Source organism: Chitinimonas taiwanensis DSM 18899, from assembly GCF_900119825.1.
Classification (GTDB): Bacteria; Pseudomonadota; Gammaproteobacteria; order Burkholderiales; family Chitinimonadaceae; genus Chitinimonas; species Chitinimonas taiwanensis.
Window position 1 is genome coordinate 167636 of sequence record NZ_FPKR01000007.1, and the last position, 56866, is coordinate 224501.

Consider the following 56866-nt stretch of genomic DNA (forward strand, 5'->3'; position numbering starts at 1 on the left):
AAGAGGATGGCGGCCAGATAGACGCGCCGGGTGCCAAAGCGGTCGGCCAGCCAGCCCGAGGCCGGCATCAGCAGCGCCACCGTGAGCAGATAGGCGATCACCACCGATTCCATACGCAGCGGGCTTTCGCCCAGGCTGGCGGCGATGCTGGGCAGGGCGGTATTGAGGATGGTGGCATCCAGGGTCTGCATGAAGAAACCCAGCGCCACCAGCCACAGCAACGGCTGCCGATAAAGCGGGCTAGTCATGCGCGGCCCTGCGCACGGCATCAATCATGCGGATTGGCCACTTCCACCAGCTCAGGCTGCAGTACCGGTAGCAGCGCCTGTGGCTTGAGGCCGACCAGGAAGCCGCGCTTACCGCCGTTCAGATAGATGTAATCGAGCGCGAGCACGGTCTTTTCCATGTAGATGGGGATGGTCTTCTTGGTGCCGAGCGGTGAGGTGCCGCCGACCAGATAGCCGGTGTGCTTATTGGCCGCCTCGGGCGTGCACGGCTCGATATGCTTGCGGCCGGTCCGGCGGGCGAGGTTGCGCGTCGAGGTTTCGCAATCGCCGTGCATGAGCACGATCAAGGGCTTCTTCGCTTCGTCTTCCAGCACCAGGGTCTTGATCACTGCATGTTCGGGCACGCCGAGCTGACGGCTCGATTCGGCCGTACCGCCCTTGTCGACGTATTCATACAGATGTTCGGTGTAGGCAATCTTGTGCTGGCGCAGCACGCGCACGGCGGCGGTGACGGGGGCTTTTTCCTGGCTCATGAAGGCTGGGGCGGGTTGACGTGCAGGGCCTCAATGGTAGCGCGCCGCGAAGCGCGCGGCAGTACCGTCGGCATGCACGCTCTTCACCGCCTCGTTCAGGCTACTGATCAGCGCATCGGGCACGGCGCGGTTGCAGGCCAGCCACATCTGGCTATCGCGTGGCTCGCCGCCGCTGAGCAGCAGCTTCACATCGTGCTGATAGCCTTCACGCTTGGCCTTGTAGGCGCCGCTGATCGAGCCGGCCACCCACAGGTCTATACGTCCGGCCATCAATTTGGGCAGATTCATCAGATCGGCCGGCGCACGGTCCAGCCTGACGCCCTGGCGCTCCACATAGTCGCCATAGGCATCGGCCACATAGCCGCCCACCCGGTAATTGCGCGCCTCGCCTAGGGTGCGCAGCTTGATCTTGCTATCCACGCGGGCGAACAGGGAAATCCGGTCATCCACCAGCGGGCCCACCCATTTGTGCCCCTGTTTTTCCCGCTCCGCGCTGCGCACTGCCGAGTACACGCAGGTTTGCGGCTGGCTGCGCGCCATGGCCAGCGCACGCGCCCAGGGCAGCAGCTCGAATTCGGCGCTCAGCTGGGCGCGGCTCAAGGCCTCGCGCAGGATCAGAGTGGAGATGCCGGAGACCTGATTCTCTTCCAGCATATTGAAGGGCGGGTAGTCCTCGGTCACGAAGCGCAAGGCCAGGGCGGGCGTACTCATGCACAGTGCCACGCAGGCAAACAGAGCGGCGGGGTAGGGGGGCATGTTGTCTCCGATACAGATCGGCGCCGCCTGCGGCGACACTTGTAATAGGACAGTAGACATCGGCAAGCATTCCCACCAGTACGACTAGCGCTGCAGGTCGACGCCGGCAAGGCTAGAATCCCGAGCAATTCAGTCGGGAATCCTATGTCTGCCACACCACTTCTACCCGCCGGCCTGCGTCGCCTCGGGCCCGCCTTCTTCAGCGAAGTACAGTCCGAGCCGGTGCGCAGCCCGCAGATGGCCGCCTGGAATGCCGAGCTGGCCGAGCAGCTAGGCCTGCCCGCCCAGCCGACCGAGGCCTTGTGCGAGGGGCTGGCCGGCAATGCGCTGCTGAGTGAGGCCGCACCGATTGCCAGCGTGTATGCCGGCCACCAGTTCGGCGTGTGGGCTGGCCAGCTGGGCGACGGGCGTGCCATGTTGCTGGGCGAGCTGGCCGGGCAGGAGATCCAGCTCAAGGGCGCCGGCCAGACGCCGTATTCGCGTCGCGCCGATGGGCGCGCAGTGCTGCGCTCCAGCATCCGCGAATACCTGTGTTCGGAAGCCATGCACGGGCTCGGCATTCCCACCACGCGCGCGCTGGCCCTGGTGGCCAGCCCCGAGCCGGTCTGGCGCGAAACGCTGGAGACCGCCGCCATCGTCACCCGCGTGGCGCCGTCCTTCTTGCGCTTTGGCCACTTCGAGCATTTCTACTACCGCCAGGACCATGCGGCGCTGCGCGCGCTGGCCGATTACGCGATGGCGCGCTATTTCCCGCATCTGCAGGGCGAGGCCCATCCCTATCAGGCGCTCTTGGACGAGGTGGTCGAGCGCACCGCCGAGCTGATCGCCGACTGGCAGGCGGTCGGCTTCTGCCATGGGGTGATGAATACCGACAATATGTCGCTGCTGGGGCTGACCATTGATTACGGCCCGTTCGGCTTTCTGGATGGCTTTGATGCCGGCCATGTCTGCAACCATTCCGACCATCAGGGACGCTATGCCTATGGCCAGCAGCCCGAGGTCGGCCTGTTCAATCTGAACTGTCTGGCCCAGGCCCTGCTGCCGTTGCTGGAGCGCGAGGAGGCGATTGCTGCGCTCAGGCGCTACCAGGGCGATTTCGAAGCCGCGCTGGCAGAGCGCTTTCGCGCCAAGCTGGGCTTGGTGGTGGAGGATGCTGATGACTGGCAGCTGTTCACCCGCCTGTTCGATCTGCTGCAGGCTGGCAAGACCGACTGGACGATCTTTTGGCGCGCGCTGAGCCGCTTTGACAGCCAGGGGCTGAATGCGCCGATCCGCGATCTCTTCGTGGACCGGCCGGCCTTTGACGCCTGGGCCTGGGACTATAAGGCGCGCCTGGCGGCCGAGGGCCGCCCGCAGGCCGAGCGTCAGGCGGCCATGCTGGCGGTGAATCCGAAATACATCCTGCGCAATCACCTGGCCGAGCAGGCGATACGTGCAGCCAAGGATGGCGATTTCAGCGAGATCAGCCGGCTACAGGCCTTGCTGGCGCGGCCGTTTGACGAGCACCCGGCCTTCGAGTCCTATGCTGGCCTGCCGCCCGATTGGGCGAGCACGCTGTCGGTCAGCTGCTCGTCCTGAGCGCCGGCCCGCCCCACGGGCCGTTTACTTCCAGCGCAGCCTTTCCACCTTGAAGCTGTCGTTCGGCGTGGGCTCCACGCCCAGGAGCTGGCTGTCGTGTACGACCACGGGCACGCCCCAGGCCAGGGTGGTGAACGGGACTTCCTCGGCCAGGATCTTCTGCACCGCGATATAGGACTTGGCGCGCGCGGCCTGGCTGGTGGCCACCCGCGCCTCGTCCAGCGCGGCATCGGCGCGCGCATTGCACCACTGGGCGAAGTTGTAGCCGTTCTTGGCCGCATCGCAGCTGGCCAGATTGCTGTAGAAGCCATCCGGGTCGAGCGCACCGCTCCAACCACTCAGCATGCTCGGCGCCTCGCCCGCGCGCGCCTTCTTCACCAGCTCCACCCATTCCACATTCACCAGGTTCAGCTTCACACCCAGCTTGGCCCAGTCGGCCTGGACCAGCTCGGCGCTCAGGCGGAAGTTCGGGTTGGTGCCGGAGCCGCCCGGGCGCACCCACATCTCGGCCTCGAAACCATTCGGATAACCGGCCTCGGCCAGCAGCTTGCGCGCGCGCGCAAAGTCGGGCGCGGCAGGCTTGACCGCCTCCACGCCCCACAGGCTGCGCGGCGAATAGGGTGTGGTGGCGACCTCGGCGCGGCCGTCGAACACGCTCTTCACAATGGCGGCGCGGTCGATGACCATGGCCAGTGCCTGGCGCACGCGCTTGTCGTCGAAGGGCTTCTTGCCGGCATTGAAGAACAGCTGGGCGCTGGACTGCACACGCAGTGGGGTGAGGGTGAACTTGGGCTTGCCCTCGAAGCGCGGCAGGTCCTGCGGCTTGATGTTGTCGGCCAGCTGGCATTCGCCGGCCAGCAGTTTCTGCGCACGTACGGCCGGGTCGCTCACGGTGGCGATGATCAGCTTGGGAATGGCCGGCTTCTGGCGCCAGTAGCGCGGGTTCGCCTCGTAGCGCGCCTGGGCGCCCTTGTCGAACTTGATCAGCTGGTAGGGCCCGGTGCCGATAGGCTGGCTACTGACCAGGCCCGGCGTGCCAGCACGCTCGAGCTGCTGGCCATATTCGGCCGACACCACGGCCAGGGCTGGGTGAGCAAAACGCTCCAGCAGGGGCGCATACGGCTTGTTCAGCGTCAGGCGCACCGTGTAGTCGTCAAGCTTTTCCACTGCCTTGAACAAATTCTTCCAGTCGCCCGAGTTGGCGTAGGGGAAGCCGGCCGGCGCAGCCTTGGCGCCCGGGTGGCTAGTGTCGATCTGGCGCTGCAGCGTCCATAGCACATCGTCGGCATTGAAGTCGCGGCTGGGCTTGAAGACCTCGCTGCGCTGCCATTTGACCCCGCGCCGCAGCGTGAAGGTGTAGCTGAGGCCATCGGGCGAGATGGTCCAGCGTTCGGCCAGGCTGGGACTGAACTTGAACGGGCCAGGCTCGTATTCGATCAGATTGTTGTACAGCTTGGCGGCCGAAGCCTGGTGGGTGGTGTTATTGGCGCTTTGGGCCGGGTCGAAGCCATCCGGGTCGGCATCGGCGCAGATCACCAAGGTTTTGGCGGCAAAGGCGCTGCTGCTGGCCAGGGCAAGGAAAAGCAGGGTAAGGCGCGGCATGGGGCTTCCTCATGGCGGCGGCGCAGGACTTGGCTACGCGGCGCGCGGGGTTTGATCGGACGATAAACCGGGGGGAATCAGCACCGTGGCGGTGCTGCGCGATCCAGGCGGATGCTGGCCTGTGGCGCGTCGGCTGTCCAGCCCTAGGGACATGCGCGTAGCCCGACTGCGGCCAGCGCGCTACGCGGTGCCGAGCGGCGCCTGCTGGGCGTCGCCCAATTCATCGGCAAAGGCGAAGCCCGCATGGTGGCTGGCCTTGACCTCATACATGGCCTTATCGGCGGCGCGCAGCAGCTGGGCCAGGCTCTGGCCGTGCTCGGGGTAGAGTGCCAGGCCCACGCTGCTGCCCACTTCCAGTGCGCGGCCATCCACGCTGATTGGCATGCCGATACGATCGATCAGGCGCACCGCGATATTGGACAGGATATTGCGCTCATACAGGCCATTGAGCAGCACCACGAATTCATCGCCGCCCAGGCGCGCCACCACATCGCCATCGCGCACCTGCTCGGCCAGACGGTGCGCAACCTCGATCAGCACCTTATCGCCGGCCTCATGGCCGTACTGGTCATTGATCGGCTTGAAGCGGTTCAGGTCGATCAGCAGCAGCGTGTGCTGGCCGCTCAACAGCAGGTTGTCGGCGCGCGCTTGCAGGCCGGCGCGGTTGTAGCTGCCGGTCAGCGGGTCGGTTTCTGCCGCGGCCGCCAGCACATGGGTGCGCGCGCGCAGCTCGCGGTTGCGTAGCTGCATCATGCGCACCCGGCTGCCCAGCGCCAGCGCAAAGATCACCACCTCCACCGCCGCACCGATCTGCAGGCCCAGTGCATGCACGAGCGGCATATTGATCAAGCCGCGGTTATGCGCAATCACCAGCAGCACGGTGATAAACAGACTGATCTGTCCGGCCAGATACCAGCGCGCAGGATGGTAGTGACGGCGCATGGCCAGGATGGCGGCGCTGACCATCAGCACCGTGCCCAGCGCGGCGATCAGCTCTGTGGCGCCTTGCGACCAGGCCGGGGCGCCCAGCAGGCCGGCAATCGGTGCGGCGGCGGCCAGTGCCACCAGCAGGTGGCTGAGCAGGTAGAGCTTGGGTGTGTAGCGACGCATATCGAGGAAATGGCGTCCGAACATCAGCCCGCTCAGCACCCAGAGCGGCGGCGCCAGGCTGTAGCACAGTTGGCTGAGCATGGGCGCATCGGGAAACAGATAGTGCGCGACATGGCCGTTGTAGCTGCTGACGCTGAGCAGGGCGAAGGCCACGGTCAGCACATACCAGCCATAGGCGCGGTCGCGAAATACCAGCAACAGCAAGAGGTTGTAGGCCAGCATGGCGGCCAGCACGCCGTAGCACAGGCCATCGAGCAACTGGCGGCGGTATTGCGTCTGGCTGTGCTGACCCAGCTCGACCAGCTTGGCCGTGTAGTAATGCGGCATGTCCGAGCGCAGGCGCAGATACAGCGTGTAACGGCCATCGGCGGGCAGGCGCAGCGGGATGGCGATATTTTCGGCACCGAGCGGGCGCTGGCTGAACGGGTAGTTGAAGCCGAAACGCAGCGGGGCCTGCAGCGCCGCACCACCGTCACGATAGGGGCCGAAGAAGCGCACATCGTGCAGCGCAATCGCCGGCAGGGTCAGCACCCAGGTCGGGCCGGCCTTGGCCTCGATATCGAAGCGCAGCCAGTACACGCGCGGGTCGTAGTTGAAGCGGATCTGCGCCGGGTAGTGGAACTGGCTGAGCGGCATGGCCCGCACGGCATCGATGTCGGCTTGTGCACTGCTATCGATGAATACGGCGGTCTTTCCCTCCGCCGATACGCCGTCCGGGCCTTCATGCAGCGTCAGCCAGCGTGGCTGGCTATCCGTGGCCGCGGCCTGCGCCGCGAGGGCAGGGGCAAGCAGCATCAGCAACAGGAGGAGGACACGCAGCACTGTGGGAGGAATCCGCAAGGAGGGCCGCCGGACGGTAGCGACGCTTCAGCCTAGTCGGCCTGCCTGCGCAGGGCAAGGCAGGTGCTTTATTCCAATGACATGTGCGTTTGCGCTACAACAAGGCGGCCTAGAACCACTCTGCATCGGGCAGCTTGGCGAACACCCGACGCAGGCCCTCGCCCCAGCCGCGGCGCAGCTTATTGAAATAGGGGTCATCGGCATCGATGCGGTGCGGCTCGGCTGGGGCGAAACTGTCGGCCGGGTAGAGCAGCATATCGATGGGCAGACCGACCGAGAGATTGCTGCGTATGGTCGAGTCGAAGGAGATCAGCGTGCATTTGGCCGCATCGTGCAGCGAGGTGTCGCGTGCGATCACCCGGTCGATGATGGGCTTGCCGTATTTCGATTCGCCGATCTGGAAATAGGGCGTGTCTTCGCCCGCCTCGATGAAATTGCCTTGCGGATACACATGAAACAGCCGCGTGCTCTCGCCGCGTATCTGCCCGCCCACGATGAAGTTGCCGCCGAAATCCACGCCCTGGCCGAGCGTAGCGCTGCTGCTATCGCGCGCCACCACTTCCTTGACGGTATTGCCGACAAGCACGGCCGCCTCGTACAGATTGGCCACATTGTGCAGATTGGCCACCTCGTGGGCCAGGCGCTGGCGCAGTAGGCTGATCACGCTCTGGGTGGTGGCCAGATTGCCGGCCGACAGCAGCACGATCAGCCGCTCGCCCGGCAACTCGAACACATGCATCTTGCGGTAGGTGGCGATATGGTCGACGCCGGCATTGGTGCGCGAGTCGGAGGCGAACAGCAGGCCGGCTTCCAGCCGCATGGCAACACAGTAGGTCATAGGCGAAGGCTTGAGAGGTGAAACGGCACCCGCCCGTTGCGGGAATGTCTGCGGTGAGTTTAGCGCGATACGGCGCCGACTTTGTGGTGACGAGCCCGCCGGCGCGACTTACTGATCGGCCTGGCTGGCGTGCACCACTTGCACCATGGCCTGCATCGCTTCGCCGCCGCCGCCGCTGCGTACGCCGCGCACCGGGCAGGCGTCGAGATAGTCGAGGCCGATGGCCAGCTTCACATGTCGGCCGGCGGCCAGGCACTGATTGCTGACATCGAAACCCAGCCAGCCGCCCTCTATCCAGACCTCGGCCCAGGCATGGCTGGCCACATGCTCGGTATCGGCGGCCAGATAGCCGCTGACATAGCGTGCCGGCACACCGAGCAGGCGCGCGCAGGCGGCAAACACCTGGGCATGGTCCTGGCAGACGCCACTGGCCTGGGCGAAGGCCTGGGCGGCCGGGGTGGCGACATCGGTGCTACCGGGCGTATAGGGCATGCGCTCGCCCAGCGCCGCCATCAGCGCCAGCAGGCCCTGGCGCGGTGTGCCTTGCACGGCATGGGCAAAATCCTGCACAAAGCGCTGCAGGCCTGCATCGGCCTGGGTCAGCAGCGAATCACGCAGGAAGAGCTGCGGCGGCAGGCGGTTGTCGGTTTCCGGCTCGGCCGGTGCATCGCTGGTTTCCACCACGCCATGCGCGCGCAGGTGGATTTCGCCATGCGGCTTGTCCAGGGTCAGTACATGCAGGGTATTGCCATAGGCGTCCAGGCCCTGGCTGGCGCGGGCCGGCAGGTCGAGCTGCCAGCTCAGCACGCGCTGGCGCGACGAACTGGTCGGGGTCAGGCGCAGGTATTGGGTGCTGCGCGTGACCGGGCTGTCGTAGCGGTAGTGGGTGTCGTGTTCGATGGCGAGGTGCATGCGGCTGGCCTTGGGCGTCGGTGTGGGGTGGGCGTGCTTAGAGCAGCAGCTGCCAGTAGGCGGTATCGATCCAGCGCCCCTGCTTGAAGCCGGTCTGCTCGAACAGGGCGGCCGGCTTGAAACCGAGCTTGGCATGCAATGCCTCGCTGGCCGGATTGGGCAGCGCGATGCCGCCGATCACCGTGTGCTTGCCGCTGGCACGCAATGCCCCGATCAGCGCGCTATATAGCTGGCGGCCCAGCCCCAGCCCGCGCGCGGCCTGGGCCAGGTAGACCGAGCTTTCCACCGAGTGGCGGTAGGCGGGGCGTACGCGCCATTTGCTTGCATAGGCGTAGCCGAGTAGCAGACCATCCTGCTCGGCCACCAGCCAGGGCAGCCCATCCTCGTGCACGGAAGCGATGCGGCTAGCCATCTCGGCCGTGCTGACCGGCTGCTCCTCGAAACTGATCACAGTCTCCTGCACATAGGGGTTGTAGATGGCGGCAATGGCGGCCGCGTCGTCCTGCGTGGCGTGACGGATGTGTACGGACATGGTTCAGGTCGCTTCCAGATAGGCTTCGCGCACCGCTTCGCTGATGCGTGCCGAGCGTTGCAGAAAACCGGTCAGCCATTCATGCAGGCCGAGCGCCAGGATCTCATCCACCGAGCCGTATTCGATCTGGATGGCCAATTTGCCGGCCAGCTTCTTCACATCGCGCCCGGCATCTTGCGCGCCGATGCCAGCCTCGATCTGCGGCAGGATGGCGCGGATTTCGTCGCAGCAGGCACGCAGGCTGCGCGGCACATCGGGGCGCAGGATCAAGAGTTCGGTTACACGCCGGCCATCCAGTGCATCGCGGTAGGCGGCGTGGTAGGCCTCGAAGGCGGACAGCGAGCGCAGCAGTGCGCTCCAGGCGTAGAAGTCGGGTGCGCTCTCGGCCGGCGCATCTACCGGCATCAGGCTGGGCTGGGCCGGGGCAATCAGCTGCGATTTCACATCGAGCAGGCGGGCGGTGTTGTCGGCGCGTTCGATAAAGGTGCCCAGGCGGATAAAGCAGTAGGCATCATTGCGCTGCAGCGTGCCATAGGTGGCGCCGCGGAACAGGTGCGAGCGCTCCTTCACCCAGTCGAAAAAGGCCGACACGCTGGGAATGCCGCGCTTGGGCATTTCCTTGGCTTCCAGCCAGGTGGCATTGATCGCCTCCCACATCTCGCTGGTGATCTGGCCGCGCACCGCATGGGCGTTTTCGCGCGCGAACTTCAGGCAGCTGAGCACCGAGGTCGGGTTGTCGAGATCGAGCGCCATGAAGTTGAACAGCTGTTCGGCCGCTAGCTTGTCGTGCTTGGCATGGTAGGCATCCAGGCTGCCGGTGACCGCCAGTGGCGCGGCCAGCTCGGTGGTGGCGCCGCGCGACTGCGGCAGCAGTGACAGCGAGTGGGTCACATCGAGCATGCGCACCAGGTTCTCGGCGCGCTCCAGATAGCGGCTCATCCAATACAGCTGCGAAGCGGTACGCGACAGCATTCAGGCCTCACTTTCGGCGCCGGGCAGCGGGTTCAGGCTGCGCTCGATCAATAGCTTGTAATAGAGGGCGGTTGGGCGAAGGCGGCCGTCCGGGCTGGCGGCGTAGTCAGGAATCTCGCCCACCCGCGTGTAGCCAAGCGACTGGTAAAGCGCCTCGGCGCCCGAGCCGGCTTCGGTATCCAGGAAAAGCAGCCCGCGTTCGAGCTTGCGCGCCTTGCCCTCCAGCGCTGCCATCAGCAAGCTGGCAATGCCTTGGCCGCGCCAGTCGGCATGCACCATCAGCTTGCACACCTCGGCACGGTTGCGCCCATTGGCACGTGGGCAGGGCGAGAGCTGCACGGTGCCGACCAGCTGACCGGCCACACGGGCCACCCAGAGCCATTCCCCGTCCGGCAGGCCTGCGCAGACCGCCTGCCAGTAGGCTTGGGCTTCGCCCTGGGCGAGCGGGGCCAAAAAGCCGATACTCGCGCCGTGCGCGACGGTGTGCACAAGCAGCTCGGCCAGCTCCGCCACCAGCGCCGGTGCCTCGCTGGCGTCGACCAGCGTGATCTCCAATGCCAAGGGGGCATTCATGCCTGCCCCTCCAGAATCCAGGTGTCCTTGGTGCCGCCGCCCTGTGAGGAATTCACCACCAGCGAGCCCTGCTTGAGTGCCACCCGGGTCAGGCCGCCGGCCACCATGCTGATCTCACGCCCGCTGAGCACAAAGGGGCGTAGGTCGATATGGCGCGGCGCGATGCCGCTATCCACAAAGGTTGGGCAGCTCGACAGGCATAGCGTGGGCTGGGCGATGTAATTGCTCGGATTGGCGCGCACCCGTTCTCTGAAATCGGCTACCTCGGCCGCGGTGGAGGCCGGCCCGACCAGCATGCCGTAGCCGCCCGCGCCGTGCACTTCCTTGACCACCAGATCGGCCATATGGGTCAGTACATGGTCGAGGTCCTCGGGCTTGCGGCATTGCCAAGTTGGTACGTTATGCAGAATCGGCTCTTCGCCCAGGTAGAAGCGGATCATGTCGGGCACATAGGGGTAGATGGACTTGTCATCGGCCACTCCGGTACCGATCGCATTGGCCAGAATCACATTGCCCCGCTTGTACACCGACAAGAGGCCGGGCACGCCGAGCATGGAGTCGGCGCGGAAGGCGAGCGGGTCGAGAAACGCATCGTCGATGCGCCGGTAGATCACGTCCACCCGCTGCGGGCCGACCGTGGTGCGCATATACAGATAGTCGTCTTTCACGAACAGGTCCTGGCCTTCGACCAGTTCCACCCCCATCTGCTGGGCCAGAAACGCATGTTCGAAGTAGGCCGAGTTGAACGGGCCGGGCGTCAGCACCACCACCGTGGGGTTATCGGCCGTGCTGGCGTGGCGCAGCGTGTTCAAGAGCAGGGTCGGGTAGTGGGCGACCGGGGCCACCTGGTAGCGCGCGAACAGCTCGGGGAAGAGCCGCATCATCATCTTGCGGTTCTCGAGCATATAGCTGACGCCCGAGGGCACGCGCAGATTGTCTTCCAGCACGTAATAGCCGCCATCGCTGTGGCGGATCAGATCGACGCCGGTGATGTGCGCATAGATGCCATGCGGCAGATCGAGGCCCTGCATGGCCGGCTGGTACTGCGCATTGGCAAACACCTGCTCGGCCGGCATCAGCCCGGCCTTGATGATCTCGTGCTCGTGATAGATGTCCCACAGGAAACGGTTCAGCGCGGTTACCCGCTGGCGCAGGCCGGCTTCCAGCATCTGCCACTCGCTGCTCGGCACGATGCGCGGCACGGTATCAAACGGAATCAACCGCTCGGCACCGGCCTCATCGCCATACACGGCGAAGGTGATGCCGACCTTGTGAAATAAGAGATCCGCCTCGGCACGCTTCTTGGCCAGCGCCTCGGGCGTTTGGGCATGCAGCCAGCTGGCAAACGGCTGGTAATGCGGTCGTATCGCACCGCTTTGCAGCAGCATTTCGTCGTAATGACCGTTGGCGGGGAGGGTGAGGGCGTGCATGGGGGCTCCCGGGTGTTTGCATCAGCCTAATGCAAGGGCTGTGCCGGTGCCAGTAAGGCCTTAGCGAACAAGTACTTGGCGTATGGCGCCATTGACGCCAAACAAGTATTGCACCGATTTGGTGCGCAACCCCCCAGGCTTCGCAGCGAGCGGGCGCTACCCTGGGGCAAGGGGGCGCCGCAAACCACCGAGCATGCCCCAGGGCGTGCGGGTTGCCCGTTATTTGGCGCCGGCGGTGGCTAGACTGGATGCCGGGTTGAGCGGATACAGGCGGCGTACGGTGAAGAAGCAGGCCAGGGCAATCGCCGCATACAGGCTGGCCAATGGCACCAGGCTATCGAGCGGCAGCAGGCTGGCCAGGGCGGTGATTAGGCCGGCGCAGACCATCAGTGTGCAGCCGAGTACCGAGCTGGACAGACCGGCCAGCTGGGGAAAGCGCGCCACGCCACGCCCCATCAGGTTCGGGTAGATCACGCCGGCCAGGAAGGTCAGCAGCAGCGAGGGCAGCAGTAATTCCCACAGGCCCAGCGGCCGGCTCAACGCCAGCAACAGCATGGCTGGGCCGATCAGCGCGCTGGCGGTAGCGGCGGCGCGGCACAGGCTGGCTGGGGCAATACGCCCGGCATTGATGCGATTGGAAAACACGCCGAGGAAGTAAGCCGCCCCCATGCTGAGCGCCACATTGCCGAAGAACACCGGGCTCTTGCCCAGGACCTCCTGCACCATGAAGGGCGCGCAGATATTGAAGGTGAGCAGCAGCGCGTAGCACAGGCCCATGGTGATGAAACAGAGCTGGAACTCGCGGTCGGACAGGATGTGTGCGGTATTGCGCACCAGCAGCTCACGCTTGAGCGGAATGGCCTGCGGCAGCGATTCGCGGTAGCCAAAGCCAATCAGGCCGAACAGCAGCACACCATAGCCAAACAGGAAGTACAGGCTGCTCTGCCAGCCGAAGCCGACCTGCAGTTGCGCCCCGATGACCGGTGCGACGATGGGCCCCAGTCCCCAGGCAATCACCATATAGGTCATGGTATTGGTCAGTTGCGGGCCCTTGAAGTTATCGGTGGCGATGGCCTTCATCACCACCGAGGCGGTGGTGATGCCCAGGCCCTGCAGCACGCGGCCGGCGATGAACCAATCGAGGCTGCCGGCCAGGATGGCCACCACGCTGCCGAACAGATACAGGGCGATACCGCCCAGCAAGGCCGGCTTGCGCCCGATGGCATCGCAGAGCGGGCCATAGATGATCTGCCCGAGCGCGAAGGCGATCATATAGGCCGACACGCTGAGCTGGATTTCCTTGCGCCCGACCTCAAAGGCGCGCGCCATCTCGGGCAGGGCGGTCACATAGATATCGATGGCCATCTGGCCGATCGGCGCCAGCAGAATGATCAGCCAGAGCAGGAAAAGTGGTGAGTTGGTGGGCCGTGCGCTGGCGGGCGTGGCTGAAGCGGTACTGGCCTTATCGCTTGGCGCGGTGTGCTTGGTCTGTCTGTCGGATTCCGTCTTAGCGGTCCGGTTGTGGATATCGTGCATGGCTACTTCCTCGTCCGGTATCAGCGTCGAAACAGCTGATTGATTTTTATGAAAATGATTTTGTGGCGTACTATTTATTGGCGAATAGTAGGCGCAGCCGCTATGGGGCGCAAGATGGGCAGGCAAGGCGTGGTGTTTAAGCGGCAGCTTGTGAGCGAGAAGAGTCGAATCGCCGAGCTTTAATACGGCTATGCCACTTGGCCTGTGCGCTGTAGTTCGGGAATGAGGTGTTGCGGGGCGCTGTGTGCGAGTGATTGATGAATCGGCGTATGATTTTGCTCAATATCATCTTGGTACAAGATCATGCTGAGTAAATATGAGGCCCTGCTCGGGCAGACGGTGCACTACCCCGCGATCTCGCCGGACCGGATCCGCTTGATCATTGAGCTGGTGAATGTGGTTGGGCGGCTGACCCAGCAGTGCACGGCCAATCTGGCGCAGTTCCAGCTGCCGGAAGGGCAGTTCATCACACTCTTGCTGCTGCGCCATTTCGGTCAGCTCAAGCCCTCCGAGCTGGCCGATAAGGCCGGTCTGACCCGCTCCGGCATCACTACCGTGCTGGATGGTCTCGAGGATCGCGATCTGATCCGTCGCCATCATCAGCAGGATGATAGACGTTCCTGGCATATCGAGATCACCGCGGCCGGCAATGCGGTGCTCGACGAGCTGCTGCCCGGCCATCTGGAGTGGTTATCGCGGCTGACCGCCAAGTTTGACGAGGTGGATGCGCAGAACCTGCAGGTTCTACTGATCAAGTTGTCGGCAGACTAGGGCCTGCAGAGGCTGGCAGTCGCCGCGTGCGTACTCAGCCAAAGAACTCGCGCAGCAGGAAGGCTTCCAGCTCGGCATTGTCTTCCAGCCGGGCCGAAAGCACGATCACGCGGTTCTGGCGGTGTGATTCCCAGTTGAAATCGCCGCTGTAATGGGTGCGGATCAGCGCGATCATGCGCTGGACCATGGCGCGCTCGATATCGCCGCCCGGTGGGACCGATACCTCGAATAGCTGGCTGCGTGCGCGGCTGCTGTCCTGACCGCTCCAGCCTTTGAACATGAATTGCGCGCTCAGTGTACCCTTGCTGACGATCTGGAAAATGCCATTGGTGCCCGGTTTTTGCAGATTGCGCTGAATATTCGCCATGCGCCGCTCGGCATCGGACATGGGTGGTGAGGCTTCGCCGCTGGCCGCGCGCTGGGCGGCCGCACGGCGCTCGCGCATCTGCTGCATATAGCTGCTCAGGTCCGTGGTCTGGGGCACGCTCAGGTCCAGGGCGGGCGTTGGCGGCGCTTCGGGCGCCGGCAGGGTGATCGGCGGTGGCGGTGCGGGCAGGTCGATATCCGGCTGGGGCTGTTCGGTCGGTTTAGGTGGCTTGGGGCGGATGGCCCGTGGTGCTGCGGGCTGCTCGGTCACTTCCGCCTCGCTGGGCTGGGCGGCAGGTTCCTCATCCAGCAGGCTGATTTCCAGCGGCTTGCTGGACGCCGGCAGCGCATCGGCCGGCATGCCGCTCGATTCGGTATTGGCGCGCAACAGCCACAACAGCACCGCATGCAGCAGCACGGTCAGCAGCAGGCCGAGCAAGGTCTTGCGCTGGATGCGGATCTCCACATCCTGGTCGCGCCATTCGCGCCGCTGCCAATACAGGCTGGTGGCGTGCAGCTGGGTCTCGTTGGGCAGACGTTCGGGCGCGGACAAGGCGGGCTTTGCGGGGCTAGGAATGCGGGTTCAGATAGTAGCCTTGCCGGCAAGGTTCACGCACGGCGAAATTTGTATCTGAGTATTGCGGCGGATGGCGCCTCAGGCCGATTCACGGATGACCAGTTCGGCTGGCAGGCGGCGTTCGAAATAGGGGCGGCGCGCGTTGAAGTAATCGTCCGGCAGGCTCAGGCATTCGATGGCCGCGCGGCCCAGGCGCGCCACATCCTGGCGCGCGGTGGTCAGGGCCGGGTGCAGATATTCGCTGAAGCTCAGATCGTCATGCCCACAGACCAGCAGATCGCGTCCTGGCTCCAGGCCGTGTTCACGCATTGCGCGCATGGCGCCCAGTGCAAGCCGGTCTGTGGCACAGACCAGCGCGCCGATCTGCGCCTCGCGCCAGCTCCCCTCGGCCAGCCACTGGCCCACATATTTATGCGCATAGGCCTCAAAGCGCCAAGTGTGCTCTTCCTCGGCCACCGGCACCACGCAAGGGGGGAGTCCGGCCGCGCGCAGGGCATCCAGATAGCTTTCCAGCCGCTCGGGGCGCGAAGGAAAGGCGATATGGGGCGCCCCCAGATAGGCCGGTTTGCGCCCACGTGCCAGGCAGTGCTCGACCAAGAGGCGGATGCTCTGGTGATTGTCGTTCAGCACATGGTGGCAGGCCGGGGTCAGATAGGTATCGAAATGCACGATGCGCATTTCGCGCGCCAAGCTATCCAGCAGGGCGGCATTCTGCATCGAATCGACAACCGTGATGATGATGCCGGCTACCTTCATCGCCTTCAGGGCCAGCAGTGCGGCGGCTTCGCGCGCCGGGTCGTTGGCCGAGCTCTGGATCAGCAGCTGCAGCCCCTGCGTGGCGGCTTCCTGTTCCAGCGTTTGCAGCACGGCGGCGAAATAAGGCTCGCTGATCACCGGCAGCACCACCCCGATCAGATTGGAACGCCCCTTGACCAGGCTGACCGCATGCGGATCGGGCGAGTACTGCAGCGTACGGCAGGCAGCTTCTATGCGTTCGCGCGTGGCTGGCTTGAGCGAGGCGCCGCCATTGAAAAACTTGGACACCGTGACACGCGACACTCCGGCTGCATCGGCCACGTCCTGCATGGTGGCGGGGCCGTGGCGTGGTGCGCTGCTGGGCAGATCGGCGGGAAGATCACTCATGGCATGCAGCCTAATTTTTACGTGTAAACATTTTATTCCGCCAAACGGCGCGGAGTTTTTGCTCGAATCTAGGCTGATTCTGCCCGATATCCCCTGTATTTGAAAGGATTTGGCTTGGCTGGTCGAACTTAGAGTAGATACTTGAAATCGGAAATTTACACGTGTATATTTTGTTGCGTCGATAGCGTGCTGCTCAGATCCCCGTCTTGCCGCTGTCGATCGCATCTCACCCAAACATAAAGAGGAAACAGCATCATGCGCATCGCTTCGTCCGCCTTGATCGTGGCCGCCGCCCTGGCTGGTTTCACCGCTCCCGCATTGGCCGCCAAACCGCTGAAGGCAATCGGTGTGACGGTGGGCGATCTGGCCAATCCCTTCTTTGTCGCCATTGGCCGTGGCACCGAAGATGCCGCCAAGAAGATTGCCGGCAATGGGGTCAAGGTCACCACGGTGTCCAGCAAGTACGATCTGAACACCCAGGTCGGGCAGATCGAGAACTTCATCGCCAATAAGGTGGACATGATCGTAGTCAATGCCGCCGATCCCAAAGGCATTGCCCCGGCCATCAAGAAGGCACGCGATGCCGGCATCGTGGTGCTGGCGGTGGATGTGGGGGCGGATGGAGCCGATATCACCGTGATGTCGGACAACACCATGGCTGGTGCCGAATCGTGCAAATACATGGCCCAGAAGATAGGTGGCAAGGGCAATGTGGTGATCGTCAACGGCCCGCCAGTGACCTCGGTGATCGACCGCGTGAACGGTTGCAAGAAGGTGCTGGCCGGCTTTCCCGGCATCAAGCTGCTGAGCGAGAACCAGGACGCAAAGGGCAGCCGCGACGGTGGCATGGAAGTGATGGCCAATCTGCTGACCGCCAATCCGAAGATTGACGCGGTGTTCACCATCAACGACCCGACCGGCATCGGCGCCGAGCTGGCCATCCGCCAAGCCGGGCGCAAGGATGTGAAGCTGATCGCCTCGGTGGACGGTGCGCCGGATGCCGAGACCGTGCTGAAGAACAAGAACGCGTTGTTCGCCGTCTCCACGGCCCAGAACCCGTACAAGATGGCTACCACGGCCGTGCAGATGGGCTATGCGCTGATGAATGGCAAGAAGCCGGCCCAGGCCATGGTTCTGCTGCCCACCCCACCGGTGACCAAGGAAAACATCGCCAGCTACCAGGGTTGGACCCGCAACTAAGCCTCCCTGCACCCCGGCCAGCGCGGCGTCTGCCGTGCGGCCGTGGCGCGCTGCGATGAGAAGGAGATGACCATGGGCCAACTGGTGCTCGAAATGCGCGGCATACGCAAACGCTTTGGCGCCACGCAGGCGCTGGCCGGCGTGGACCTGCAGGTCCATAGCCATGCGGTGCTGGCCCTGATGGGCGAGAACGGCGCCGGCAAAAGCACGCTGATGAAGGTGCTGTCCGGTGTGTACCAGCCGGATGAGGGGGAGATCCTCATCGACGGCCAGCGTGCACAGATCGACGGTCCGGCCGCAGCGCGTGCGGCCGGCATCAACCTCATCTACCAGGAACTGTCGGTAGCGCCCAATCTGAGCGTGGCCGAGAACATCTTCCTCGGTGCCGAGCCGACGCTGAGTTTCGGCCGTATCGACCGGCGAGCCATGCGCGCGCGCACCGCCGAGGTGCTGCACAGGCTGGGCGCCCGCTTCAGCCCTGATACCCCGGCAGCCCGGCTGTCGATTGCCGACCAGCAGCAGGTGGAAATCGCCCGCGCGCTCATTCATCGCAGCCGCGTGCTGATCATGGATGAGCCGACCGCGGCGCTGTCCGACCGCGAAACCGAGCGGCTGTTCGAGGTCATCACGCAATTGCGCAGCGAGGGCATTGCCATCGTCTATATCAGTCATCGCATGGCCGAGGTCGAACGCCTGGCTGACCGGGTGGCCGTGCTGCGCGATGGCGCCTATGTGGGCCAGATGTCACGCGCCGAGGCCACGCCCGACAAGGTGATCCAGATGATGGTCGGTCGTCCGCTCGGGGATTTCTACCAACATGGCCGCGAACGTCGCCAGGGGCCGGTGCGCTTGGAGGTCGAGCAGCTGGCCAGTTCCCATATCCGCCCCGCCAGCTTCAAGCTGCATGGCGGCGAGGTGCTGGGCCTGGCTGGCCTGGTGGGGGCGGGGCGCACTGAGCTAGCGCGGCTGATCTTCGGTGCCGATGCGCGCCAGCAGGGTGAGATCCGCGTGGATGGCAAGCCGGTGAAGATTGCTCAGCCGCTGGACGCCATCCGCCTCGGCATCGGCTATCTGCCAGAGGACCGCAAGGGCCAGGGCCTGTTCCTGCAGTTGTCGGCCATGGCCAATATCAGCATGAATGTGCTGCCCCAACATGCACGCGCCGGGGTGGTCAATCAGCGTGCGCTGCTTGAACTGAGCGAGCAGGCGATCACGCGGCTGCAGGTCAAGGTGCCGGGCGCGCGTGGCATCGTCGGCGGGCTGTCGGGCGGCAATCAGCAGAAGATCCTGCTGGCGCGCTGGCTGGCCATCAAGCCGCGCATCCTGATCCTGGATGAGCCAACCCGTGGCGTGGATGTGGGCGCCAAGGCCGAGATCTACAAGATCATCCATGAGCTGGCCGAGGCGGGTGTGGCGGTGCTGGTGATCTCCAGCGAGCTGCCTGAGATCGTCGGCCTGTGTGACCGCGTGCTGGTGATGCGTGAACGGGCCATCAGCGGCGAGCTGAGCGGCGCCGCCATCACCCAGGAAAACATCATGGGTCTTGCCACCCATCTGGCCGCGGCCTAGACGCCGCCTTGTTGATGGCGTGCAGGCCCCGGGCCGGCAGCGCCACTTTGGAGACCTATCATGCAGAGCAATCCTGTCACCTTCGGGGCTACACCCATGCACAGCCAGACCGAGCGCGCGCCACTCAGCGCCGCTGCCATCTTCAGCCGGGCTGGCATGCTGCCGGTGCTGATCCTGTTCTATTTCGGCTTTTATTTCCTGACCCTGTATTTCAGCGCGGATGGCACGTCCAATTTCATGACGCTGGACAACAGCATGAACATCCTGCGCCAGACCTCGATCAATCTGGTGCTCGCCTCGGGCATGACCTTCGTCATCTTGACCGCGGGCATCGATCTCTCGGTCGGTTCGGTGCTGGCGGTGGCGGCGGTGCTCGGCATGATCACCTCGCTGCCGGCCAACTTCCCGAACGCGGCCCTGCCGGTCTTCCTGCTGGCCGGGCTGGCCTGTGGTCTGCTGAACGGCATGCTGGTGGCCTGGTTCAAGATCAACCCCTTCGTGGTCACCCTGGGCACCATGACCGCCCTGCGCGGTGCGGCCTATCTGTTTGCCGACGGCACCTCGGTGCTGAATATGGATATCCCGAGCTTTGAATGGCTGGGCAATGGCGACTTCCTCGGCCTGCCCTGGTTGGTGTGGGTGGCGGCCGGCGTGGTCGGCCTGAGCTGGTTCATCCTGCGCAAAACCACCCTGGGCCTGCATATCTATGCGGTAGGCGGCAATCCACAAGCGGCCAGGCTGACCGGCATCAAGGTCGGCACGGTGCTGCTATTCGTCTATGCCATCAGCGGCCTGTTCGCCGGTGTGGGCGGCGCCATGAGCGCCTCACGCCTGTATGGTGCGAATGGCAACTGGGGCAGTGGCTACGAGCTGGACGCGATTGCCGCGGTGGTGCTGGGCGGCACCAGCCTGATGGGCGGCGTGGGCAGCATCTTCGGGACGGTGATTGGTGCGCTGATCATCGGGGTGATGAATAACGGCCTGACCATCCTGGGCGTGTCCTCTTTCTGGCAATACGTGGCCAAGGGCGCGGTCATCGTGCTGGCCGTGCTGCTGGACAAATGGCGCCAGCAACAGCAGGCGCAAAACTGATGGCAGCGCGTGAACTACCGATCTTTGTCGCTGCCGGCGAAGCGCTGACTGATCTGGTGCGCACCGGCCCGGATAGCTGGCGCAGCCTGGTAGGTGGTGCCACCTGGAATGTGGCGCGGGTGATGGCGAAATTGGGTCTGCCCAGCGCGTTTGCCGGCGCGATCAGCCGTGACTGCTTTGGTCAGGATCTCTACCAGGCCAGCGAAGCGGCCGGACTCGACCTGCGCTTCCTGCAGCGCTGCGCTGCCTCACCCCTGCTGGCCGTCGTGCATGAGCTGCACCCGCCCAAGTATTTCTTCGTCGGCGATAACAGCGCCGATCTGCACTTCGCGCCGGATGAGTTGCCCGAAGGCTGGATGCAGGCGGCGCGCTGGGTGCATTTCTGCGGGATTAGCCTCGCGCGCGAGCCGCTGGCGGGCAAGCTGCTGGGGCTGGCCGGGCAGCTCAAACTGGCGGGGGTCAAGATCAGCTATGACCCGAATTTCCGCGCCGTGATGGACGCACGCTACGACAGCACGCTGCGCACCATGGCTGGCCTGGCCGACTTGATCAAGGTGTCGGATGAGGACCTGCTTGGTCTGTTTCGCAGCGAGGATGTCGACGTGAGCTTCCAGCGACTGCGGGCGCTGAATCCGGCGGCGGCTGTGCTGTACACGCGCGGTGCGGCAGGCGCCTCGCTGCACCTGGGCGAACTGGCTTGGCAGGCTGTGCCGCCCGAGATTGCGGTGGTCGACAGCGTGGGGGCGGGCGATGCGAGTGCCGGCGGCTTGCTGTACAGCCTGATCACCCAACCCGAGCGTGGCTGGAAGGAGCACCTGCGCTTCTCGGTGGCGGCCGGTGCCGGTGCCTGCCTGAGCGCGGGTGCGAGTCCGCCTGATCTTGATACCGTGGCCATGCTGTATGCGCGCACCCAGGCCAGCGCGCTGAGCTAGGGCGCTGGCTTGCCGGCGCGGGCAGTAAAAAAGCCACGCAGTGCGTGGCTTTTTGCTGTCTGGCAAAAGTTGGTTTACAGCTGCATCGACTTGATCTCATAGAACTCGTGGATGCCGAAGTCGCCCCATTCACGACCATTGCCCGACTGCTTGTAGCCGCCCAGTGGCGCGTCGTAATTGAAGTCGCCACCATTGATATACACGCCGCCGGTGCGAATCTGCCGCGCGATGCGGATCGCTTCTTCCTGGGTGCCGGCCCAGACTGCGCCGGACAGGCCATAAATGCTGTCATTGGCGATCTCGATTGCCTCGGCCACATCGCGGTAGGGAATCAAGCAGATCACCGGGCCAAAGATCTCTTCCTGAGCAATGGTCATCTTGTTATGCACATCGCGGAAGATGGTCGGCTGCACATAGGCGCCCTTGTCGAGGCCCGCCGGGCGCGCCAGACCGCCAGTCAATAGCTTGGCGCCCTCGTCCAGGCCCTTCTGGATATAGGCGAGTACGGTGTCGCGCTGGCCCATCGAGCTCATCGGGCCGACGAAGCTGTCCTTGTCCATCGGGTCGCCCACCTTCAGACTCTCGGTCACCCGTTTGGCGATGGCGGCAGCCTCCTCGTACTGGCTGGCCGGCACCAGGATGCGCGTGGTGGCAATACAGGTCTGGCCCGAGTTGATCATCACGTCTTTGATGCCCGAGGTCAGCGCCTTCTCCAGCGGCGCGTCGGCGGTGATGATAAAGGCCGATTTGCCACCCAGTTCGAGGCAAACGCGCTTGATGCTATCGGCCGCCAGGCGCTGGATGCGTTTGCCAGTGGCCGTGGAGCCGGTGAAGGACACCATATCGGCTTCCGGGTGGGTGACCATGGCGTCGCCTAGCACGCCGCCGCGGCCGGTGATCAGATTGAATACCCCCTTGGGTAAACCGATCTCTTCCACCGCCTCGGCAAAGATCAGGTCCTGCAGCGGGGTGACGGACGAGGGCTTGAGCACCATGGTGCAGCCGGTGGCCAGGGCCGGAGCGACCTTGCCGATCAGCTGGTAGAGCGGGTAGTTCCACGGGGTGATGAAGGCGCATACGCCAACCGGCTCGCGCACGATCAGCGAACTGCCGGCGCGCACTTCCTTTTCCATCTCGTACGCGCGCTCGGCGAACTTCTCGAAGGCTTTCACGCAGTTGACCTGGATGATCTTGGCGATTTCCAGCGGACAGCCCATGGACTGGGTAATGGCCAGTGCGAGCTGATCCTTACGTTTTTCCAGCGCCGCATGCAGCTTGCGTATCCATTCGGCGCGCTCGGCTGCCGTGGTCTGCGACCAGGCCGGGAAGGCGGCGCGCGCGGCAGCGAAGGCGGCATTCACATCGTCGAGGTCGGCATTGCAGACCTCGGCAAAGGCTTCCTCGGTGGCCGGATTGACCACGGTGGTGTAGCCACTACCGTGCGGCGCGACCCAGGCGCCATTGATGAACAGTTTGTCGAAGCGTTGCATATGCGCTCTCCAGCGAGGGTTCTTGAGAAGACTGACGGCGGGCCGCCAGCTAGGCTTGCAATAGGGAAGCAGTAAGCAGGTATCAGAAACTGGGTGCGGCGTTCGGGCTGACCAGGCTGGCGCTGACGATTTCCGCTTCCTGCTGGCTGAGGTTGCGGAAACGGTGCGGCAGGGTGGAATCGAAGTAATAGCCTTCACCGGGCTTGAGCACGCGGCTTTGCTCGGCCACAGTCAATTCGATCTCGCCGCGCACTACCATGCCCACCTCCTGGCCGGCATGGCTGAGCATCTCGGCGCCGGTATCGGCGCCGGCTTCATAGATTTCGCGCAACATGGTGATATGGCGATTCTGCACGCCATGCCCCACCAGGAAGAGCTGCACGCCTTCGCCGCCGATATCCGGCATCTGCTCGCGTTCAAAAAACGGCGAAGGGCGGGCGGGTTCCTCTATATCAAAGGTAAAGAACTCCGCCAGGCTCATCGGCACGCCATCGAGCACCTTCTTCAGCGAGGAGATCGACGGGCTGACCCGGTTCTGCTCGATCAGCGAGATGGTGCTATTGGTCACCCCGGCGCGCTTGGCTAGCTCGCGTTGCGATAGCGCGTGCTTCTCGCGAACCAGCTTGAGCCGGGTGCTGACTTCCAGTGACATGGCATCTTCCTTGCTAATCGAGTGTTGAGGGTGTCCAAAATAGTGAACACTCTGTGGTGGGAAATTATACGGCCTTTGCGCATCTGACAAGCGCCGTATTGACGCAAAGTCATTGATAATAGGCTTATTGCGGCGCACAACCGATCTTGCTTGTGCTGGGTTCTAGCGGCGGTGTTTAATATATTGGACATTGCACTGCGGCGTTGCGTTGAGAATGTTTGACGCACCAAGGCAGGGATGAACGGTGCCACGAGCACCCATATAAAACGGAGACAACAGCATGCTGATCGGCGTACCCAAGGAAATAAAGAACCATGAGTACCGCGTGGGTTTGACACCCGCCGGCGTCAAGGAACTCAAGCGCAACGGCCACGATATCCTGGTGCAAACCCAGGCTGGCAGCGCGATTGGCTTCCCCGATGAGCAATACATTGCTGCCGGGGCGCAGATCGTGAGCGCAGCCGAAGAAATCTTCAAGCGCGCCGAGATGATCATCAAGGTCAAGGAGCCTCAGCCCGCCGAGTGCGCGATGCTGCGCCCAGGCCAGATTCTGTATACCTATCTGCATCTGGCGCCGGATCCTGAGCAGACAGCGGCGCTGATCAAGTCGGGCTGCGTGGCGATTGCCTATGAAACCGTCACCGATGCGCGCGGCGGCCTGCCGCTGCTGGCGCCGATGTCGGAAGTGGCTGGTCGCATGGCCATCCAGGCTGCGGCGCGTGCGCTGGAAAAATCGGCCGGTGGCTCGGGCGTGCTGCTGGGCGGCGTGCCCGGCGTGGCACCGGGTCATGTAACCGTGATCGGCGGCGGGGTGGTGGGTACCCATGCGGCGCGCATGGCGGCAGGCCTGGGCGCCGAAGTCACCATTCTGGATCGCTCGCTGCCGCGCCTGAAGGAGATCGATGAAACCTTCGGCGGCCGTATCAAGACCCTGTACTCGACCCAGGATGCGATCGAGAGCGAACTCAAGCAGGCCGATGCCGTGATCGGCGCAGTGCTGATTCCCGGCGCTGCCGCCCCCAAGCTGGTCAGCCGCGATATGCTCCGCCTGATGAAGCCCGGCTCGGTGCTGGTGGATGTGGCGATTGACCAGGGCGGCTGCTTCGAAACCTCCAAGGCCACCACCCATCAGGACCCGACCTATGTGGTGGAAGGCGTGACCCACTACTGCGTGGCGAATATGCCGGGTGGTGTGGCGCGCACCTCCACCATCGCGCTGACCAATGCCACGCTCGTGCACGCGGTCGCAATTGCCAACAAAGGCTGGCAGCAGGCGCTGCGCGATGACGCGCATCTGAAGAACGGTCTGAATGTCTGTCAGGGCAAGCTGACCTATGCCGCCGTGGCGCGCGACCTCGGTTATGACTATGTGGCGCCGGACAGCCTGTTGGGCTAGTGCGCTGTAAAACGCATCTGATTAATTGGTAGCACCGCACCCCATGGCCTCGCGGCTTGGGTGCATCTTGAAACAAGAGGGCAGTAAGGCATGAAACGCAAACCGCTGGTCGCACTGGTGGCCGATCGCAAGCAGCTGGGCCTGCATCCTTTCCACTGTGTGGGCGAGAAATACATTAGTGCGGTGGTGGGCGGCGCAGACTGCCTGGCCATGCTGGTACCGGCGCTGGGGGAGCAGCAGGATTTCGAGTCCATCCTCGATCTGGTCGACGGCTTCCTGTTCACCGGCAGCGTGTCCATGGTCGACCCGCAGCTGTACAACGGGCCCACGCTGCCTGAAGGGCAGAATCTGGATACCGCCCGTGACAAAACCGCCATGCCCTTGATGAAGGCGGCCATTGCCCGCGGCATCCCGGTGTTTGCCATTTGTCGCGGCTTCCAGGAAATGAATGTGGTGTTTGGCGGCTCGCTGCTGCAAAAAGTGCATGAAACGCCAGGCATGATGGACCACCGCGAGGACAGCGACGCCACGCTGGAGGTCCAGTACGGCCCGGCCCATCCGGTGCAGTTCAGCGCCGGCGGCCTGATTCAACGCACCAGCGGCCTGGGCGAATACCAGGTCAATTCGATTCATAACCAGGGTGTCGAGCGTCTGGGGGCGGGCCTCATGGCCGAAGCCACCGCGCCGGATGGCCTGGTTGAGGCGTTCTCGGTCAAGGACGCCCAAGCCTTTGCGCTTGCGGTGCAGTGGCACCCAGAGTGGCAATACGCCAGCAACCCGTTGTCCGCGAGCCTGTTCAAGGCTTTTGGCGACGATTGTCGGCGCTACCAAGCAAGCCGCTAGCCGTGCCCCTGCACGGCTAAGGGAAATGTCGGAAAGCGACGAGGAATCCGCCTCGCCGCGCTTTCCAATGTTTGCCGGCTTGCCCATAACCGGAGGTTTACCGCGGAGCGGTAAAGAAATGTATGGCAATGAACCAGTTCCAAGACTTTTTCCGTGAAAACGCCATCACCGAGGTGGAGTGCGTCGTCCCTGATATGACCGGGGTGGCGCGCGGCAAGATTCTGCCCAAGAGCCAGTTCAACTCGGCCAATATGCGTCTGCCCAAGGCGGTGCTGATCCAGACCGTCACCGGCGACTGGCCGGACGACGACACGATTACCGGTCCGACCGATCCGGACATCATCTGCGTGCCCGATCTGAACACGGTGCGCATGGTGCCCTGGGCGCCCGATCCGACCGCGCTGGTCATTCATGACTGCGTGAACTTCGACGGCAGCCCGGTCGATATCTCGCCGCGCTATGTGCTGCGCAAGATCCTCAAACTGTATGAGGACCGTGGCTGGAAGCCCGTGGTGGCGCCGGAGCTGGAGTTCTATCTGGTAGAGCGCAATATCGACCCGGATATTCCGCTCAAGCCGCCGATTGGCCGCACCGGCCGCTCGGAAACTGGTCGCATGAGCTACAGCATCGACGCAGTGAACGAGTTCGACCCCTATTTCGAAGATGTGTACGAGTACAGCGATGCGATGCGCCTCGATGTGGATACGCTGATTCACGAAGTGGGCGCCGGCCAGATGGAAATCAACTTCGTGCACGGCGACGCGCTCGACCTGGCCGATCGCGTGTTCTTGTTCAAGCGTGTGGTGCGCGAAACCGCCTTGCGCCACAACATCTACGCGACCTTCATGGCCAAGCCTATGCAGAACGAGCCGGGCAGCGCCATGCATATCCACCAGAGTGTGACCGACAAGCACGGCAACAATGTGTTCTCGAACGCTGACGGTGGCCCGTCTGATCTCTTCTTAAGCTATATCGCCGGCCTGCAACGTTTCATGCCGGCCGTGATGCCCATCATGGCGCCGTTTGTGAACAGCTTCCGTCGCCTGAGCCGCTACACCGCCGCGCCGATCAATCTGCAGTGGGGCTATGACAACCGCACCGTCGGCATCCGCATTCCCAACTCCGGCCCGGAAGCGCGCCGAGTCGAGAACCGCGTGCCGGGCGTGGATGTGAACCCCTATCTGGCCATGGCGGCCACGCTGGCTTGCGGCTATCTGGGCATGGTCAAGGGCCTCAAGCCCACCGACCCGATGGCCACCAGCGGCTACGACCTCGACTACGATCTGCCCCGTCATCAGGAAGATGCGATCGAGGCGATGCGCGACTCGGCCGATATCGCCGAGGTGTTCGGTGCCGACTTTGTCCGCGCGTTCTGCGCGGTGAAGGAAAAGGAATACGACACCTTCTTCCGCGTGATCAGCTCCTGGGAGCGAAATCACCTGCTGCTTAATGTATAAAGCGCCCCCGCGCCTGCATTGGTATCTGTAAATCCTCGGCCGCCACAAGCGGCCCCGTTGGAGAATCTCATGAGCAATCTGTTTGAAAACCGTCCGGCGATTCACGCCGAGGCACACAAGGCCGGCGGCAGCGTCTTTGCAGCGCGCAGCACCCAGGAATGGCAGCAGCTGGATGCGGCCCACCATCTGCACCCATTCAGCGATATGGGTTCGCTGAACAAGGTGGGCAGTCGGGTGATCACCCGTGCCGAGGGCGTCTATCTGTGGGATTCGGACGGCAACAAGATCATCGACGGCATGGCCGGCCTGTGGTGCGTGAACGTCGGTTATGGCCGCAAGGAACTGGCCGAGGTTGCCTACAAGCAGATGTTGGAGCTGCCTTACTACAACACCTTCTTCAAGACCACCCACCCGCCGGTGATCGAGCTATCCAAGCTGCTCAGCGAAGTCACCCCGGGCGGCTTCGAGCACTTCTTCTATTGCAACTCGGGTTCCGAGGGCAATGACACGGTGCTGCGCATTGTGCATCAGTACTGGGCCGCGGTCGGTCAGCCGAAGAAGCGCTACATCATCTCGCGCAAGAACGGTTATCACGGCTCGACCATTGCCGGCGCCTCGCTGGGCGGCATGGACTATATGCATGAGCAGATGCCGTCCCAGGTGTCGAACATCGTCCATATCAGCCAGCCTTACTGGTTTGGCGATGGCGGCGATCTGAGCCCGGCCGAGTTCGGCCTCAAGTGCGCGCGTGAGCTAGAAGCCAAGATTCTCGAGCTGGGTGCCGAGAATGTGGGCGCCTTTATCGGTGAACCCTTCCAGGGCGCCGGCGGCGTGATCTTCCCGCCCGAGAGCTACTGGCCGGAAATCCAGCGCATCTGCCGTCAGTACGATGTGCTCCTGTGTGCCGATGAGGTGATCGGTGGCTTTGGTCGCACCGGTGAATGGTTCGCCCACCAGCATTTCGGCTTCGAGCCCGACACCATGACCCTGGCCAAGGGCCTGACCAGCGGTTACATCCCGATGGGCGCGGTGGCGATCCGCAAGAAAGTGGCGGATGCGCTGATTGCCGGTGGCGACTTCAACCATGGCCTGACCTATTCGGGTCACCCGGTGGCGGCTGCGGTGGCGGTGGCCAATATCAAGATCCTGCGCGAAGGCGGCGTGATCGAGCGGGTGAAGAACGAAACCGGCCCTTACTTCCAGAAGGCGCTGCGTGAGGCGCTGGCCGCTTCGCCGCTGGTAGGCGAGATTGCCGGCGCGGGCCTGGTGGCCGGCATGCAGCTGACCGAGGACAAGGCCAGCCGCAAGCGCTTTGCCAATGGCGGCGAGATCGGGCTCAAGTGCCGCGATTACTGCTTCAAGAACAATCTGATCATGCGTGCCACCGGTGACCGCATGCTGCTTAGCCCGCCGCTGGTGATCAATAAGCACGAGATCGACGAAGTGGTGGAAAAAGCCGCGCACTGCATCGGCCTGACTGCCCGCGACCTCGGTATGGTGTAATTCATTGCACACGCTCCCGTTCAAGCGGGGCGTGTGCATGATTCTTGCAGGTTCCGTCCGTATTTCGTTCCACCCAAGGAGAAGTGTTGATGGCTACACAGCAGCAGTATTCGAAGTCCGTTCTGGCGCTCGCGCTTGGTGCAGCTTTTGCACTGGCAGGGTGCGGTCAGAAGGAAGAAGCACCGAAAACCGAACCGGCCCCGGCCGAGCCCGTCGCTGCTGCTGCACCCGAACCGGCCAAGACCGGCGGGCAGCTCAATATCTACAACTGGAACGATTATCTGGGCGAGACCACGCTGGCAGATTTCGAAAAAGCCACCGGCATCAAGGTCAAGTACGACGTCTACGACAGCAATGAGGTGCTGCAGGCCAAATTGATGACCGGCAAGTCCGGCTATGACCTGGTAGTGCCTTCGCTCGAGTTCGCAGCCAAGCAGATCCAGTCGGGCATCTATGCCGAGATCGATCGCAGCAAGATTCCCAATTACGCGAATCTGAACCCGGAAATCCTCAAAAAGGCCGAGGCGGCCGACCCGGGCAATAAATTCCTGGTGCCATATATGTGGGGCACCACGGCCTTCGGCATCAATGTGGACAAGGTCAAGGCTGCACTGGGTAGCGAGTCTATGCCGGCCAATGAGTGGGAGCTGATCTTCAACCCCAAGTACACCAGCAAGCTGAAGTCCTGCGGCATTTCCTTCATGGATACCGGTAGCGATGTGTACTCGATGGTGAATATTTATCTGGGCAAGGATGCCAATGATCATTCCGAAGCCCAGCTCAAGGCCGCTACCGAAACGCTGAAGAAGGTGCGCAAGGACGTGCGCGTGTTCAACTCCTCGCCGATCGACCTGCTGGCCAATGGCGATGTGTGCGTGGCCATGGCGTTCAATGGCGATACCTATATCGCCAAGAACCGCGCGGTGGAGGCCAAGAACGGCCAGAACATCGAATATGTGGTGCCCAAGAGCGGCACGATCCTGTGGATCGACAATATGGCTATTCCCAAGGATGCCCAGAATGTCGAAAATGCGCACCATTGGATCAACCACATTCTCGATCCCAAGGTGGCGGCTGGCATTTCCAATTATGTGAACTATGCCAACCCGAACCTGAAGGCCACCGAGTTTGTGAATCCGGAGATCGCCAACGATCCGAAGATTTTCCTGAGCCAGGAAGCCATGGCGACCTTGCAAGCGAAGAAGCCGATCGAGCAAGAGGCGCAGAAGCTGATTACCCGGTATTTCAATCAGTTTAAGGCATCCAAGTAAGGTCCCACGGGGGCCGGCCTAGGTCGGCCCTTTTTCTTGTTTCATCGAACCGTTCGTTATCAAATCAAACGCACCCGGCGCTGCCGCGCGCGTTTGATTTGGCAATGACCGAATACTGCACCTGCATGGAGTCCCTATCGTGGCGGTAACACCGACCGAAGTCGCAAACGGCGACAGCAAGCACAAGCATTATCTGGAGATCAAGGGCGTTACCAAGAAGTTCGGTGACTTCTATGCGGTCGATGATGTAGACCTGATCATTCCCAAGAATGAAATCTTCGCCCTGTTGGGCAGCTCGGGTTCGGGCAAATCCACTCTGCTGCGCATGCTGGCCGGCATGGAAACGCCGACCGAGGGCCGCATCATCCTGGACGGACAGGACATCACCGATCTGCAGCCCTATGTGCGCCCGGTGAACATGATGTTCCAGAGCTATGCGCTGTTCCCGCATATGACGGTCGAGCAGAACATTGCCTTCGGCCTCAAGCAGGACAAGCTGCCCAAGGATGAGATTGCCGAACGGGTCGGCAAGATGCTCGACCTGGTGCAGATGCGCAAATACGCGCAGCGCAAGCCGCATCAGCTGTCCGGTGGTCAGCAGCAGCGCGTGGCCCTGGCGCGCTCGCTGGCCAAGCGTCCCAAGCTCCTGCTGCTGGACGAGCCGCTTGGCGCGCTGGACAAGAAGCTGCGTGTGCAGACTCAGTTCGAGCTGGTCAATGTGATCGAAACCGTGGGCGTGACTTGCATCATGGTTACCCATGATCAGGAAGAGGCGATGACCATGGCCAGCCGTATCGCCATCATGAGCGAAGGCAAGCTCATGCAGGTGGGCGGCCCGCGCGAGATCTACGAATACCCGAACTGCCGCTTTACCGCCGAGTTCATCGGCTCGACCAATATCTTCGAAGGCCGCCTAGTGGTGGACGAGCCCGATCATATCGTGATCGAGAGCCCGGAGCTGGGGCGCGGTATCTATGTCGACCACGGCGTGACCGGCCCCAAGGGCATGAATGTCTGGTACTCGATCCGCCCGGAAGACATGACGCTATGCCGGGCGCAGCCGGATGAGAAATACAACTGGGTGGGCGGCAAGGTGCACGATATCGCCTATCTGGGCTCGCACTCGGTCTACCACATCAAGCTCGCCTCGGGCCGGGTGGTGATCGTGAACGTGCCGACCAGCCACTGGGGCAGCGAGAAGCCGGCAACCTGGGGCGATGAGATCGCGGTCAAATGGCGCAATGACGCCGGCGTGGTGCTGACATCATGAAAAAATGGCTGAGTAAATTCCTGCCCGGGGGGCGTAGCGGCGTGATCGCTGTGCCCTATCTGTGGCTGCTGTTTTTCTTCGTGCTGCCGTTTTTCTTCGTGCTCAAGATCAGCTTTGCCGAGCCCGATATCTCGCAGCCACCCTACACGCCCTTGATGACGCATGAGGACAGCAAGACCACCATCACGCTGAACACCAGCAAGTACACGACCATTCTCGACGAGGTGAAGTCCTTTGGCACCACGTCCTGGTCCGAGGCGGCCGAGCAAAGCCAGTATGTGATCGCTTACTGGAATGCCATCAAGCTGGCCTTCTTCACCATGGTGTTCACCCTGCTGATCGGCTATCCGCTTGCCTACAATATCGCGCGCGCCAGCGAGGCGACACGCAACACGCTGCTGATGCTGGTGATGATCCCGTTCTGGACCTCCTTCCTGCTGCGCGTGTATGCGTGGATAGGCATCCTAAAGGACAATGGCATCATCAATAATCTGCTGCTCGGCATGGGCCTGATCGATGCGCCGCTGCAGATGCTGTACACGCCGTTCTCGGTGCTGATCGGCATGGTCTACAACTATCTGCCCTTCATGATCCTGCCGCTGTACGCGCACCTGACCAAGCTGGATAGCCGCTTATTCGAGGCAGCGGCCGACCTCGGTGCCAGCAAGTGGACCACCTTCTTCCAGATCACCCTGCCGCTGTCCAAGGCCGGCATCATCGCCGGATGCATGATGGTGTTCATTCCGGCGGTGGGCGAATACGTGATCCCGGCCCTGCTCGGTGGTGGCGATGTGGTGTTCATCGGCAACAAGCTGATGGATGACTTCGGCCCGAATCTGGATTGGCCGCAGGCATCAGCGGTGGCCGTGGTGATGCTGGCGCTGCTGATCGCGCCCATCGTCTGGTTCCAACGCTTTGAACAGAAACAACAGGAGGCCGCATGAACAAGATGCCGCTATCCAATCGCCTTTTCATGCTGCTGGGCTTCTTCTTCCTGTATGCGCCCATCCTCAGCCTGGTCATCTTCTCCTTCAACGAGTCGCGCCTGGTCACGGTGTGGGGCGGTTTCTCGCTCAAGTGGTATGGCGAGATGTTCCGCAATGACAGCCTCCTGAGTGCTGCCGGGCTGAGCTTCAAGATCGCCTTCCTGGCCGCTACCCTAGCGGTGGTGCTGGGTACGGTGGCGGGCTTCGTGCTGGCACGCTTCGGACGCTTCAAGGGCAAGTCGCTGTTCGCTGGCCTGACCACGGCACCGATGGTCATGCCGGAGGTGATCGTCGGCCTGTCCATGCTGCTGCTCTTCGTGTCGCTGCAGTCCAGCCTCGGCTGCTCGGTGGAAGACCCGCAGGGCCTGGTCGGCCGCCTTGGCTGCTGGGCCTTTGGCGAGCGCGGCATGATCACCATCTGGATAGGCCACACCACGCTGTGCATGGCGTATGTGGCGGTGCTGGTGCAGTCGCGCCTGAAGGAGCTCGACCGCTCGCTGGAAGATGCCGCCATGGACCTTGGCTGCCATCCGTTCAAGGTGTTCTTCGTCATCACCATCCCGGTGATTGCGCCGGCCCTGGTGTCGGGCTGGCTGCTCAGCTTCACTCTGTCGCTGGACGACTATGTGCTGACCGCCTTCCTGTCCGGCCCCGGCTCCACCACCATGCCGCAGTGGATCTTCTCCTCGGTGCGCATCGGCCCGACGCCGGAGGTGAATGCCCTGGCCACGGTGATCATCGTGGTGGTCACGGTCTTCGTGGTGATCTCCAACCGCCTGATGCTGTCCGCCCAGGCTCGCCGCGACAAGGCCATGCAGGCGGCCTTTGCCGGCAAGCACTGATCGGGTGAGCGGCAACAAAAAAGGCGTCCCTAGGGACGCCTTTTTTGCTGTGGGCCGCGCTTAGTTCAGCGCATCCACTACATAGCGCTTCACTGCCTCCACATCATTGGGCAGTACCTCGCTACGCTGGGGCAGGCTTTCCAAATTGGCGAGCGCGGCGGGGCGCGGTGGGGTCTCGTTCAGCGCCTCCAGGATGGTGGCCTCGAACTTGGCCGGCAGCGCGGTTTCCAGCGTCACCATCGGCACGCCGGGGCGGCGTGCTTCCAGCGCCACCTTCACGCCATCGGCCGTGTGCGGGTCGAGTACCACATTCCACTTGGCCTTGGCGGCACGGATGGTGGCGATGCGGTCGGCATGGGTGCTCTTGCCCGAGCTGAAACCGAACTCGCCCACCATGCGCGCGAAGAACGGCGTCTTGCCCAGGTCGAAGCCACCGGTGCTATCGACGTCGCGCCACAGTCCGGCCAGCGCTGCGCTGTCGCGCTCAATCAGATCGAACACGAAGCGCTCGAGATTGGAAGCCTTGGAGATATCCATCGAGGGGCTGGAGGTTGCATGCGTGTCCTTGGACGCGCGCACCGTGTAGCGACCGGTGCGGAAGAACTCATCCAGCACATCGTTTTCATTGGTGGCGACTACCAGCTTGCCCACCGGCAGACCCATCTGGCGGGCGATATGGCCAGCGCAGATATTGCCGAAATTGCCCGAGGGCACCACGAAATCGACCTCGTCGCCAATCTGGCCCGCCACCTGCAGATAGGCGCGGAAGTAGTACACGACCTGGGCCACGATGCGGCCCCAGTTGATCGAATTGACCGCGCTGACCTTGTACTTCTGCTTGAAGGCCGCGTCGTTATTGATGGCCTTCACGATGTCCTGGCAGTCGTCGAAGGTGCCTTCCACGGCGATATTGTGGATATTGGCGTCCTGCAGGCTGAACATCTGCGCGCGTTGGAAGGGGCTCATGCGGCCATGCGGGCTGAGCATGAACACATTGACGCCCTTCTTGCTGCGCATCGCGTACTCGGCTGCCGAGCCGGTATCGCCCGAGGTGGCGCCGATGATATTGACCGCCTCGCCGCGCTGCGCCAGCACATATTCAAACAACTGGCCTAGCAGCTGCATGGCAATGTCCTTGAAGGCCAGGGTCGGGCCATTGGACAGGTGCAGCAGATGCAGGCCGCTTTCCAGTTCGGTCAGCGGGGTGATGTCCGGCGTGCCGAAAGCCTGCTCGGTATAGGCTGCTTCGACCAGGCGGCGTACATCCTCGGCTGGAATATCGGTGGCAAAGCGCGACACGATCTCGAAGGCCAGCTGCGAGTAGCTGAGCGTGCGCCAGCTTTGCAGCGTGGCCTTATCGATCTGCGGGTAGACATCCGGTACGACCAGGCCGCCATCGGGCGCCAGACCACCGAGCAGGATATCGCTGAAGCCTTGCGCGGCCATGCCGCCGCGTGTGCTGATGTAATTCATAGTGGTAGGTCCACGAGCAAGCGCGCGTCTATGGCGAACTGGCTCAATACTGGTTCAGATTATTGATGACTGGAAAGGGCGTCGGCTGGCTAAGGCGCTTCGCTTCTTCCATCAATTGCTTTGCATCGAATTGTGCGAGTTCGTCGTCGCTGAGTGGCTTACGACCCTTGTCCACATAGGCTTTGAGCAGCGCGCGGCAGTAGGAAGGCGACTTGCCTTGCCCACTCTTGTGCCAAGCCCCTGGTGTGAGTTCATAGCCGAGCACACTGAACTGCTGATCCATGGTTTTTAAGTCCAAGGCGCGGCAGGCGAACGACGCATAGGCAGTTCGGTTCCAGCTGGACGGGTACAGCGTCACCAAGCTATCGAAACTGGCCTTTAAACGTTTCCAGTCAGATTTCCGCCAGTCGACCAGGGTTGTGGAGTCGTTGTCGAGTGAGGGGCCAAGACTCCAGTAAATCCTGGCGTAAAGCGTAGGCCCTTCGGCGTTTGGATTTCGCTTTACCGCCTCCTGGGCCAAGCGCCGTATGGTCGCCAGCGAGCCGCCCCACTTGGGCTGCAGTGTGATGGCCGCACTAAAATACAGCTCGTGGTAGTCGGGAAATCGCGCCATGCCCTCATTCAGTGTCTGAACAAACAGTGCTTCGTCGCCGTTGAGGCGCAGTACATCCAGCATGGCGGTATACCAATGCGGATCTCCAGCAGCTCTTTCTTTAACCGAAAGCAGTACTTGTTTGGCCTGATCAGTCAGCAAGAAGATGGCCGGCCAGTTCTCCTTTGGCACATGTGCAACAAAGGTGCCGCCACGCAGTTCCCACGCTTGCTCCAGGTAGAGCCGTGCCAAGCGTATGGGCGGCATGGTCGAGTCTGGATCTGCCTGTTGCCACTCAAGCGTATCGGCAACCAGTTTTTCCCACACCGCCACAGGCAGATCGCGGCCGCGCGGCCTGCCAAACTGGGCAATGCCATTATTGAATGGCGCCAACAGCCAAACGCCACTCTCACTGCGCCGCTTCTGCTGTATCAGGTCCTGTTGCAGCCGATTCAGTCCCGCATAGTCTTTATCGCGCCAAAGCTGGAAGGCTTCATTGACGACGGCCTGCCGTTGTTCATGCTCGCTCGGATTGGCGGCCTGGCCACTGCTTGCCAGTAGTGCCAGCAAGCAGAACTGGCCAAAGCGCCAACGTAGGGACTTGTGGTCAGACACGGCCATCTACGTTAGCGATCCAGGTTTTCCAAGCGCAGCTTGGTGATGCGACCAGCAATGGTCTCCAGCGCTTCGATGCGGGCGATGGCGGCGTCCACGCTGCGCTCGATGGCGACATGGGTGAGGATCACGATATCGACGATCTTTTCCCCCTCGGCCGGCTCCTTCTGCATCATCGCGTCGATGGAGATGCCGGCATCGGCCAGGATGCGTGTCACATCGGCCATCACGCCGGGCTGGTCGTGCGCCTGCAGGCGCAGGTAGTAGCAGGTCTCCACCTCGGCAATCGGCAGAATGGGCAGATCGGCCAGGCGGTCGGGCTGGAAGGCCAGATGCGGCACGCGGTGCTCGGGGTCGGCGGTCAAGAGGCGGGTTACGTCGACCAGATCGGCCACCACGGCCGAGGCGGTCGGTTCGGAGCCGGCGCCACGACCCGAGTACAGGGTCTGGCCAACGGCGTCGCCTTGTACCACCACGGCGTTCATCACGCCGTCCACATTGGCGATGATGCGCTTGGCCGGAATCAGCGTTGGGTGTACGCGCAGCTCAATGCCATTTGCGCGCCGCTTGGCGATGCCAAGCAGCTTGATGCGGTAGCCGAGTTCCTCGGCATAGGCGATGTCCTCGCGCGTGAGCTTGCTGATGCCTTCCAGATAGGCTTTGTCGAATTGCATCGGAATGCCGAAGGCAATCGCGGCCAGGATGGTCAGCTTATGCGCCGCGTCGTGGCCCTCGATATCGAAGGTCGGGTCGGCCTCGGCATAGCCGAGCTTCTGTGCTTCGGCCAGCACATCGGCAAAGGCAGCACCCTTGTCGCGCATCTCGGTCAGGATGAAGTTGGACGTGCCGTTGATGATGCCGGCCAGCCATTCGATACGGTTGGCGGTCAGGCCTTCGCGCAGCGCCTTGATGATGGGAATGCCGCCAGCCACCGCCGCTTCGAACATCACCATCACGCCGGCTTGCTGGGCGGCGGCGAAGATTTCGTTGCCATGGATGGCCAAGAGGGCCTTGTTGGCGGTGACCACATGCTTGCCATTAGCAATCGCACGCAGTACCAGGTCCTTGGCCAAGGTGGTACCACCGATCAGCTCGCAGACGATATTGATGTCCGGGTCATCCACCACGGCCTGCATATCGTTGCCGAAAGCCAGGCCTTCGGTGACGGCCAACGGCGCGGCGGCGCGGGCCTTGTCGATATTGCGTACGGCGACACGTTTCACTTCGATGGCGCGGCCGGCGCGGCGGCCGATTTCCTCGGCATTTCGGGCGAGCACCTTGGCCACGCCCGAGCCGACCGTGCCGAAGCCCAATAAGCCAACTTGAATGGGTTTCATGCGGTTTTGCCTTGCAAGGGTTTTTTGAAATTGAACGATGCGATGGTCAGCCCCTCGCGGTGATAGAAGCGATGCGCGTCTATCCGCTGGGTGCCGGAATCCAGCATGAAGTTTGTCGCGCCGCAGCGGATGGCTTCCTGTTGAAGCCAGTCGAGCAGGCATTTGCCAACGCCTTGTGAGCGTTGCTGGGAGGTGGTCACCAAGTCGTCCACGTAGAACTTGGTGCCGGAGAAGGTATCGCGATAGTGCCGGAAAACCGCCAGGCCGAGAATCGCCTCACCGTTGTGGGCGATCACCATCTGGCCGCCATCGGCGAAGATGCCGCGCATTTGTGCGGGGTAGTCTGCCGCCAGCTGCGGGCGCAGCTCGCGGTGGATGGCCTCCGCCCGCAGCAGCCAATCGGGTTCTATCAGTTCATGGGCAGCATTGTTCAGGCGGAGGAGGTGCATGGTTCAGCCAGCGTGACGTTTTCGATAATTGGCCAGGAAGCGTTCGAAGCGATCGAGCGCTTCGTTCAGCTCTTCCATATGCGGCAGGAAGACCACGCGCAGATGGTCGGGCGCATGCCAGTTGAAGCCGGTGCCCTGCACGAGCAGCACGCGCTCCTCCTCCAGCAGCTCAGTGATAAAGGCCTGATCGTCGACGATCGGGTAGACCTTGGGGTCGAGCTTGGGAAACAGATACAAGGCGCCCTTGGGCTTCACGCAGCTCACGCCGGGGATCGCGTTCAGGCGTTCCCAGGCCAGATCACGCTGACGGGTCAGGCGGCCATTCGGGCCGACCAGCTCATTGATGCTCTGGTAGCCGCCCAGCGCGGTCTGGATAGCATGCTGGCTGGGGACATTCGCGCACAAGCGCATCGAGGCGACGATGTTCAGGCCATCGATATAGTCCTGCGCATGGCGCTTGTCGCCGCTCAATATCATCCAGCCGGCGCGATAGCCGCAGGCGCGGTAGTTCTTGGACAGGCCGTTGAAGGTCACGCAGAACACGTCCTCGGCCAGCGAGGCCAGGCTGGTGTGGGTGTGACCGTCGTAGAGCATCTTGTCGTAGATCTCGTCCGCGAACACGATCAGGCCGTGCTCGCGGGCAATCTGCAAAATGCCTTCCAGGATATGGTCGGGGTAGAGCGCACCAGTTGGGTTGTTCGGGTTGATGACCACGATGGCGCGGGTGTTCTCGGTGATCTTGGCGCGTATATCGGCCAGATCAGGCAGCCAGCCGTGCTCTTCCTCGCACAGATAATGGCGCGGCGTACCGCCGGACAGCGCGACGGCCGCCGTCCACAGTGGGTAGTCGGGCGCAGGTACCAAGACCTCGTCACCATTGTCGAGCAGGGCGTTCATGCTGAGCAGGATCAGCTCGGACACGCCATTACCGATATAGATATCTTCGACCGAGACGCCCTTGATACCCTTTTGCTGGGCGTAGTGCATGACTGCCTTGCGGGCCGGGAAGATGCCCTTTGAATCGCCATAGCCGCCGGCATGCGGCAGATTGACGATCACGTCCTGGACGATCTCTTCCGGTGGCTCGAAACCGAATACCGCCAGATTGCCGATATTAAGCTTGATGATGCGCTGACCGTCGTCTTCCATCTGCTTCGCTCGCGCCAGAGCCGGTCCGCGGATTTCGTAACAGACCTTGTCGAGCTTTTGCGATTTTTTGACGGGGCGCATACGGGCTTAATAAATAAGGGTGTTAAGGGGAGCGTTCGATAGTAGCAAAGTTTCTTGCGCTGCAATATTCGCTTTGCGCGCGGCGCTTATTCCCGAGCCGGGCGCTAAAATGGCGGCCGCAAACCAGCGGGTGAACACCATGAAACTGCATGCCGACAAGCCTACTCATCTGAATGTCTTTACCGGTTACGACCGCGACTTTGTCAGCGTGAATCAACAGCGCCATAGCGGCAGCCTGCTGGTGCTGCCGACCAGCGTCGAGCCCTGGCGTCCCGCCAACTTTGCCGATCTGCAGGAGGCGGACTTCGAAGCCTTGCTGGCCTTCCAGCCCGAGGTCGTGCTGCTGGGGACCGGCAGCCGCCTGCAGTTCCCCCATCCACGCCTGAGTCGCAGCCTGGCGCAGGCGCAAATCGGTGTGGATGCCATGGATATCTCGGCCCTATGCCGCACCTTCAATATCCTGGTGGCGGAGGACCGTCGCGTGCTGGCCGCCGTGCTGTTCGACTAGCCGCGGACGGGGTGATTTAACCGAACTGTCATCTGGCTGACATAAACGGCGCATATGCTGCGTCGCAACTTGTCATCAAAAAGCCATTGAACTGTCATGAATCGCTCGCTCCTGCTGTCTGTGCTTGGCTCACTCTGCCTGGCTTCCTCTCTTAGCGCCGTGGCCGCTCCCTTGCGCGGGGCTGGCTCGACCTTCGCCGAACCGCTGTACAAGCAGTGGGGCGAGGCCTATCGCCAGGCTGGCGGCGGCGAGCTCAGCTACGAGGGCGTAGGCTCGGGCGAAGGGGTAAAACGCGCCGTAGCGCGCGCGGTGGACTTTGGCGGCTCGGACGAGCCGCTCAAGCGTGCGGTGCTGGAGGAACAGGGGCTGCGCCAGTATCCGGTGGCCATGGGGGCTATCGTGCCGGTAGTGAACCTGCCCGGCGTACCTGCCGGCGCGCTGAAGCTGAATGCCGAAGTGTTGGCCGCCATCTATCTGGGCAATATCCGGCGCTGGAACGATGCGGCCATCCTGAACCTGAACGAAGAGATCGCCAGCAAGATTCCCGATCTGCCGATTCGGCCGATTGCCCGCGCCGAGAGCTCGGGTACTACCTTCGCCTTTACCTATTATCTGAATGCACGCGCGCCGGCCTGGCAGAAGACGCGTGGGGTCAGCAAGGAGATGGCTGGTCTGAATGCGGCGCTGGCCAAGGGTAATGGCGGCGTGGTGGCGCTGAGCAAGAATACGCTCGGTTCGCTCGCCTATATGGAATATGGCCGCGCACTGCGCGAGAAGGCCAATATCGCCCAGCTGCCCAATCGCTATGGCGTGTTTGTGAAAGCCAGCCCCGAATCCATCCTGGCCGCCGCCAAGTTCGATGCAGAAAAGCTGCTGTATAGCGGCGACCCCGACTTCTACCTGCTGCTGGTGGACAACGACACCTATGCGGGCTGGCCCCTCACAACCGCTACCTTTGCCTTGGTCCCGCGCTCGGGCAAGGAGGCGCAGGCTGTGCTTTCCTTCCTCTATGCGGGCTTCAAGTCGGGCGATGCGGCTGCGCGAGAACTGGGTTATGTACCGCTGAGCGAAAGCATGAAGATTGCGGTGCGCAAGGCCTGGAGCCGCCAGTACGGCTTCCGCGCCGGCCTGTAAGTGCTGCGTTTTGTCGGGTGACATTGCCATCCAGTCCAGCCAGCCGGCATTTCGTCGCAGCTGTCACGACAATTTAGCCTGTGCACTTTAGCCTGACGCTCGCAATGTTGATCTCCCCTGAAATACGTTGCGTATTCATTCACACGCCGGCCCTGCGCCGGCGTTTTTCTTGGCCGGGTTACAATGCCCGCTTCATCGATAGCCGATCATCCACCATGTCTTTGCCCGCTGCCCACCTGATTGCCCAACACGTTGCCACCGCCCTGGCAGAAGACATCGGCCGTGCCGACTGGACCGCCATGCTGATTGCGCCCGAGCGCATGGGGCGTGCCACCGTATTGCTGCGTGAAGACGCGGTGTTGTGCGGTCAGGCTTGGTTTGACGAGTGCTTCCGCCAGGTTGATCCGCAGGTAACGGTGCGCTGGCTGGTGGCCGAGGGCGCGCTACTGCCGGCCAATACCGTGTTGTGCGAAATCGTCGGTCCGGCGCGGGCGCTACTGACGGCCGAGCGCAGCGCATTGAACTTCCTGCAGACCTTGTCGGCCGTGGCCAGCGAAACCCGACGCTATGTGGATGCCGTGGCCGGCACGCGCGCCAAGATTCACGACACGCGCAAGACCTTGCCGGGTCTGCGCCTGGCGCAGAAATACGCGGTCACTGTGGGTGGCGGGGAGAACCAGCGCATCGGTCTGTACGACGGCATTCTGATCAAGGAAAACCATATCGCCGCCGCAGGCAGCATCGCTGCCGTGATGCAAGCAGCGCTGACACTGGCGCCGGCCGAGGTGAGCATACAGATCGAGGTGGAGAACCTCGCAGAGCTCGACGAGGCGCTGGCCGCCGGTGCGCGCTCGGTCCTGCTCGACAATATGAGCTTGGATGATATGCGCACGGCCGTGCAGCGCAGTGCCGGTAAGGCGTTGCTGGAAGCCAGCGGTGGGGTGGATAGGCAGAGCGTGCGCGCGATTGCCGAGACCGGTGTCGACCGGATCTCGATCGGCAAGCTGACCAAGGATGTGCAGGCCATCGATCTATCGATGCGCTTTGCCTTTGGCGACGACTGCGCGCGATAAGTGGCTGCGCAGCGGGGCGGAGGAAGTCGCAAGTATCTGGGGGGCGATGCTGGCGCGGATGGGCTATTGGCAAGCTGTTGTGGGATCTAGTCGTCCGCTGCGCCGTACTTGCGCCACAGGGGGGCCAGCACGCCCGCCGCGCGCATCCTACGCAGCAGGGTATTGATCTCCTCCACACTCGGACGTATGCCCTGGCGCAGGATGATGGTGTGCGCGTATTCCTGATCCTTGCGCTCGGAGATCAATAATTGCTCGCGCAGGGCAGGGTGGCGCTTCAGATAAATGGCCAGATAGGCCTCGGTGACCACCGCGATATCGCCGCGCCCGGCCAGCAGTAGCTTCAGGGTCGATGCATTGTCATTGCTGAACGACATGCGGAAGTGCTTGCGTAAATAACTGGCGTCGTTCTTAAAGCCGGCAAAGCCATAGTGATAGCCGAGCATGCCTATCATGCGTTTGCCAGCCAGATCATCAAAGAAGCGCTGATCCCGCCCAGCCTGAGCCAACGCCACATAGACCTCGCCACCACGCAGATAGACCTCGGACGCCACTACTGGTCGTTTACCCCAGCCCCAGGCCAGGTTGTCGAAGCTGGACATATCGTACTTACCCGCATCGAAGTCTTGGAAACGGCGCACCGTACCAGTGGCGACCGGCACAAAGCGGTACTCGCTCTGGAAGGCATTCATCAACTCGAGCAATTCCACGTGCAGGCTCTCGCCCGCAACCGTCTGGCGCTTCTCGATATAGGGCGGAAATTCCGCCACCCCCACGCGTACCAGCTGCGTGGCGAGGGCAAAGGGCTGAATCAGTACGGCAAGCAGGAAGAGCCAGTGGTGCATGGAGCAATGCTTACTAGGTTGATGTGGCTTTACTGTAGCAGTGGCCGGAAGGCTTGGCATGCTTGCCGCTGAGCCGCCAAGGACTGCTTTGCTTCCAGGGCTAGCTTTGCACGCCCTGTCGCCAGGCTCGTGAATACGGGGCCGCGGGCTAGTATTCCCACCGCGCCATGCCACCAGCGCGCCGTCCGCTTCGGCTTGAAAAGCACTACGCCAAGGCCTAGCTTGCTTGGGCGGAATATATTTCCGCACCGGATATACCAAGCACCATAAACTCAGGAGGACGTTGCAATGAAAGCACTGCTAGCCAGCACCCTGGCCGCCCTGGCCTTACTCGCCCTGCCGGCCCAGGCTGTCGTCAACATCAACACCGCCAATGCCACTGAACTCGAGGCACTGCCCGGCATCGGCGCCAAGAAGGCGCAAGCCATCGTTGAATACCGCACCAAAAACGGGCCTTTCAAGTCAGTGGAAGACCTGGAGAAGGTCAACGGCATCGGCAAGGCCATGGTTGAGAAGCTGCGTAAGGAGGCGAGTGTGAGTGGTGGCGCCAAGCCAGTCGCAAAGCCCGCCCAGGCGGCGAAGGCGGTAAAGCCCTAGTTTCATCCTTCTTACAACAAACCCCGCTTGGCGGGGTTTGTTGTTTTTGAGTATCGCCTAAATGAGGTATGTGTATTTATTTATCAAAGCCTTGCTTGTACTTTGCTTCTATCTTGACGTTGTTTTTTGACAACGCTGTTGGCAAGATTGTTGCAAATCTGTATCGAGCAATTGCTAGTAATGCGAGCTTGTAAGTAGGATCAAACAAGTATCTCGATCAGCGACAGCAAAGGTTTAGTGGCACAAAAAATGCTGTTCGAGGGCGCGTCTGATCGGCGCATCAGGATGGACGCTGTCGATACCCATACAAATTGGACGGCAGCGGCCATCAAACATTGACTTACTGTTGGGGAGATCACTCGAATGAGGATCAAGCAGCTTGCATATGCAATTGGGATGATCGGCTTCGTAGGTTCGGCTGGTATGGCTCACGCTGCGGACGAAGTGCAGAAGGCGGAGAAGATTGAAATCACCGGCTCGAGCATTAAGCGTATCGCTAAAGAAGGCGCACTCCCGGTTCAGGTTGTCACTCGTGATGACATCGCGCGCACCGGCGCAACTAGCACTGAACAGCTATTGCAGAATTTGACCGCGGTATCCACTTCGGGTGCCATCCAGGGGGCTACCGGTGCCGGGTCGTCAACGTACGGTCTGTCATCTGTTTCGCTGCGTGGTCTGGAAAGTGATCGTACGCTGGTCCTGGTCAATGGCCGTCGCGTCGCTGCATTTGCTGGTGGCGGTGGTGCAACAGTGAATGTGAATGCTATCCCTCTTGCTGCGATTGAGCGTATTGAGGTTCTGAAGGATGGCGCTTCCGGTGTTTATGGTTCAGATGCAATCGCTGGCGTGGTTAACTTCATTCTGACGAAGAACTACCAAGGTCTGGAGATCGAAGGTCAAACGGGTCAGCCAACCCGTAGCGGTGGTGGTGATACGAACAAAGTTGCTTTAGTCGGCGGCTTTGGTGACATCAATGAGAATGGTTTCAATATCACCCTATCGGCTTCCTATGAGAAGGAAAAGACGCTTAAAGCGGCAGACCGTGAATTTGCTAAGTCGGGTAATCGCTTTCCGTATTTTGTAAATGGCGCTACTGGCCAAGGTAATATCGAAGGGGTATTTACTGAGAGCACCGGTGTAGGCTCTGCTGGTACGCAGCATCCGACTTTGTGGGGTACTTCTCCAGGCACTGGTTATGGTAACCCATTGGCGGGTAGCAATAATTGTGAGGCTCAGCAGATGTTTTTGGCTGGCAACACTTCCAAGGGCGGAAAATACTGTGCTTTTGATAGCGCGCCTTTCGTTGGTTTGATTCCAGATCGTGAGCTGCTGAACTTCTCTGGTAATTTCACTCTAAAGCTGACGGAGAATGCTGAGCTGTTTGCGGATGCTTTGTATTCGAAGAGCATCGTGAAGCAGGCCTATCAGGCTAACCCAATTCGAGAGAGTTTCCTTGAAACCGATTCTCTTTTTGCAGAGCAGGGTGTGTCGAATGCGCTTTTATTCCGACCAACTAACCCTAATTACCAGATTGCAGCCGATTACCTGAATTCGATCGGTGCAGGGGCATTGGTAGGGCAGACGTTGGCAGTCACTTCTCGTACTTTGGGGTTTGGTGGCCGGGCTAACAAGGATACGGCTGAGCAGACACGCTTTGTTGCAGGGGTCCGCGGTCTAATCGCAGATCAAGACTATGAGCTTGCTTACTCGAAGAATGAGAGCAAGACGGATGGTGTAGTCACTGATGGTTACTTCTCGCAGGTTAAATACGTCAAGATCATCAATGATGCCAATAATTGGAATCCATGGGCCGCTGATGGCTTGGGGAATGACGCGCTGAAAGCCGCATTGAAGGAGGCCGCCTATACAGGTGGTACCCTAAAAGCTAAGTCTTCCAGTGACGTGGTAGACGGTAAGCTGAGTGGTGAATTGTTTGCGTTCGGCGATTCTTCCGTCATGTACGCTGCTGGTGGCCAGTGGCGTAAGGAGGAGTACGTAACTAATCCAAGTCCAGCGCTGGAAACCGGTGATATCGCAGGCTTGGGTGGCTCTGTGCCTCCTGTGAATCGTGATCGTAAAGTCACAGCTGCATTTGGCGAGGTAATCATCCCCGTTACGAAGCAAATTGAGGGTGGTCTCGCTATCCGCCACGATCGTTATAACGATGTAGGCAATTCCACAAACTACAAGGCTAGTTTGCGTTGGCAGCCTGTGCCGAGCTTCTTGGCTCGCGTTTCCGCAGGTACAGGGTTCCGCGCGCCAACTCTGACGGATCTTTGGCAGCCTCAAAGTACTGGTAGCTCTGAGCAGTTTGATGATCCGTTGACCGGATTGAAAGATCTGCAAGTTACGTCTTTGACCGGCGGTAATCCGAAGTTGAAGCCGGAAGAATCTCAGCAATGGTCCTTGGGTGTCGTTTTTGCGCCGAATGGTAGTTTCTCGGCTGCAGTTGATCTGTTCAGTATTCAAATTGACGACATCATTGCGACTCCCTCTGCGCAAGAAGTAGTTTCTGGCTTCCGTGCCGGGAACTCGGCCTATCTGGATAAGGTAACAGTTACTCAGACGGGCGATATTAGTGGTATCACTCAGACCATTGGTAACTACGGCCGGGCCAAAGTACGCGGTGTGGATTTGGACATGAACTATGCTCGCAACTTCTTCTTTGGCAAGATGAAGTTTGCTTTAGCTGGTACTTACATGACCAAGTTTGACCAAACTAGTCCGGGTGGAGAGGTTTCGCACAAGGTCGGTACTACCGTAAATGCGGATGGTACGCCTGTGCTTGGGGCTGATGGCGGTGGCGTCATTCTGCGCTGGAAGCACTCTCTCTCTGCGAACTGGAGTCGTGGTGGTTGGGGCGCTGGCGTAACTCAGAACTTCTACAAGGGTTATCGTGATAGTGATGACCTTTTGGGTAATCCACACTACGTCCCCAGTCAGTCCACTTTTGACCTGAATGCCTCGTATACCGGTATCAAGGGTCTCAAGCTCGGGTTGGGGGTTAAGAATGTTCTGGATGACGAGCCGCCGGTTTATATTCCGGTTAGTAACCAGTTCCAATATGGTTATGACATCAGCCAGTATGATCCACGTGCGCGCTTCGTTTATTTGACAGCGGGCTATAAATTCTGGTGATTTAGAACAGGTTGGCTAGTAAAAGAAAACCCGCGATTTCGCGGGTTTTCTTTTTTTCTACTCTAGGTACGCGTTGGTAATCGGATACCGCCAATCCCGCCCAAATCCACGCGGGGTGATGCGCGCACCCACCGCCGCCTGACGGCGTTTGTATTCATTCACCTTCAGCAGCTTGACCACGCGCAGCACATCGGCCTCGGTAAAGCCGGCGGCGATGATGTCGGCGATGGATTGGTTGTCTTCCACATAGCGCGCCATGATGGCATCGAGGATGTCATAGGGCGGCAGGCTGTCCTGGTCGACCTGATCTTCGCGCAGCTCGGCCGACGGCGGGCGGGCGATGATGCGCTCGGGAATAATGGCCTGCAGGCTGTTGCGGTAAGTGGAGAGCTGGTAGACCAAGGTCTTGGCAATATCCTTTAGCACGGCATAGCCGCCCGCCATATCGCCATACAGCGTTGCATAGCCGGTCGTCATCTCCGATTTATTACCGGTGGTTAGCACGAGGCGGCCAGTCTTGTTGGAGAGCGCCATCAGGATCACGCCGCGAATGCGCGACTGCAGATTCTCTTCCGTGGTGTCGGCGGCCAGGCCGGCGAATTGCGGTGCCAGCGCGGTGGTGAAGGCCTCGTACATGGGTTCGATGCTGATTTCGTCGTACTGAACGCCGAGGCGGGCGACCATATCGCGCGAATCGTCCAGGCTGATCTGTGCGGTGTAACGCGAGGGCATCATGACGGCGCGCACCCGATCGGCGCCCAGTGCGTCAACGGCGATGGCCAAGGTTAGTGCCGAGTCGATACCGCCGGAGAGGCCGATGATTACGCCGGGGAAGCGGTTCTTGTTGATGTAATCGCGCGTGGCCAGAACGAGCGCCTGGTAGACGCCCGCTTCGCGATTTGGTGTGGCGTGAATTTCGCTGCGCGCCAGATCGCCTTCCACAAAGTTGAGCATGGCAAGATCGGGGGCAAAGCTCGGCGATTTGGCGACAACCTCCCCCTGTTTGTTCATGGCGAAGCTGGCGCCGTCGAACACCAGCTCATCCTGTCCGCCCACCCAGTTGCAATAAACGATAGGCAGGCCGGTTTCTTCCGCACGCTGGCGAACAATCTCTTCGCGTACCGCTTCCTTGCCTAGGTGATACGGGGAGGCGTTCGGTACCAGCAAAATCTGCGCACCCTGCTCGGCCGCTTCTGCAGCCGGCTCCAGGTGCCAGATATCCTCACAGATCAGCACGCCCACCTGCACTGTGCTGCCATCATGGCAGCGCTGTTCGAACACGCAGCTGTGGGCGCCGGGTGTGAAATAGCGGCACTCATCGAATACCTCGTTATTCGGCAACACCATTTTATGGTAACGGGCGACATAGTTGCCGTCGCGCACCACCGTCACGGCATTGAAGCGCTCCTCGCCCAATTGCTGTGGATGGCCGACCACGACGGTAATCCCATCGGCTACATCCAGGATGCGATCCAATTGCACATTGCAGGCGGCATAGAAGCTCGGGCGCAGTAGCAGGTCTTCGGGTGGGTAGCCGGAAATGGCCAGCTCTGGCACTAGCAGGATGTCGGCGCCATCGGCGCGGGCCTGCTGCATCAGGGCGATGATTTGATCGGTATTGCCGGCGAGGTCGCCGACGGTAGCATTGAACTGGGCAAGCGCAATTTTCATGATGAGGGTCTGCGTATGGTGGCCGCGGGGCCGAATGGGGCGATTTTACTCGCGCAGAAATGGACGGCTGCCTGTCTTATTTGCCGGCGTAGAGCACAAACATGGCCGGGCGCTTCTTCAGTTCGGGGCGCGGCTTGCTTTTCCACTGCGCCAGTGGCTGCGAAATCACCAGCTCATCGTCCGTGGTCAGGTCGCGCGCAATGGTCAGCCACGTGCCTGGCTTGCAAGCCTGCAGCGCGGCATCCAGCATGGCATCGTTGCGGTAGGGGGTTTCGATAAACAGCTGGGCTTCGTCCAGCTTGGCCGAGTCGCGTTCCAATTCGCGCAGCTTGTCCTGGCGCGGGCCGGTTTCAACGGGCAGATAGCCGTGAAAGCGAAAGCGCTGGCCGCTGGCGCCAGAGGCCATCAAGGCAAGCAGGATGGAGGAGGGGCCCACCAGCGGTGCAACGCGAATACCTTCCGCGTGCGCAAGTCGCGCCAGCTTGGCGCCGGGGTCGGCCACGCCAGGGCAGCCGGCTTCCGACATTAGGCCCACATCGTGGCCAGCGCGCAGCGGCGCCAACAAGTTGGCCAGTTCCGTGTCCTTGGTGTGTTCATTCAGTTCGCGCATCTGCAGGCTGGCGATCTGTCGGTCGGGACCATAGAGCTTGAGGAAAGCGCGCGCGGTTTTCGGATGCTCGACAATCCAGTGCTCGATACGATTGGCCAGTAGGCGCACATCGGCAGGCAGGATGTTATCCAGGCGGCCCTCGCCCAATGGGGCGGGAACCAGATACAGGGTGCCGGTCTTCATAGCAGGGGAAATCCTTCTGTGCGCAGCATGCGGCATAGTTCAATCAGCGGCAGGCCAATGATGGCGGCGGGGTCGCTACCGGCCATGTTCTCTATCATGGCGATGCCCAATCCTTCGGTCTTGGCGCTGCCTGCGCAGTCGTAAGGCTGTTCACGTTCTAGATAGTGGCGGATCTCGGCATCGCTGTAGTCGCGCATGCTGACCTGCCAGGGTACGACCACCTGTTGCGTGTGGCCGCTGGCGCTATTGTGTAGCGCAAGCGCGGTGTGAAAGACGATAGTCTGGCCGCGCATGCGGCTGAGCTGGGCAAAGGCGCGTTCGAAATTGCCGGGTTTGCCAAGTTGCTCGCCGTGCAGCAAGGCAACCTGGTCGGATCCGATGATCAGTGCATTCGGGAACTGCTTGGCCAGAGAAGTTGCTTTGTTGCAGGCCAGTCGAGTCGCGGTATCGGCCGCGCTTTCTCCGGCTAGTGGCGTCTCGTCGCAGTCTGGTGCGGCCACGGTAAAGGGTAGGCCCAGGCGCGCCAGCAGTTCGCGTCGATAGGGCGAGGTGGAGCCGAGTACGAGTTGTGTTGGGGTCATGGGCGAAAATGTAAGCGACAAGTGTTGCTTGATGGTGGAGTCGGCTGGGCTAAGCAGCAGATTTCTTTGACGTTTTGCTGGCAGAAAGTATATCATCCGCGGTTTATGTCCGAGCTCATCTTCGATAACGGTCAGTTTGCAAGGCAGCAACGCGTGCTGGCGGGCGAATTGACACTCAGTGAACTGCCCCGCGTCGCGCATGAAGTGCTTAGCGGCGGTGTGATCGAGTATGCGCTAGTTGGCAGTACCGATCGCTTGCAGCGCCTGTGTCTGGATTTGCGTTTGACGGCGCAGTTTCAGCTCAAGTGCCAGCGCTGTCTGGCAGCGATGCCCTTCGAGCTGGATGTGGCGACGCGCTTTGCGCTGTTTTCGGATGAGGCACGCTTGGAAGCGGCCGAGGCTGAAGATGAGGATCTGGAAGGATTGATGTTTGAGCGCGAGTTCGCGCTGCTCAATCTGATCGAGGACGAGATTTTACTGGCGTTGCCCTTTGCGCCGAGTCATGAAAGCTGTGAGTCGGATGTTGGGGTGGCGGCAGCGGCGGATATCTTGCCGCAAAAGCCTAACCCGTTTGCCGTGCTGGCGGATTTCAAGGCCAAGTTAAAGCGCGGCGACAACTAAGCCGTTTTCAGAGTTAGTAGTTTTTAAAGTTTGATCTAGGAGCACAACCATGGCCGTTCAACAGAACAAAAAATCCCCGTCCAAGCGCGGCATGCATCGCGCTCATGACTTCCTGACCGCCCCTGCTCTGGCCATTGAGCCGAGCACTGGCGAAGCCCACCTGCGTCACCACATCAGCCCGAACGGCTTCTACCGTGGTCGTCGCGTGGTTAAGGCCAAGGGCGAATAATTGCCGCTTTGGCTGTACGCTGCACACAAAGGCGCGCTCTTGGAGCGCGCCTTTTTCTTTCGAGCTAGCGCTTGGCGCGGCTCGCAGTAGCACTTACTCTTCCCCGCATGGAAATCACAGTCGCAATCGATGCAATGGGCGGCGATCACGGTACGCATGTCACCGTGCCTGCCGCGCTCAAGTTCCTCAAGGCGCATCCTGAGGTCAATGTTGTGCTGGTCGGTCTGCAGGACGCGATCGAGGCCGAGCTCAAGGCGCGCCATGCCAAGACTGGGCCGCGCCTGCGTATTCATCATGCCAGCGAGGTGGTGGCGATGGATGAGCCGCCCCAGCTGGCGCTGAAAAACAAAAAAGATTCCTCGATGCGCGTCGCGATCAATCTGGTCAAGAGTGGCGAGGCGCATGCCTGTGTATCGGCCGGCAATACCGGCGCCTTGATGGCCACGGCGCGCTTCGTGCTGAAGACCCTGGCGGGCATCGAGCGACCGGCGATCGCCAAGCTGATGCCCACCATGCGCGGCACCAGTTGCGTGCTCGACCTGGGCGCGAATGTGGATTGCTCGCCCGAACAGCTCTACCAGTTCGCGGTCATGGGCTCGGCGCTGTATGGCGCCTTGAACCATAACGAACGCCCCAGTGTGGGCTTGCTGAATATCGGCTCGGAAGACATCAAGGGTAATGAGACGGTCAAGGCGGCCGGCGAGCTGCTCAAGGCCTCGCGGCTGAACTTCTATGGCAATGTGGAAGGCAATGACATCTACAAAGGCACCGTGGATGTGGTGGTGTGCGACGGCTTTACCGGCAATGTGGCGTTGAAGACCTCGGAGGGTCTGGCCAAGATGCTGACCGAGTTCTTGAAGGAGGAATTCTTCAAAAGCTGGTGGCGCAAGCTGATTGCCGTGGTGGCCATGCCGGTGCTGATGAGTTTCCGCCATCGCATGGATACCCGTCGTTATAACGGCGCCAGTCTGCTTGGCCTGCGCGGCATCGTAGTGAAGAGTCATGGCGGCGCCGACAAGCTGGCCTTCTATTACGCCATGGAGCAGGCCTTGGAAGAGGCGAGCTCGGGTGTGCTGAGCAAGATCAGCGAAACCATGTCCGGCCATGCGGCAGCCAGCGCCGATCCGCTGGAGATCTAGGGCGCGAAAGCGCACTGCACCTTATATAAGCGACCGCTGCGCCCATGAGCACAGCGGCTTATTCCCAAGCTAGGGGTGGCGGACCTCGCCACCGATGGAGTGTTGTCTATGCGCAGTACCCAAATCTACGCCCGTATCGCCGGTACGGGTAGTTATCTGCCCGAGCGCGTGCTGGGCAATGCCGAGCTGGCGCAGCAGGTGGAAACCAGCGATGAGTGGATCGTCACGCGCACAGGCATACGCCAGCGCCATATCGCCGCCCCCGATGAGTTGACCAGTGATCTGGCGCTGAAGGCGGCGCAGGCGGCACTGGCCTCGGCAGGCGTGACGGCGGCGGACTTGGATCTGATCATCGTCGCGACCACCACGCCGGATGTGGTTTTCCCGAGTGCCGCCTGCATTCTGCAGGACAAGCTTGGCGTGCATGGCTGTCCGGCCTTCGACGTGCAGGCGGTGTGCGCCGGTTTTGCCTATGCGCTGGCCACGGCCGACCAGTTCGTGCGTGGCGGCATGGCCAAGACGGCTCTGGTGGTTGGCGCCGAGGTGTTCTCGCGCATTCTGGATTGGGATGACCGTACGACCTGCGTGCTGTTTGGCGATGGTGCCGGGGCGGTGGTGCTCAAGGCGTCGGAAGAGCCGGGTATTTTAGTGACCAAGCTCAAGGCCGATGGTCGCTATCGCGATATCCTGACCACGCCGGCCAGCATCATGCATGGCGATGTGCGTGGTAAGCCCTTCCTGCATATGGATGGGCAGGCGGTATTCAAATTTGCCGTCAAGGCCCTGGCTGAGCTTGCCTCCGAGACGCTGGAGGCGGCGGGTATCGCCCAGTCTGAGCTGAACTGGTTGGTGCCGCATCAGGCCAATATCCGCATCATTGAATCGACGGCGCGCCACCTGGGTTTGAGCATGGACAAGGTGGTGGTCACGCTTGCGCAGCATGGCAATACCTCGGCGGCTTCTATTCCGCTGGCGCTCGACCATGCCGCGCGTGAGGGCAGGTTCCAGCGTGGCGATCTGATCATGCTGGAAGGCATAGGCGGCGGTTTTGCCTGGGGTTCAGCCCTGCTGCGTTGGTAGCGGAGACGCTCTAACAAGCGGCTGCTTGCTGGTGCTTGTCATCTTGGGCGGTTAATATCGCGCCCACTTGAATGTATTAGCCTTGATTGTTGCCCGCAATTCGCCGGAAATTGGCGAAGATCGCAGCGGCAATCTGGAGACTTGCCATGTCGCTCGCTTTTGTTTTTCCTGGCCAGGGCTCGCAGGCCCTGGGTATGTTGAACGCGTTTGCCGAAGTCGCCGTCGTGCGCGACACGCTGGCAGAGGCCAATGCCGTACTGGGGTTTGACCTCGCTGCGTTGATTGCCGATGGTCCCAAGGAGGATCTGGACGCTACGATCAACACCCAGCCCGCCATGCTGGTAGCGGGCGTAGCCAGCTATCGCGCCTGGTTGGCCGCTGGCGGTGCGCAACCCGCGGTGCTGGCTGGCCATAGCCTGGGCGAATACAGCGCCCTGGTGGCCGCCGATGCGCTGAGCTTCGCCGATGCGCTGCGCCTGGTTCGCCTGCGTGCCGAGGCCATGCAAGCAGCGGTGCCGGCCGGGCAGGGCGGTATGGCCGCCATTCTCGGTCTGGATGATGAGGCGATCCGCGTGGCCTGCCTGCAAGCTGCGCAGGGCGAGGTCGTCGAAGCAGTCAATTTCAACTCTCCTGGCCAGGTGGTCATTGCCGGCAGCAAGGCTGCGGTCGAGCGTGCCTGTGAACTGTGTAAGGCTGCCGGTGCCAAACGCGCGCTACCGCTGCCGGTCTCGGTGCCGTCGCACTGTGCACTGATGAAGCCGGCTGCCGAAAAACTGGCTAGCGCGCTGGCCGAGATCGAGATCCAGGCGCCGCGTATTCCGGTGCTGCATAACGCCGATGTGCGCGCCTACCAAGATCCGGCGCAGATTAAGGATGCGCTAGCGCGCCAGCTCTACAGCCCGGTGCGCTGGGTGGAGACGGTGCAGAAGCTACAGGCCGACGGCGTGACCGTGGTGGCTGAATGTGGCCCAGGCAAGGTGCTGGCTGGCTTGAACAAGCGCATTGTGGATGGCCTGCAGTCGTTTGCGCTGACTGAGCCGGCCAGTTTCGATGCGCTGAAGGCAGCCCAGGCATGAAGCTGGTGGAAGTCTTTGTGCGCATGCCCTGGATAGACAAGCTGTTTATCCCGCTGGCGCTCTTGTTGGCCGTGACGCGTATTCAGGATGGTCTGGTCAATGGTTTGGCCTGGTCGCTGGCGGCGGGTGCTGGTTTTGCGCTGTACGCGGGCGGCAAGTTCTTGCAGTACTGGCAGAACCACGGCCCGCGCGCCGTTGGCCTGCCCTTGAAGCTGCAACTGGCCGGCATCGGCCTGTGGGTGGCTTCGATGATCTGGCGCTTCGCCGCCTGATCGACTCTAAAGGAGAAACAAGCATGTCTTTGCAAGGCAAGGTGGCCCTGGTCACCGGCGCATCGCGCGGTATTGGCCGCGCGATTGCGGAATCCCTCGGCCGCGAAGGCGCGATCGTGATCGGCACCGCCACCAGCGACAGCGGTGCCGCAGCCATTGCCGGCTATCTGCAGGAGGCCGGCCTACAGGGCACGGGCCTCGCGCTGGATGTGAATGACGCTGCCGCGGTGGATGCGGCGCTCGATCAGATCGAGAAGGCGCATGGCCCGGTCGCGGTGCTGGTCAACAATGCCGGCATCACCCGCGATCAGCTGCTGATGCGCATGAAGGAAGACGATTGGGATGCGGTGATGGACACCAATCTGCGCTCCGTCTACCGCCTGTCGAAAGCTGTACTGCGTGGCATGATGAAGGCCCGCTGGGGGCGCATCATCAGCATCGCCTCGGTGGTGGGCGCGTCGGGTTCTGCCGGGCAAACCAACTATGCCGCCGCCAAAGCGGGCATGATGGGCTTCACCAAATCGCTGGCCCGTGAAGTGGGCAGCCGCAATATCACCGTCAACTGCGTGGCACCGGGCTTTATCGATACCGATATGACCGCCGTGCTGGCAGAGGACTACAAGCAGAAGCTGCTTGCCCAGATTCCGCTGGAACGCTTGGGTCGGCCGGAGGAGATCGCCGATGCGGTCACCTTCCTCGCCAGCGACAAAGCTGCTTACGTGACAGGCAATACCCTGCATGTAAACGGCGGTATGTTCATGAATTAATTGATTTTTTAGTGCTTTTACTTGCGCGCCGTGTTTTTTGTTAGAATGCGGGCGCTTTTGACCATCCAACACGAAAGGCTTGGGTTCAAGAATGGAAAATATCGAACAACGCGTGAAGAAGATCGTCGCCGAGCAACTGGGCGTCAACGAAGCCGATATCAAGATCGACTCGTCCTTCGTTGAAGACCTGGGCGCCGACTCCCTCGACACCGTTGAGCTCGTGATGGCGCTCGAAGAGGAATTCGAGTGCGAAATTCCGGACGAAGAAGCCGAGAAGATCACTAACGTTCAGCAAGCTGTTGACTACGTTAAGGCTCACCTGGGCAAGTAAGTCCAGCATGGGAAATAGAGCGCACCCTGCGCGGGTGTGTCCCTGTTGAACCAGTCAAGACCCCTGTGCGAAACACTCGCGCCGGGGTCTTGTCGTATCAACCATTTGATTTGAGCGGTTGCTTGTTTGAGATCGCTACATTGTCATGGGCCTGCCGTATGCTGGCTGGCATGACCTTGTTACAAGAAGGAATTCTCCATGTCCAAACGCAGAGTTGTCGTCACCGGTCTGGGCCATGTCTCGCCGGTCGGTAACGATGTCGCCACGGGTTGGGCCAATCTGCTGGCCGGCGTGTCCGGTATTGGCACGATTACCCGTTTTGATGCTTCAGACCTGGCGTGCACCATCGCTGGCGAGGTCAAGGGCTTCGACGCTACCCAATACATCAACGCCAAAGACGCACGGCGCATGGATGTCTTTATCCATTACGGTATTGCTGCCGCCTTCCAGGCGATTGCGGATGCCGGTCTCGATGCGATTGAGGGCCTGGACAAGACCCGCGTCGGGGTGAATATCGGTTCGGGTATCGGCGGCCTGCCGCTGATCGAGGAAACTGGCGTGGCGCTGCACGAAGGCGGCCCGCGCAAGATCGGCCCCTTCTTCATCCCGGGCTCGCTGATCAATATGATCGCCGGCCATGTATCGATCATGAAGGGCTACCAGGGTCCGAGCTATGGCATCGTGTCCGCCTGCACTACCGGCGCCCATTGCATCGGCGATGCGGCACGCACCATTCAGTACGGCGATGCCGACATCATGGTGGCCGGCGGTGCGGAATGCGCGATTGCCCGCCTCGGCATTGGTGGCTTTGCGGCCATGAAGGCGCTGTCCACCCGTAACGATGACCCGACCACGGCCAGCCGCCCGTGGGACAAAGGCCGTGATGGCTTTGTGATGGGTGAGGGCGCTGGTGTGCTGGTGCTGGAAGAGTATGAACACGCCAAGGCGCGTGGCGCCACCATCTATGCCGAGCTGGCAGGCTTTGGCATGAGCAGCGACGCACACCATATGACCGCCCCGTGCGAAGACGGCGATGGCGCTGCACGCGGCATGATCGCTGCGCTGCGCGATGCGCGCGTGAATGCCGATGAGGTCGACTATGTGAATGCGCATGGCACGTCCACGCCGTTGGGCGATGTGGCCGAGACCATGGCGGTCAAACGCGCCTTTGGCGAGCACGCCAAGAAGCTGGTGGTGAACTCGACCAAGTCGATGACCGGCCACTTGCTGGGCGGCGCCGGTGGGGTGGAGGCCGTGTATTCGGTGCTGGCTGTTCACACCCAGAAGAGCCCGCCCACCATCAATCTGTTCGAGCAGGATGTGGAAGGCGGTTGCGACCTCGACTACGTGGCCAATGTGGCGCGCGATCTGCCGATCCGGGTGGCGATTTCCAACTCCTTCGGCTTTGGCGGCACCAACGGTACGCTGGTGTTCAAGCGCATCTAAACGCTGGAAGGCGCTTGCCAAGCATCACGCCGCGCGGGAGACTGCGCGGCGTTTTGTTTTCATGGTGCAGCAATGCCAAGCCTCTCGCTCGACCAGGCGCCCGACCTCTTGGCGCTGGCCGCGGCCTACCCGGCCGACTTCCCTTATTTGCTTGAGTCCGCCGGCGACACCGGCTGGGACATCCTGTTTGCGCTACCCGAGTCGCTGCGGGTGTATGGCGCGCAGGAAGGTGCAGCCCTGTTCGCCGACCTCGCTGCCATCCCGGTCGCACCGCAGCCATCCGCATCAGACCTGCCTTTTACCGGCGGCTGGTTTACCTATCTTGGCTATGAATGGCTGGAAACGCTGGAGCCCAGCGTGCCGCCGCGTGCCGATCAGGGCTTTCCGCTCGGCCTGCTGGCGCGCGTGCCGGCAGCGATTCTGGTACGGCGCGATAGCGGCCGTACCGAACTGGTGGCCGAGACGGCGGCGCAGCTGGATAGCCTGAAAGCCCGCCTGTCTGCCGTACCGAGCTTCCAGCCCGCGCCGATTCAAGTTGCCGATCTGAGCGAAGACGCACCCGAAGCGTTTCTGGCCGGTACCTTGCGCTGCAAGGACTATATCCGCGACGGTGATGTCTTCCAGGTCAATCTGTCGCGTGGCTGGGATGCTCGCTTGCTCGGTGGCGCCGGGCCGCGTGATCTGTTCGCCCAGCTGCGCCGCGCCAATCCGGCGCCTTTCTCGGCCTATGTGGACCTTGGGCAGGCGCAGGCCATCGTCAGCTCCTCGCCCGAGCGCCTGGTGCGTATCGACCGCCAGGGCAGGGTGGAGACGCGCCCGATTGCCGGCACCCATCCACGTTCAAGCGATCAGCAGGAAGATGAGGCGCAGAAGGCACGCCTGATCGCGTCGAAGAAAGAGCGTGCCGAGCACATCATGCTGATTGATCTGGAGCGCAACGATCTCGGTCGTATCGCCGTTCCCGGCTCGGTCAAGGTCGACGCGTTGATGGAAGTGACCAGCTACACCTATGTCCATCATCTCGAATCCACGGTCAGCTGCCAGATTCGCCCCGGCCTGAATGTGGCCGAGGT

The 56866-nt window shown here is 61.7% G+C and carries 54 protein-coding genes (2 of these 54 cut by a window edge); 29 read left to right on the top strand and 25 right to left on the bottom strand.

What is annotated here, in order from left to right:
- The 3 genes in view from mdtD to BT173_RS10370 are tightly spaced (at most 30 nt apart) and all read right to left on the bottom strand, a layout consistent with a single transcriptional unit that may run on beyond the window.
- Window positions 1–248: the start of a multidrug transporter subunit MdtD gene (gene mdtD / locus BT173_RS10360; RefSeq protein WP_217651445.1), read on the bottom strand. Its footprint begins 1141 nt before the window's first position; 248 of the gene's 1389 nt are visible here — the first part of the coding sequence; it begins with the start codon at window positions 246–248; its stop codon lies off the left edge, out of view.
- A gap of 20 nt (window positions 249–268) precedes the next feature.
- Window positions 269–760, bottom strand: a complete 492-nt coding sequence (ybaK, locus tag BT173_RS10365) for a Cys-tRNA(Pro) deacylase (RefSeq protein ID WP_072428574.1) — start codon at window positions 758–760, stop codon at window positions 269–271.
- 30 nt (window positions 761–790) lie between these two features.
- Window positions 791–1516 (bottom strand): substrate-binding periplasmic protein, encoded by a 726-nt coding sequence (locus BT173_RS10370; RefSeq protein ID WP_072428575.1) that lies wholly within the window; start codon window positions 1514–1516, stop codon window positions 791–793.
- A 144-nt stretch (window positions 1517–1660) separates the two neighbouring features.
- On the opposite strand from BT173_RS10370, the gene BT173_RS10375 reads away from it, so the two are divergent.
- Window positions 1661–3094: a protein adenylyltransferase SelO gene (locus BT173_RS10375; protein WP_072428576.1), complete on the top strand. Its 1434-nt coding sequence runs from the start codon at window positions 1661–1663 to the stop codon at window positions 3092–3094.
- Window positions 3095–3118: 24 nt separating this feature from the next.
- On the opposite strand, the gene BT173_RS10380 is transcribed toward BT173_RS10375, so the two are convergent.
- The 9 genes from BT173_RS10380 to BT173_RS10420 form a co-directional block, all read right to left on the bottom strand.
- Window positions 3119–4696 carry an ABC transporter substrate-binding protein gene (locus BT173_RS10380; protein WP_072428577.1) on the bottom strand — a complete coding sequence of 526 codons (1578 nt, stop codon included), beginning with the start codon at window positions 4694–4696 and terminating at the stop codon, window positions 3119–3121.
- A gap of 180 nt (window positions 4697–4876) precedes the next feature.
- Window positions 4877–6601, bottom strand: a complete 1725-nt coding sequence (locus tag BT173_RS10385; RefSeq protein WP_175545587.1) for a diguanylate cyclase — start codon at window positions 6599–6601, stop codon at window positions 4877–4879.
- A 154-nt stretch (window positions 6602–6755) separates the two neighbouring features.
- A complete protein-coding gene (locus tag BT173_RS10390; protein ID WP_072428579.1) occupies window positions 6756–7484 on the bottom strand; it encodes a proteasome-type protease in 729 nt (242 codons plus the stop codon).
- Window positions 7485–7592: 108 nt separating this feature from the next.
- A complete protein-coding gene (locus BT173_RS10395; protein ID WP_072428580.1) occupies window positions 7593–8396 on the bottom strand; it encodes a transglutaminase family protein in 804 nt (267 codons plus the stop codon).
- Between the two features lie 37 nt (window positions 8397–8433).
- On the bottom strand, window positions 8434–8928 hold the full coding sequence (locus BT173_RS10400) for an arsinothricin resistance N-acetyltransferase ArsN1 family B (protein ID WP_072428581.1): 495 nt from the start codon (window positions 8926–8928) through the stop codon (window positions 8434–8436).
- Window positions 8929–8931: 3 nt separating this feature from the next.
- Window positions 8932–9900, bottom strand: a complete 969-nt coding sequence (locus tag BT173_RS10405; protein WP_072428582.1) for an alpha-E domain-containing protein — start codon at window positions 9898–9900, stop codon at window positions 8932–8934.
- Complete coding sequence (locus BT173_RS10410; RefSeq protein ID WP_084658415.1) at window positions 9901–10473, bottom strand: GNAT family N-acetyltransferase; 573 nt, start codon at window positions 10471–10473, stop codon at window positions 9901–9903.
- Window positions 10470–11903: a circularly permuted type 2 ATP-grasp protein gene (locus BT173_RS10415; RefSeq protein ID WP_072428583.1), complete on the bottom strand. Its 1434-nt coding sequence runs from the start codon at window positions 11901–11903 to the stop codon at window positions 10470–10472. Before BT173_RS10415 ends, BT173_RS10410 begins: the two co-directional genes overlap by 4 nt.
- A 219-nt stretch (window positions 11904–12122) precedes the next feature.
- Window positions 12123–13439, bottom strand: a complete 1317-nt coding sequence (locus tag BT173_RS10420; RefSeq protein ID WP_072428584.1) for a multidrug effflux MFS transporter — start codon at window positions 13437–13439, stop codon at window positions 12123–12125.
- Between the two features lie 303 nt (window positions 13440–13742).
- Here BT173_RS10420 and BT173_RS10425 point away from each other — a divergent pair, with 303 nt between their 5' ends.
- Window positions 13743–14210 carry a MarR family winged helix-turn-helix transcriptional regulator gene (locus BT173_RS10425; RefSeq protein WP_072428585.1) on the top strand — a complete coding sequence of 156 codons (468 nt, stop codon included), beginning with the start codon at window positions 13743–13745 and terminating at the stop codon, window positions 14208–14210.
- A 34-nt stretch (window positions 14211–14244) separates the two neighbouring features.
- Here the strand turns inward: BT173_RS10425 and BT173_RS10430 are convergent, their stop codons facing one another.
- Together BT173_RS10430 and BT173_RS10435 are read right to left on the bottom strand one after the other, a co-directional pair.
- Complete coding sequence (locus tag BT173_RS10430; RefSeq protein ID WP_084658417.1) at window positions 14245–15129, bottom strand: hypothetical protein; 885 nt, start codon at window positions 15127–15129, stop codon at window positions 14245–14247.
- 102 nt (window positions 15130–15231) lie between these two features.
- Entirely contained in the window at window positions 15232–16296 is a 1065-nt protein-coding gene (locus BT173_RS10435) for a LacI family DNA-binding transcriptional regulator (RefSeq protein ID WP_072428586.1), read from the bottom strand.
- Between the two features lie 255 nt (window positions 16297–16551).
- Between BT173_RS10435 and BT173_RS10440 the strand changes: the two genes are divergently transcribed.
- The 4 genes from BT173_RS10440 to BT173_RS10455 all read left to right on the top strand — a co-directional run bounded on the left by BT173_RS10440 (window position 16552) and on the right by BT173_RS10455 (window position 21089).
- Window positions 16552–17496, top strand: a complete 945-nt coding sequence (locus BT173_RS10440; RefSeq protein ID WP_072428587.1) for an ABC transporter substrate-binding protein — start codon at window positions 16552–16554, stop codon at window positions 17494–17496.
- A 72-nt stretch (window positions 17497–17568) separates the two neighbouring features.
- The gene (locus BT173_RS10445; protein ID WP_072428643.1) at window positions 17569–19065 is read left to right on the top strand and encodes a sugar ABC transporter ATP-binding protein; all 1497 of its coding nucleotides are present in this window, start codon (window positions 17569–17571) and stop codon (window positions 19063–19065) included.
- 60 nt (window positions 19066–19125) lie between these two features.
- Complete coding sequence (locus BT173_RS10450; RefSeq protein WP_308417576.1) at window positions 19126–20157, top strand: ABC transporter permease subunit; 1032 nt, start codon at window positions 19126–19128, stop codon at window positions 20155–20157.
- Window positions 20157–21089, top strand: a complete 933-nt coding sequence (locus BT173_RS10455) for a carbohydrate kinase family protein (protein ID WP_084658421.1) — start codon at window positions 20157–20159, stop codon at window positions 21087–21089. Before BT173_RS10450 ends, BT173_RS10455 begins: the two co-directional genes overlap by 1 nt.
- A gap of 74 nt (window positions 21090–21163) precedes the next feature.
- Here BT173_RS10455 and BT173_RS10460 read toward each other — a convergent pair whose 3' ends face one another.
- Window positions 21164–22579 carry an aldehyde dehydrogenase family protein gene (locus BT173_RS10460; protein WP_072428590.1) on the bottom strand — a complete coding sequence of 472 codons (1416 nt, stop codon included), beginning with the start codon at window positions 22577–22579 and terminating at the stop codon, window positions 21164–21166.
- An 82-nt stretch (window positions 22580–22661) separates the two neighbouring features.
- Window positions 22662–23231: a cupin domain-containing protein gene (locus BT173_RS10465; RefSeq protein ID WP_139256119.1), complete on the bottom strand. Its 570-nt coding sequence runs from the start codon at window positions 23229–23231 to the stop codon at window positions 22662–22664.
- Window positions 23232–23511: 280 nt separating this feature from the next.
- On the opposite strand from BT173_RS10465, the gene ald reads away from it, so the two are divergent.
- From ald to BT173_RS10505, 8 genes are all read left to right on the top strand, one after another.
- Window positions 23512–24627, top strand: a complete 1116-nt coding sequence (gene ald, locus BT173_RS10470; RefSeq protein WP_072428591.1) for an alanine dehydrogenase — start codon at window positions 23512–23514, stop codon at window positions 24625–24627.
- 90 nt (window positions 24628–24717) lie between these two features.
- Window positions 24718–25470 carry a gamma-glutamyl-gamma-aminobutyrate hydrolase family protein gene (locus BT173_RS10475; RefSeq protein ID WP_072428592.1) on the top strand — a complete coding sequence of 251 codons (753 nt, stop codon included), beginning with the start codon at window positions 24718–24720 and terminating at the stop codon, window positions 25468–25470.
- Between the two features lie 128 nt (window positions 25471–25598).
- Complete coding sequence (locus BT173_RS10480; RefSeq protein ID WP_072428593.1) at window positions 25599–26927, top strand: glutamine synthetase family protein; 1329 nt, start codon at window positions 25599–25601, stop codon at window positions 26925–26927.
- A gap of 69 nt (window positions 26928–26996) precedes the next feature.
- Window positions 26997–28430, top strand: coding sequence for an aspartate aminotransferase family protein (locus BT173_RS10485; RefSeq protein ID WP_072428594.1), 1434 nt, complete (start codon window positions 26997–26999; stop codon window positions 28428–28430).
- An 89-nt stretch (window positions 28431–28519) separates the two neighbouring features.
- On the top strand, window positions 28520–29701 hold the full coding sequence (locus BT173_RS10490; protein ID WP_072428595.1) for a polyamine ABC transporter substrate-binding protein: 1182 nt from the start codon (window positions 28520–28522) through the stop codon (window positions 29699–29701).
- Window positions 29702–29840: 139 nt separating this feature from the next.
- A complete protein-coding gene (locus tag BT173_RS10495; protein WP_072428596.1) occupies window positions 29841–30971 on the top strand; it encodes an ABC transporter ATP-binding protein in 1131 nt (376 codons plus the stop codon).
- Window positions 30968–31915 carry an ABC transporter permease subunit gene (locus tag BT173_RS10500; protein WP_072428597.1) on the top strand — a complete coding sequence of 316 codons (948 nt, stop codon included), beginning with the start codon at window positions 30968–30970 and terminating at the stop codon, window positions 31913–31915. The genes BT173_RS10495 and BT173_RS10500 overlap by 4 nt, the downstream gene beginning before the upstream one ends.
- Window positions 31912–32799: an ABC transporter permease subunit gene (locus BT173_RS10505; RefSeq protein WP_072428598.1), complete on the top strand. Its 888-nt coding sequence runs from the start codon at window positions 31912–31914 to the stop codon at window positions 32797–32799. The genes BT173_RS10500 and BT173_RS10505 overlap by 4 nt, the downstream gene beginning before the upstream one ends.
- Window positions 32800–32859: 60 nt before the next feature.
- Here the strand turns inward: BT173_RS10505 and thrC are convergent, their stop codons facing one another.
- The 5 genes from thrC to BT173_RS10530 are packed head-to-tail and all read right to left on the bottom strand — an operon-like array spanning window position 32860 to window position 38495.
- Entirely contained in the window at window positions 32860–34272 is a 1413-nt protein-coding gene (thrC, locus tag BT173_RS10510) for a threonine synthase (protein WP_072428599.1), read from the bottom strand.
- 43 nt (window positions 34273–34315) lie between these two features.
- Window positions 34316–35485 (bottom strand): hypothetical protein, encoded by a 1170-nt coding sequence (locus tag BT173_RS10515; protein ID WP_072428600.1) that lies wholly within the window; start codon window positions 35483–35485, stop codon window positions 34316–34318.
- 5 nt (window positions 35486–35490) lie between these two features.
- Window positions 35491–36816 carry a homoserine dehydrogenase gene (locus BT173_RS10520; RefSeq protein WP_072428601.1) on the bottom strand — a complete coding sequence of 442 codons (1326 nt, stop codon included), beginning with the start codon at window positions 36814–36816 and terminating at the stop codon, window positions 35491–35493.
- Window positions 36813–37265: a GNAT family N-acetyltransferase gene (locus BT173_RS10525; RefSeq protein ID WP_072428602.1), complete on the bottom strand. Its 453-nt coding sequence runs from the start codon at window positions 37263–37265 to the stop codon at window positions 36813–36815. Before BT173_RS10525 ends, BT173_RS10520 begins: the two co-directional genes overlap by 4 nt.
- Window positions 37266–37268: 3 nt before the next feature.
- Complete coding sequence (locus tag BT173_RS10530) at window positions 37269–38495, bottom strand: pyridoxal phosphate-dependent aminotransferase (RefSeq protein WP_072428603.1); 1227 nt, start codon at window positions 38493–38495, stop codon at window positions 37269–37271.
- Between the two features lie 139 nt (window positions 38496–38634).
- Between BT173_RS10530 and BT173_RS10535 the strand changes: the two genes are divergently transcribed.
- From BT173_RS10535 to nadC, 3 genes are all read left to right on the top strand, one after another.
- Window positions 38635–39003: an Mth938-like domain-containing protein gene (locus BT173_RS10535; protein WP_072428645.1), complete on the top strand. Its 369-nt coding sequence runs from the start codon at window positions 38635–38637 to the stop codon at window positions 39001–39003.
- A 96-nt stretch (window positions 39004–39099) separates the two neighbouring features.
- Window positions 39100–40137 carry a phosphate ABC transporter substrate-binding protein PstS gene (gene pstS / locus BT173_RS10540; protein WP_072428604.1) on the top strand — a complete coding sequence of 346 codons (1038 nt, stop codon included), beginning with the start codon at window positions 39100–39102 and terminating at the stop codon, window positions 40135–40137.
- A 215-nt stretch (window positions 40138–40352) separates the two neighbouring features.
- Window positions 40353–41210: a carboxylating nicotinate-nucleotide diphosphorylase gene (gene nadC / locus BT173_RS10545; protein WP_072428605.1), complete on the top strand. Its 858-nt coding sequence runs from the start codon at window positions 40353–40355 to the stop codon at window positions 41208–41210.
- Between the two features lie 86 nt (window positions 41211–41296).
- On the opposite strand, the gene BT173_RS10550 is transcribed toward nadC, so the two are convergent.
- Window positions 41297–42052, bottom strand: a complete 756-nt coding sequence (locus tag BT173_RS10550; protein ID WP_072428606.1) for a substrate-binding periplasmic protein — start codon at window positions 42050–42052, stop codon at window positions 41297–41299.
- Between the two features lie 288 nt (window positions 42053–42340).
- On the opposite strand from BT173_RS10550, the gene BT173_RS10555 reads away from it, so the two are divergent.
- Both BT173_RS10555 and BT173_RS10560 read left to right on the top strand, forming a co-directional pair.
- Window positions 42341–42649 (top strand): ComEA family DNA-binding protein, encoded by a 309-nt coding sequence (locus tag BT173_RS10555; protein WP_072428607.1) that lies wholly within the window; start codon window positions 42341–42343, stop codon window positions 42647–42649.
- A 363-nt stretch (window positions 42650–43012) separates the two neighbouring features.
- A complete protein-coding gene (locus tag BT173_RS10560; protein ID WP_072428608.1) occupies window positions 43013–45787 on the top strand; it encodes a TonB-dependent receptor in 2775 nt (924 codons plus the stop codon).
- Window positions 45788–45844: 57 nt separating this feature from the next.
- Here the strand turns inward: BT173_RS10560 and BT173_RS10565 are convergent, their stop codons facing one another.
- The 3 genes from BT173_RS10565 to BT173_RS10575 all read right to left on the bottom strand — a co-directional run bounded on the left by BT173_RS10565 (window position 45845) and on the right by BT173_RS10575 (window position 48832).
- A complete protein-coding gene (locus BT173_RS10565; RefSeq protein WP_072428609.1) occupies window positions 45845–47458 on the bottom strand; it encodes an NAD+ synthase in 1614 nt (537 codons plus the stop codon).
- 76 nt (window positions 47459–47534) lie between these two features.
- Complete coding sequence (locus BT173_RS10570; RefSeq protein WP_072428610.1) at window positions 47535–48251, bottom strand: SAM-dependent methyltransferase; 717 nt, start codon at window positions 48249–48251, stop codon at window positions 47535–47537.
- On the bottom strand, window positions 48248–48832 hold the full coding sequence (locus tag BT173_RS10575; protein WP_072428611.1) for a Maf family protein: 585 nt from the start codon (window positions 48830–48832) through the stop codon (window positions 48248–48250). Before BT173_RS10575 ends, BT173_RS10570 begins: the two co-directional genes overlap by 4 nt.
- A gap of 105 nt (window positions 48833–48937) precedes the next feature.
- Between BT173_RS10575 and BT173_RS10580 the strand changes: the two genes are divergently transcribed.
- The 10 genes from BT173_RS10580 to BT173_RS10625 form a co-directional block, all read left to right on the top strand.
- Window positions 48938–49453 carry a YceD family protein gene (locus tag BT173_RS10580; protein WP_072428612.1) on the top strand — a complete coding sequence of 172 codons (516 nt, stop codon included), beginning with the start codon at window positions 48938–48940 and terminating at the stop codon, window positions 49451–49453.
- A gap of 49 nt (window positions 49454–49502) precedes the next feature.
- Entirely contained in the window at window positions 49503–49682 is a 180-nt protein-coding gene (gene rpmF, locus BT173_RS10585) for a 50S ribosomal protein L32 (RefSeq protein ID WP_072428613.1), read from the top strand.
- Between the two features lie 107 nt (window positions 49683–49789).
- Window positions 49790–50821: a phosphate acyltransferase PlsX gene (gene plsX, locus BT173_RS10590; RefSeq protein ID WP_072428614.1), complete on the top strand. Its 1032-nt coding sequence runs from the start codon at window positions 49790–49792 to the stop codon at window positions 50819–50821.
- Window positions 50822–50929: 108 nt separating this feature from the next.
- Window positions 50930–51901 (top strand): beta-ketoacyl-ACP synthase III, encoded by a 972-nt coding sequence (locus BT173_RS10595; RefSeq protein ID WP_072428615.1) that lies wholly within the window; start codon window positions 50930–50932, stop codon window positions 51899–51901.
- 146 nt (window positions 51902–52047) lie between these two features.
- Window positions 52048–52977, top strand: coding sequence for an ACP S-malonyltransferase (gene fabD / locus BT173_RS10600; protein WP_072428616.1), 930 nt, complete (start codon window positions 52048–52050; stop codon window positions 52975–52977).
- Window positions 52974–53249 (top strand): hypothetical protein, encoded by a 276-nt coding sequence (locus BT173_RS10605; RefSeq protein WP_072428617.1) that lies wholly within the window; start codon window positions 52974–52976, stop codon window positions 53247–53249. Before fabD ends, BT173_RS10605 begins: the two co-directional genes overlap by 4 nt.
- A gap of 23 nt (window positions 53250–53272) precedes the next feature.
- Window positions 53273–54016 carry a 3-oxoacyl-ACP reductase FabG gene (gene fabG, locus BT173_RS10610; protein ID WP_072428618.1) on the top strand — a complete coding sequence of 248 codons (744 nt, stop codon included), beginning with the start codon at window positions 53273–53275 and terminating at the stop codon, window positions 54014–54016.
- A 91-nt stretch (window positions 54017–54107) separates the two neighbouring features.
- Window positions 54108–54347, top strand: a complete 240-nt coding sequence (gene acpP / locus BT173_RS10615; protein ID WP_072428619.1) for an acyl carrier protein — start codon at window positions 54108–54110, stop codon at window positions 54345–54347.
- Window positions 54348–54545: 198 nt separating this feature from the next.
- On the top strand, window positions 54546–55793 hold the full coding sequence (gene fabF, locus BT173_RS10620) for a beta-ketoacyl-ACP synthase II (protein ID WP_072428620.1): 1248 nt from the start codon (window positions 54546–54548) through the stop codon (window positions 55791–55793).
- Between the two features lie 72 nt (window positions 55794–55865).
- Window positions 55866–56866: the 5' portion of an aminodeoxychorismate synthase component I gene (locus BT173_RS10625; protein ID WP_072428621.1), read on the top strand. It continues 292 nt past the right edge of the window; only the first 1001 of its 1293 coding nucleotides appear in the window; the start codon lies at window positions 55866–55868; the stop codon falls past the right edge of the window.

Coding starts and splice junctions, on each gene's coding strand:
- BT173_RS10420 (WP_072428584.1), bottom strand. CDS start 13,439: ATGCACGATATCCACAACCGGACCGCTAAGACGGAATCCGACAGACAG.
- fabD (WP_072428616.1), top strand. CDS start 52,048: ATGTCGCTCGCTTTTGTTTTTCCTGGCCAGGGCTCGCAGGCCCTGGGT.
- BT173_RS10525 (WP_072428602.1), bottom strand. CDS start 37,265: ATGCACCTCCTCCGCCTGAACAATGCTGCCCATGAACTGATAGAACCC.
- BT173_RS10400 (WP_072428581.1), bottom strand. CDS start 8,928: ATGTCCGTACACATCCGTCACGCCACGCAGGACGACGCGGCCGCCATT.
- fabF (WP_072428620.1), top strand. CDS start 54,546: ATGTCCAAACGCAGAGTTGTCGTCACCGGTCTGGGCCATGTCTCGCCG.
- BT173_RS10460 (WP_072428590.1), bottom strand. CDS start 22,579: ATGCAACGCTTCGACAAACTGTTCATCAATGGCGCCTGGGTCGCGCCG.
- BT173_RS10410 (WP_084658415.1), bottom strand. CDS start 10,473: ATGAATGCCCCCTTGGCATTGGAGATCACGCTGGTCGACGCCAGCGAG.
- BT173_RS10455 (WP_084658421.1), top strand. CDS start 20,157: ATGGCAGCGCGTGAACTACCGATCTTTGTCGCTGCCGGCGAAGCGCTG.
- BT173_RS10445 (WP_072428643.1), top strand. CDS start 17,569: ATGGGCCAACTGGTGCTCGAAATGCGCGGCATACGCAAACGCTTTGGC.
- BT173_RS10555 (WP_072428607.1), top strand. CDS start 42,341: ATGAAAGCACTGCTAGCCAGCACCCTGGCCGCCCTGGCCTTACTCGCC.
- BT173_RS10560 (WP_072428608.1), top strand. CDS start 43,013: ATGAGGATCAAGCAGCTTGCATATGCAATTGGGATGATCGGCTTCGTA.
- BT173_RS10480 (WP_072428593.1), top strand. CDS start 25,599: ATGAACCAGTTCCAAGACTTTTTCCGTGAAAACGCCATCACCGAGGTG.
- BT173_RS10425 (WP_072428585.1), top strand. CDS start 13,743: ATGCTGAGTAAATATGAGGCCCTGCTCGGGCAGACGGTGCACTACCCC.
- BT173_RS10465 (WP_139256119.1), bottom strand. CDS start 23,231: ATGTCACTGGAAGTCAGCACCCGGCTCAAGCTGGTTCGCGAGAAGCAC.
- BT173_RS10485 (WP_072428594.1), top strand. CDS start 26,997: ATGAGCAATCTGTTTGAAAACCGTCCGGCGATTCACGCCGAGGCACAC.
- plsX (WP_072428614.1), top strand. CDS start 49,790: ATGGAAATCACAGTCGCAATCGATGCAATGGGCGGCGATCACGGTACG.
- BT173_RS10535 (WP_072428645.1), top strand. CDS start 38,635: ATGAAACTGCATGCCGACAAGCCTACTCATCTGAATGTCTTTACCGGT.
- BT173_RS10505 (WP_072428598.1), top strand. CDS start 31,912: ATGAACAAGATGCCGCTATCCAATCGCCTTTTCATGCTGCTGGGCTTC.
- BT173_RS10570 (WP_072428610.1), bottom strand. CDS start 48,251: ATGAAGACCGGCACCCTGTATCTGGTTCCCGCCCCATTGGGCGAGGGC.
- BT173_RS10375 (WP_072428576.1), top strand. CDS start 1,661: ATGTCTGCCACACCACTTCTACCCGCCGGCCTGCGTCGCCTCGGGCCC.
- BT173_RS10605 (WP_072428617.1), top strand. CDS start 52,974: ATGAAGCTGGTGGAAGTCTTTGTGCGCATGCCCTGGATAGACAAGCTG.
- rpmF (WP_072428613.1), top strand. CDS start 49,503: ATGGCCGTTCAACAGAACAAAAAATCCCCGTCCAAGCGCGGCATGCAT.
- BT173_RS10385 (WP_175545587.1), bottom strand. CDS start 6,601: ATGCTGCTTGCCCCTGCCCTCGCGGCGCAGGCCGCGGCCACGGATAGC.
- ybaK (WP_072428574.1), bottom strand. CDS start 760: ATGAGCCAGGAAAAAGCCCCCGTCACCGCCGCCGTGCGCGTGCTGCGC.
- nadC (WP_072428605.1), top strand. CDS start 40,353: ATGTCTTTGCCCGCTGCCCACCTGATTGCCCAACACGTTGCCACCGCC.
- BT173_RS10450 (WP_308417576.1), top strand. CDS start 19,126: ATGCAGAGCAATCCTGTCACCTTCGGGGCTACACCCATGCACAGCCAG.
- BT173_RS10490 (WP_072428595.1), top strand. CDS start 28,520: ATGGCTACACAGCAGCAGTATTCGAAGTCCGTTCTGGCGCTCGCGCTT.
- BT173_RS10565 (WP_072428609.1), bottom strand. CDS start 47,458: ATGAAAATTGCGCTTGCCCAGTTCAATGCTACCGTCGGCGACCTCGCC.
- thrC (WP_072428599.1), bottom strand. CDS start 34,272: ATGAATTACATCAGCACACGCGGCGGCATGGCCGCGCAAGGCTTCAGC.
- BT173_RS10380 (WP_072428577.1), bottom strand. CDS start 4,696: ATGCCGCGCCTTACCCTGCTTTTCCTTGCCCTGGCCAGCAGCAGCGCC.
- BT173_RS10435 (WP_072428586.1), bottom strand. CDS start 16,296: ATGAGTGATCTTCCCGCCGATCTGCCCAGCAGCGCACCACGCCACGGC.
- ald (WP_072428591.1), top strand. CDS start 23,512: ATGCTGATCGGCGTACCCAAGGAAATAAAGAACCATGAGTACCGCGTG.
- BT173_RS10575 (WP_072428611.1), bottom strand. CDS start 48,832: ATGACCCCAACACAACTCGTACTCGGCTCCACCTCGCCCTATCGACGC.
- BT173_RS10500 (WP_072428597.1), top strand. CDS start 30,968: ATGAAAAAATGGCTGAGTAAATTCCTGCCCGGGGGGCGTAGCGGCGTG.
- BT173_RS10405 (WP_072428582.1), bottom strand. CDS start 9,900: ATGCTGTCGCGTACCGCTTCGCAGCTGTATTGGATGAGCCGCTATCTG.
- BT173_RS10440 (WP_072428587.1), top strand. CDS start 16,552: ATGCGCATCGCTTCGTCCGCCTTGATCGTGGCCGCCGCCCTGGCTGGT.
- BT173_RS10395 (WP_072428580.1), bottom strand. CDS start 8,396: ATGCACCTCGCCATCGAACACGACACCCACTACCGCTACGACAGCCCG.
- BT173_RS10520 (WP_072428601.1), bottom strand. CDS start 36,816: ATGAAACCCATTCAAGTTGGCTTATTGGGCTTCGGCACGGTCGGCTCG.
- BT173_RS10370 (WP_072428575.1), bottom strand. CDS start 1,516: ATGCCCCCCTACCCCGCCGCTCTGTTTGCCTGCGTGGCACTGTGCATG.
- BT173_RS10475 (WP_072428592.1), top strand. CDS start 24,718: ATGAAACGCAAACCGCTGGTCGCACTGGTGGCCGATCGCAAGCAGCTG.
- BT173_RS10550 (WP_072428606.1), bottom strand. CDS start 42,052: ATGCACCACTGGCTCTTCCTGCTTGCCGTACTGATTCAGCCCTTTGCC.
- BT173_RS10515 (WP_072428600.1), bottom strand. CDS start 35,485: ATGGCCGTGTCTGACCACAAGTCCCTACGTTGGCGCTTTGGCCAGTTC.
- BT173_RS10530 (WP_072428603.1), bottom strand. CDS start 38,495: ATGCGCCCCGTCAAAAAATCGCAAAAGCTCGACAAGGTCTGTTACGAA.
- acpP (WP_072428619.1), top strand. CDS start 54,108: ATGGAAAATATCGAACAACGCGTGAAGAAGATCGTCGCCGAGCAACTG.
- fabG (WP_072428618.1), top strand. CDS start 53,273: ATGTCTTTGCAAGGCAAGGTGGCCCTGGTCACCGGCGCATCGCGCGGT.
- BT173_RS10595 (WP_072428615.1), top strand. CDS start 50,930: ATGCGCAGTACCCAAATCTACGCCCGTATCGCCGGTACGGGTAGTTAT.
- BT173_RS10390 (WP_072428579.1), bottom strand. CDS start 7,484: ATGACCTACTGTGTTGCCATGCGGCTGGAAGCCGGCCTGCTGTTCGCC.
- BT173_RS10580 (WP_072428612.1), top strand. CDS start 48,938: ATGTCCGAGCTCATCTTCGATAACGGTCAGTTTGCAAGGCAGCAACGC.
- pstS (WP_072428604.1), top strand. CDS start 39,100: ATGAATCGCTCGCTCCTGCTGTCTGTGCTTGGCTCACTCTGCCTGGCT.
- BT173_RS10415 (WP_072428583.1), bottom strand. CDS start 11,903: ATGCACGCCCTCACCCTCCCCGCCAACGGTCATTACGACGAAATGCTG.